General features: G+C 72.4%; 46 protein-coding genes (1 of these 46 running past the window's edge). 29 read left to right on the top strand and 17 right to left on the bottom strand.

Annotated features, from left to right (window positions below; genetic code table 11):
• Positions 1-154 carry the beginning of an ROK family transcriptional regulator gene (locus tag ACZ52C_RS37605; RefSeq protein WP_469079028.1) on the bottom strand. It extends 1,142 nt beyond the left edge of the window, so 154 of the gene's 1,296 nt are visible here — the first part of the coding sequence; its start codon is at positions 152-154; its stop codon lies off the left edge, out of view.
• 122 nt (positions 155-276) lie between these two features.
• Positions 277-1,524, bottom strand: a complete 1,248-nt coding sequence (locus tag ACZ52C_RS37600; RefSeq protein WP_469079027.1) for an FAD-binding protein — start codon at positions 1,522-1,524, stop codon at positions 277-279.
• A gap of 164 nt (positions 1,525-1,688) precedes the next feature.
• Here ACZ52C_RS37600 and ACZ52C_RS37595 point away from each other — a divergent pair, with 164 nt between their 5' ends.
• The 8 genes from ACZ52C_RS37595 to ACZ52C_RS37560 all read left to right on the top strand — a co-directional run bounded on the left by ACZ52C_RS37595 (position 1,689) and on the right by ACZ52C_RS37560 (position 14,659).
• A complete protein-coding gene (locus ACZ52C_RS37595) occupies positions 1,689-2,696 on the top strand; it encodes a hydroxyacid dehydrogenase (RefSeq protein ID WP_469079026.1) in 1,008 nt (335 codons plus the stop codon).
• Positions 2,697-2,896: 200 nt separating this feature from the next.
• On the top strand, positions 2,897-3,091 hold the full coding sequence (locus tag ACZ52C_RS37590) for a hypothetical protein (protein WP_469079025.1): 195 nt from the start codon (positions 2,897-2,899) through the stop codon (positions 3,089-3,091).
• 284 nt (positions 3,092-3,375) lie between these two features.
• Positions 3,376-7,848 (top strand): discoidin domain-containing protein, encoded by a 4,473-nt coding sequence (locus ACZ52C_RS37585; RefSeq protein WP_469079024.1) that lies wholly within the window; start codon positions 3,376-3,378, stop codon positions 7,846-7,848.
• Between the two features lie 310 nt (positions 7,849-8,158).
• Positions 8,159-9,484 carry a radical SAM protein gene (locus ACZ52C_RS37580; RefSeq protein ID WP_469079023.1) on the top strand — a complete coding sequence of 442 codons (1,326 nt, stop codon included), beginning with the start codon at positions 8,159-8,161 and terminating at the stop codon, positions 9,482-9,484.
• Between the two features lie 215 nt (positions 9,485-9,699).
• Positions 9,700-11,220: a cellulose binding domain-containing protein gene (locus tag ACZ52C_RS37575; RefSeq protein ID WP_469079022.1), complete on the top strand. Its 1,521-nt coding sequence runs from the start codon at positions 9,700-9,702 to the stop codon at positions 11,218-11,220.
• Between the two features lie 275 nt (positions 11,221-11,495).
• Positions 11,496-12,623, top strand: a complete 1,128-nt coding sequence (gene rsgA, locus ACZ52C_RS37570; protein ID WP_469079070.1) for a ribosome small subunit-dependent GTPase A — start codon at positions 11,496-11,498, stop codon at positions 12,621-12,623.
• 141 nt (positions 12,624-12,764) lie between these two features.
• Positions 12,765-14,141 (top strand): DNA-3-methyladenine glycosylase 2 family protein, encoded by a 1,377-nt coding sequence (locus ACZ52C_RS37565; RefSeq protein WP_469079021.1) that lies wholly within the window; start codon positions 12,765-12,767, stop codon positions 14,139-14,141.
• A gap of 17 nt (positions 14,142-14,158) precedes the next feature.
• Complete coding sequence (locus ACZ52C_RS37560; protein ID WP_469079020.1) at positions 14,159-14,659, top strand: methylated-DNA--[protein]-cysteine S-methyltransferase; 501 nt, start codon at positions 14,159-14,161, stop codon at positions 14,657-14,659.
• Between the two features lie 34 nt (positions 14,660-14,693).
• On the opposite strand, the gene ACZ52C_RS37555 is transcribed toward ACZ52C_RS37560, so the two are convergent.
• Positions 14,694-15,176 carry a DUF456 domain-containing protein gene (locus tag ACZ52C_RS37555; RefSeq protein WP_469079019.1) on the bottom strand — a complete coding sequence of 161 codons (483 nt, stop codon included), beginning with the start codon at positions 15,174-15,176 and terminating at the stop codon, positions 14,694-14,696.
• A gap of 45 nt (positions 15,177-15,221) precedes the next feature.
• Positions 15,222-16,205: a helix-turn-helix domain-containing protein gene (locus ACZ52C_RS37550; protein ID WP_469079069.1), complete on the bottom strand. Its 984-nt coding sequence runs from the start codon at positions 16,203-16,205 to the stop codon at positions 15,222-15,224.
• Positions 16,206-17,537: 1,332 nt separating this feature from the next.
• On the opposite strand from ACZ52C_RS37550, the gene ACZ52C_RS37545 reads away from it, so the two are divergent.
• Positions 17,538-18,968 carry a protein phosphatase 2C domain-containing protein gene (locus ACZ52C_RS37545; protein WP_469079018.1) on the top strand — a complete coding sequence of 477 codons (1,431 nt, stop codon included), beginning with the start codon at positions 17,538-17,540 and terminating at the stop codon, positions 18,966-18,968.
• Positions 18,969-19,411: 443 nt separating this feature from the next.
• The gene (locus tag ACZ52C_RS37540; protein WP_469079068.1) at positions 19,412-19,891 is read left to right on the top strand and encodes an ATP-binding protein; all 480 of its coding nucleotides are present in this window, start codon (positions 19,412-19,414) and stop codon (positions 19,889-19,891) included.
• Between the two features lie 116 nt (positions 19,892-20,007).
• Here the strand turns inward: ACZ52C_RS37540 and ACZ52C_RS37535 are convergent, their stop codons facing one another.
• Together ACZ52C_RS37535 and ACZ52C_RS37530 are read right to left on the bottom strand one after the other, a co-directional pair.
• Positions 20,008-21,066 carry a DUF2637 domain-containing protein gene (locus ACZ52C_RS37535; RefSeq protein WP_469079017.1) on the bottom strand — a complete coding sequence of 353 codons (1,059 nt, stop codon included), beginning with the start codon at positions 21,064-21,066 and terminating at the stop codon, positions 20,008-20,010.
• A gap of 356 nt (positions 21,067-21,422) precedes the next feature.
• A complete protein-coding gene (locus ACZ52C_RS37530; protein ID WP_469079016.1) occupies positions 21,423-22,289 on the bottom strand; it encodes a (2Fe-2S)-binding protein in 867 nt (288 codons plus the stop codon).
• A gap of 198 nt (positions 22,290-22,487) precedes the next feature.
• On the opposite strand from ACZ52C_RS37530, the gene ACZ52C_RS37525 reads away from it, so the two are divergent.
• Complete coding sequence (locus tag ACZ52C_RS37525) at positions 22,488-23,378, top strand: GntR family transcriptional regulator (protein ID WP_469079015.1); 891 nt, start codon at positions 22,488-22,490, stop codon at positions 23,376-23,378.
• A 225-nt stretch (positions 23,379-23,603) separates the two neighbouring features.
• Here the strand turns inward: ACZ52C_RS37525 and ACZ52C_RS37520 are convergent, their stop codons facing one another.
• Together ACZ52C_RS37520 and ACZ52C_RS37515 are read right to left on the bottom strand one after the other, a co-directional pair.
• A complete protein-coding gene (locus ACZ52C_RS37520) occupies positions 23,604-24,380 on the bottom strand; it encodes a hypothetical protein (RefSeq protein ID WP_469079014.1) in 777 nt (258 codons plus the stop codon).
• Positions 24,381-24,529: 149 nt separating this feature from the next.
• Complete coding sequence (locus tag ACZ52C_RS37515) at positions 24,530-26,212, bottom strand: PucR family transcriptional regulator (RefSeq protein WP_469079013.1); 1,683 nt, start codon at positions 26,210-26,212, stop codon at positions 24,530-24,532.
• Positions 26,213-26,476: 264 nt separating this feature from the next.
• Between ACZ52C_RS37515 and ACZ52C_RS37510 the strand changes: the two genes are divergently transcribed.
• The 5 genes from ACZ52C_RS37510 to ACZ52C_RS37490 all read left to right on the top strand — a co-directional run bounded on the left by ACZ52C_RS37510 (position 26,477) and on the right by ACZ52C_RS37490 (position 33,375).
• The gene (locus ACZ52C_RS37510; protein ID WP_469079012.1) at positions 26,477-27,367 is read left to right on the top strand and encodes an FAD binding domain-containing protein; all 891 of its coding nucleotides are present in this window, start codon (positions 26,477-26,479) and stop codon (positions 27,365-27,367) included.
• Positions 27,367-27,969, top strand: a complete 603-nt coding sequence (locus tag ACZ52C_RS37505; protein WP_469079011.1) for a (2Fe-2S)-binding protein — start codon at positions 27,367-27,369, stop codon at positions 27,967-27,969. Before ACZ52C_RS37510 ends, ACZ52C_RS37505 begins: the two co-directional genes overlap by 1 nt.
• 3 nt (positions 27,970-27,972) lie before the next feature.
• Positions 27,973-30,360, top strand: a complete 2,388-nt coding sequence (locus ACZ52C_RS37500) for a xanthine dehydrogenase family protein molybdopterin-binding subunit (RefSeq protein WP_469079010.1) — start codon at positions 27,973-27,975, stop codon at positions 30,358-30,360.
• Between the two features lie 353 nt (positions 30,361-30,713).
• The gene (locus ACZ52C_RS37495; RefSeq protein ID WP_469079009.1) at positions 30,714-32,159 is read left to right on the top strand and encodes an NCS2 family permease; all 1,446 of its coding nucleotides are present in this window, start codon (positions 30,714-30,716) and stop codon (positions 32,157-32,159) included.
• A 61-nt stretch (positions 32,160-32,220) separates the two neighbouring features.
• Positions 32,221-33,375: an XdhC family protein gene (locus ACZ52C_RS37490; RefSeq protein ID WP_469079008.1), complete on the top strand. Its 1,155-nt coding sequence runs from the start codon at positions 32,221-32,223 to the stop codon at positions 33,373-33,375.
• A 13-nt stretch (positions 33,376-33,388) separates the two neighbouring features.
• Here the strand turns inward: ACZ52C_RS37490 and ACZ52C_RS37485 are convergent, their stop codons facing one another.
• On the bottom strand, positions 33,389-36,316 hold the full coding sequence (locus tag ACZ52C_RS37485; protein WP_469079007.1) for an nSTAND1 domain-containing NTPase: 2,928 nt from the start codon (positions 36,314-36,316) through the stop codon (positions 33,389-33,391).
• Positions 36,317-36,466: 150 nt separating this feature from the next.
• Here ACZ52C_RS37485 and ACZ52C_RS37480 point away from each other — a divergent pair, with 150 nt between their 5' ends.
• The 3 genes from ACZ52C_RS37480 to ACZ52C_RS37470 all read left to right on the top strand — a co-directional run bounded on the left by ACZ52C_RS37480 (position 36,467) and on the right by ACZ52C_RS37470 (position 39,240).
• Positions 36,467-36,991: a phospholipase A2 gene (locus ACZ52C_RS37480; protein ID WP_469079006.1), complete on the top strand. Its 525-nt coding sequence runs from the start codon at positions 36,467-36,469 to the stop codon at positions 36,989-36,991.
• 124 nt (positions 36,992-37,115) lie between these two features.
• On the top strand, positions 37,116-38,243 hold the full coding sequence (locus ACZ52C_RS37475; protein ID WP_469079005.1) for a DUF4185 domain-containing protein: 1,128 nt from the start codon (positions 37,116-37,118) through the stop codon (positions 38,241-38,243).
• Positions 38,244-38,319: 76 nt separating this feature from the next.
• On the top strand, positions 38,320-39,240 hold the full coding sequence (locus tag ACZ52C_RS37470; RefSeq protein WP_469079004.1) for a hypothetical protein: 921 nt from the start codon (positions 38,320-38,322) through the stop codon (positions 39,238-39,240).
• 295 nt (positions 39,241-39,535) lie between these two features.
• Here ACZ52C_RS37470 and ACZ52C_RS37465 read toward each other — a convergent pair whose 3' ends face one another.
• A complete protein-coding gene (locus tag ACZ52C_RS37465; RefSeq protein ID WP_469079003.1) occupies positions 39,536-39,991 on the bottom strand; it encodes an SRPBCC family protein in 456 nt (151 codons plus the stop codon).
• Between the two features lie 242 nt (positions 39,992-40,233).
• Between ACZ52C_RS37465 and ACZ52C_RS37460 the strand changes: the two genes are divergently transcribed.
• Positions 40,234-41,466, top strand: coding sequence for a cytochrome P450 (locus tag ACZ52C_RS37460; protein ID WP_469079002.1), 1,233 nt, complete (start codon positions 40,234-40,236; stop codon positions 41,464-41,466).
• A gap of 46 nt (positions 41,467-41,512) precedes the next feature.
• Here ACZ52C_RS37460 and ACZ52C_RS37455 read toward each other — a convergent pair whose 3' ends face one another.
• A complete protein-coding gene (locus ACZ52C_RS37455) occupies positions 41,513-42,862 on the bottom strand; it encodes a Gfo/Idh/MocA family protein (RefSeq protein WP_469079001.1) in 1,350 nt (449 codons plus the stop codon).
• 65 nt (positions 42,863-42,927) lie between these two features.
• Here ACZ52C_RS37455 and ACZ52C_RS37450 point away from each other — a divergent pair, with 65 nt between their 5' ends.
• From ACZ52C_RS37450 to ACZ52C_RS37430, 5 genes are all read left to right on the top strand, one after another.
• On the top strand, positions 42,928-44,223 hold the full coding sequence (locus ACZ52C_RS37450; RefSeq protein WP_469079000.1) for an ABC transporter substrate-binding protein: 1,296 nt from the start codon (positions 42,928-42,930) through the stop codon (positions 44,221-44,223).
• Complete coding sequence (locus tag ACZ52C_RS37445) at positions 44,220-45,161, top strand: carbohydrate ABC transporter permease (protein ID WP_237313061.1); 942 nt, start codon at positions 44,220-44,222, stop codon at positions 45,159-45,161. Before ACZ52C_RS37450 ends, ACZ52C_RS37445 begins: the two co-directional genes overlap by 4 nt.
• Positions 45,158-46,030, top strand: coding sequence for a carbohydrate ABC transporter permease (locus ACZ52C_RS37440; RefSeq protein WP_469078999.1), 873 nt, complete (start codon positions 45,158-45,160; stop codon positions 46,028-46,030). The genes ACZ52C_RS37445 and ACZ52C_RS37440 overlap by 4 nt, the downstream gene beginning before the upstream one ends.
• Entirely contained in the window at positions 46,027-46,638 is a 612-nt protein-coding gene (locus ACZ52C_RS37435; protein ID WP_469078998.1) for a hypothetical protein, read from the top strand. The genes ACZ52C_RS37440 and ACZ52C_RS37435 overlap by 4 nt, the downstream gene beginning before the upstream one ends.
• 100 nt (positions 46,639-46,738) lie before the next feature.
• On the top strand, positions 46,739-47,167 hold the full coding sequence (locus ACZ52C_RS37430) for an ankyrin repeat domain-containing protein (RefSeq protein WP_469078997.1): 429 nt from the start codon (positions 46,739-46,741) through the stop codon (positions 47,165-47,167).
• A gap of 3 nt (positions 47,168-47,170) precedes the next feature.
• On the opposite strand, the gene ACZ52C_RS37425 is transcribed toward ACZ52C_RS37430, so the two are convergent.
• Positions 47,171-47,545 carry a DoxX family protein gene (locus ACZ52C_RS37425; RefSeq protein ID WP_469078996.1) on the bottom strand — a complete coding sequence of 125 codons (375 nt, stop codon included), beginning with the start codon at positions 47,543-47,545 and terminating at the stop codon, positions 47,171-47,173.
• 140 nt (positions 47,546-47,685) lie between these two features.
• On the opposite strand from ACZ52C_RS37425, the gene ACZ52C_RS37420 reads away from it, so the two are divergent.
• Positions 47,686-48,174 carry a MarR family winged helix-turn-helix transcriptional regulator gene (locus ACZ52C_RS37420; protein ID WP_469078995.1) on the top strand — a complete coding sequence of 163 codons (489 nt, stop codon included), beginning with the start codon at positions 47,686-47,688 and terminating at the stop codon, positions 48,172-48,174.
• Between the two features lie 14 nt (positions 48,175-48,188).
• Here the strand turns inward: ACZ52C_RS37420 and ACZ52C_RS37415 are convergent, their stop codons facing one another.
• Positions 48,189-49,205, bottom strand: coding sequence for a LacI family DNA-binding transcriptional regulator (locus ACZ52C_RS37415; protein ID WP_469078994.1), 1,017 nt, complete (start codon positions 49,203-49,205; stop codon positions 48,189-48,191).
• Positions 49,206-49,316: 111 nt separating this feature from the next.
• Here ACZ52C_RS37415 and ACZ52C_RS37410 point away from each other — a divergent pair, with 111 nt between their 5' ends.
• The gene (locus ACZ52C_RS37410; RefSeq protein WP_469078993.1) at positions 49,317-50,468 is read left to right on the top strand and encodes a Gfo/Idh/MocA family protein; all 1,152 of its coding nucleotides are present in this window, start codon (positions 49,317-49,319) and stop codon (positions 50,466-50,468) included.
• A 46-nt stretch (positions 50,469-50,514) separates the two neighbouring features.
• On the opposite strand, the gene ACZ52C_RS37405 is transcribed toward ACZ52C_RS37410, so the two are convergent.
• From ACZ52C_RS37405 to iolC, 4 genes are all read right to left on the bottom strand, one after another.
• The gene (locus tag ACZ52C_RS37405) at positions 50,515-51,285 is read right to left on the bottom strand and encodes a GntR family transcriptional regulator (RefSeq protein ID WP_469078992.1); all 771 of its coding nucleotides are present in this window, start codon (positions 51,283-51,285) and stop codon (positions 50,515-50,517) included.
• 100 nt (positions 51,286-51,385) lie between these two features.
• Entirely contained in the window at positions 51,386-53,263 is a 1,878-nt protein-coding gene (gene iolD / locus ACZ52C_RS37400; RefSeq protein WP_469078991.1) for a 3D-(3,5/4)-trihydroxycyclohexane-1,2-dione acylhydrolase (decyclizing), read from the bottom strand.
• A gap of 48 nt (positions 53,264-53,311) precedes the next feature.
• Entirely contained in the window at positions 53,312-54,190 is an 879-nt protein-coding gene (locus ACZ52C_RS37395; protein WP_469078990.1) for a Cgl0159 family (beta/alpha)8-fold protein, read from the bottom strand.
• A 271-nt stretch (positions 54,191-54,461) separates the two neighbouring features.
• Positions 54,462-55,421 (bottom strand): 5-dehydro-2-deoxygluconokinase, encoded by a 960-nt coding sequence (gene iolC, locus ACZ52C_RS37390; protein WP_469078989.1) that lies wholly within the window; start codon positions 55,419-55,421, stop codon positions 54,462-54,464.
• Positions 55,422-55,754: 333 nt separating this feature from the next.
• Between iolC and ACZ52C_RS37385 the strand changes: the two genes are divergently transcribed.
• Together ACZ52C_RS37385 and ACZ52C_RS37380 are read left to right on the top strand one after the other, a co-directional pair.
• Entirely contained in the window at positions 55,755-56,771 is a 1,017-nt protein-coding gene (locus ACZ52C_RS37385; protein ID WP_469078988.1) for a sugar ABC transporter substrate-binding protein, read from the top strand.
• Positions 56,772-56,778: 7 nt separating this feature from the next.
• Positions 56,779-57,671, top strand: an 893-nt coding sequence (locus ACZ52C_RS37380; RefSeq protein WP_469078987.1) for an ABC transporter permease, incomplete at its 3' end; no start/stop codon positions are given.

The raw sequence follows: 57,671 nt of genomic DNA, 5'->3' as shown, positions 1-57,671 counted from the left end.
GCTCGCCCACGAGCGTGGCGACCGTGGCCAGGCTCAGCCCGGTGGCCGCCGCCAGCTCCTGTCGGGAGGTGGGAGACTTGGCGATGATCTGGCGCAGCACCTCGTAACGGTTCGCGGTGCGGATGTCGCGTGAGGTGCGCTTCACCGACGACATGATCCCCTCGATCCCTCCAGGCCATGACGAGGCCTGTTGCCCCGGCGCGGCGCTCAGGCTATGGCGAGGAGGGACTTTCTACAAGGGGTTAGGAAAGGGGGTTTACGAAGTCCGCCGAAGACTCACGTGCCGAGCACCTCCCGGACGAAGGCGTTGCGGAACTTGCCCGTCGGGTCCAGGACTTCGGCCAGCGCCCGGAAATCACCCAGCCGGGGGTACAGCGTCCGCAGCCGGGCCGCCGGAACCGTGAAGACCTTGCCCCAGTGGGGGCGCGCCTCGAACGGCGCGAGCACCTCCTCGACCCGCCGGACCACCGGCAGCACCGGCGCCGGGTCCGCGATCCAGGTGAAGTGGAGCGCGACCGTGTCCCGGCCGTGGGCGGGGCTCAGCCACTGCTCGTCGGCGGCGACCGTACGGACCTCGCAGACCTGGAGCACCGGCGCGACGACATGCCGGACACCGTCGAGCGCGCGCAGCGCCTCCCCGGCGAACGAGCGCGGCAGCAGGTACTCCGACTGCAACTCGTCCCCGCTGCTCGGCGTGAACTCGGCCCGGAAGTGCGGCAGCCGCTCGTGCCAGGGCCCCGGCACCCCGAACTGCTCGGTGCAGTTCACCGCGGGCATCCCGGGCACCGGATGCATCGCCTCGGTCGCGGGCGCCGCCCACGGGAAGTCCGCCGCCGCCCGGTCCGCGCGCTGCTTGACCCACACCTGGTCGAAGCCGGAGTGCCGCCAGCGGGTGAAGAGGCTCACGCTGTACGCCGCCGCCGAGACGGCGTCGAAGTCCAGCCCCGCCAGCGGGAGTTCACCGTGGACCCGCTGGGCGACCTCGAAGGCCGGCTCCAGGTCGAGGGTGAGCGCGGTGACCACGCCGAGCGCGCCGAGCGAGGTCACCGCCCCGCCGAAACGGCCGTCGCCGCGCGCGAGCGTCAGCGTCGCCCCGTCCGCCGTGACCAGCTCGACCTCGCGCACCGCGGCCGCGAGCGGACCGTTGCCGTCGCCGGAGCCGTGCGTGCCGGTGGCCACCGAGCCCGCGACGGAGATGTGCGGCAGGGAGGCCATGTTGTGCAGGGCGAGACCGTGGGCGTGCACCGCGCGGGCCAGTTCCGCGTACCGGACACCGCCCCCGACCCGGACCGTGCGGGCCGTCGTGTCCACCTCGATCTCCGGGGCCAGCCCGGTCAGGGACAGGAGCACCCCCTCGGGGCCGGGTTCCGCGATCTCGTTGAACGAGTGGCCGCTGCCCAGCACCCGCACCCGCTCGCTGCCCGCGACCAGGGCCCGCAGCGCGTCGACGGATTCCGGCCGGTGCAACTCCCCGGCGGTGTACGTGATGTTCCCGGCCCAGTTGGTGATGGTCTCGGTCGTCATGCCTGGTGCCCTCCGCTGGCCATAGCTGTGGAGGGCCATCCTCTCCGCCCGGTGCGCCGCCCCGTTCATTGACCTCCTGCTGGGCGCCTGCCTACCGTAGAGACCGCTTACTGTCCCCCCAGCCTGGCCCTTGCTCCCCTCCCCTCCAGCCGGAAGGTCCCTCCTTGCCCGAGCGTCCCCGCGCACTGTTCGCCATGACGGCCGAGAACGTTCCGCGGGTCTTCCCGCCGGACGTGCTGGCCCGCCTGCGGGAGACCGTGGACATCGACCCCGCCCTGATCGCCGAGGACTTCGCCGACCCCCGGATCCGGGCGGCGCTGGCCGGAACCGAGGTGCTGATCACCGGCTGGGGCTGCCCCCGCATCGACGAGCCGGTCCTCGACGCCGCCCCCGCGCTGCGGGCGCTGCTGCACTCGGCGGGTTCGGTGAAGGGCTTCGTCACCCCGGCCGTCTGGGAACGCGGCATCACCGTCTCCACGGCCGCCGCCGCCAACGCCCTGCCCGTCGCCGAGTACACGCTCGCCATGATCCTGCTCGCCGGCAAGGACATCCTCGGCCGCCGCGAACGCCTGCGCGCCGAGCGCGTCTCGCCGGGCTGGGGATTCGTCCCCGGCATCGGCAACCACGGCCGCCGCGTCGGCGTCGTCGGCGCCTCCCGCATCGGCCGCCGCGTCATCGAACTGCTGCGCCCCTTCGACCTGCGGGTGAGCCTCACCGACCCCTACGTCGACGAGGCCGGGGCCGCCGCCCTCGGCGTCCCCCTGCTCCCGCTCGACGAACTGCTGCGCACCTCGGACATCGTCACCGTGCACGCCCCCGACACTCCCGAGACCTACCGCCTGATCGACCGCCGCGCCCTGTCCCTGATGCCCGACGGGGCCGCCCTGATCAACACCGCGCGCGGTGCCCTCGTCGACCACGACGCCCTCGTCGACGAGCTGCGCGCCGGGCGTCTCTCGGCGGTCCTCGACGTCACCGACCCCGAGCCGCTGCCCGCCGACTCCCCTCTCCTGGACCTCCCGAACGCCTTCGTCACCCCCCACCTCGCCGGCTCCCAGGGCAACGAGGTCGCCCGCCTCGGCCTCGCCGTCACGGAGGAGGCCGAACGGCTGGCCGCCGGGGAGGAGCCGGCGTACGCGCTCGACCGGGGGGCGCTGGAGCGGACGGCGTGACCGCGCCCCCGTAGTGGCCGGTGGCCGGACGCCTCCCACCAGCGGCTTTCGACCCTGCTCGAAGGGGGGCGCGGACGGGCCCCGCGAGTCGGCAGGCTTCGGTGCGGGATCGGGCCGAAGGGCGAGGGCGCGCCGGATGCCGTGGCTGAGCCTCGACCGCTCCCGGCACGCACACGCCTCCTGGCAGGAGAGGAACACTCATGAGGTTTCACGAGGACGGCATCAGATGGTGGTGCAACAACGTCGCGGGCGCCCCGGTGTACGGCTCGGTGGGCAACAGCCCGCTGTACCCGAACCCCAACCACGTCGTCGGGACCATGAACACCAATCCGAGCTGGTTCTTCTGCGAGATGGACAACCAGGCCTGGGTGGGCGGGCCGCACCCGACCCGCTGATGACCGTCTCCGACAACGGCCAGGGCGGCTGGATGAAGGACACCGCCATCTGCAGCGAGACGGATCCGCTGCGCGACTGCTGACCGTGCGGACACGCACCTGAGTCGCGTGAGTCGCGGAAAACAGACAACGGTTGTCGGCGTGATCACGCCGACAACCGTTGTCTGTTTTCCGCACCGATCGAAAGTCTTTCTGCCGCACGACATCTTGTCGACCTCGGCCGGAGCCCCCTACCGTCCGCAGAGAACGTTTACTACTGTGCGCCCCGGCCGGGAGGACTCCGCATGCCCGTCTCCAGAAGATCCGTCCTGACCACGGCCGCAGCGGGCACCGGCACACTGGCCCTCGCCGGTGCCTGGTCCCCGGCCGCCGCCGAGGACGTGCCCGAGCGGGGGACCGGCGCCACGGCGGGCGGCGCGGGGCGGCTGGACCTCGTCGACTTCGGCGACGCGGACTCCGAGGCGGCCCACGACTTCCACGGCCCGGACACCGAGGTCGTCGACGGCCACGCGGGGGACCGGGCACGGGTCGCGAGGCCCCTCGCCACCCCCGGCGTCAAGGGCGGCGACCTCCGCTTCACCGTCGCCGTCGACCCGGTCCACCAGAACCACCTCACCGTGAAGTTCTGGGGCGGCGACACCTCCACGTACAAGACGATCGCGTACATCAACGGCGAGCAGATCGGCTACCGCCGCTCCGGCGACTACGAGGCCCTGAACACCGGCACCAGCCGGCCCCTCCCCGGACGCTTCTTCTACGCCACGATCATGCTGCCGCTGGAGCACACCCGCGGCCGGACCCGGGCCGAGATCACCCTGCGCACCTACGACAGCGCCTTCTCCGGCAAGGTGACCGCGAACTCCCGTGGCTACTACCGCGCCTACACCCACACCGGCAGCCACCTCGACCTCGGCGACGATCCCCGGACCGAGTTCACCCCGCCCACCGCCACCGTCGCCGACCTCGACGACACCGCGAGGCAGACACTCGTCGACGGCTATGTCGCCGATCAGGTGAAGCTCTTCGACTCCCTCTCGGCGAAGGTGGACGCGACCGCCGACGGCAGGCTGTCCATCGTCCGCTACGTCGAGGAGCTGTTCTTCTACGCCGGCGCGCTGGCCCGTGCCTCCTGGTGCCCGGCGAAGACCCCGGCGGCCCGGAGGGCAGCGCTGCTGCGGGTCTTCAAGTGCGTCGACAACCACACCAAGGACTACTACCGGAACACCAAGCTGCTGGCCTGGGGCGGACACCAGGGCGACTGGGGCGGCTACTACGGGGCGCTCGGCCAGGCGCTGTACCTGGTCGAGAACGTCATCGACGACAACGATGTCCACGGCCGCGAGGCCTTCGAGGACTTCCTCGACGAGCCGTTCGTCACCGACACCGAGGAAGGGCCCACCTCCCTCGCGGGCGTCGGCCGGGACGGCGGCCCCCTCACCCGCCGCGCCGCCTGGGAACGCGTCCTGAAGGCCAACTTCGACTACGCCCGCTCCCGCCTCTCCTACATCTACAACCAGGTGATGTACACGTACGAGGGCGCCTGGGAGGCCCACGAGGGCCTACGGGTGATCGGGTCCCCGTACTACGAGGGGCGGGAGCGCAGTCACCGCATCGTCGGCGAGGCCCTCGGCTGGGAGCCCTTCCTCGGCGAGGAGGTGCTGGTCGGCCCCGACGGTCAGGACCTCGACCTCTTCCACTCCCTCTTCCAGCACGACACCACGGCCCGCTGGACCGACGACTACGTCACGTACGTCATCAAAGGGCTGGCCCGCTCCAAACTCGACAAGAACGGCGACGTCGTCCGCCGCCTCCCCCTCGGTACCCACTACACGACCATGACCGAGGCCGGCCACACCCGCGAGAACGGCTACGTCGCCAACTACGGCGAGGCCACCAACTACCTCCCCGAGTGGTTCCACCGCACCTGGGGCCACGAGGGCGACGAACAACTCAACGACAGGATCCTGGAGTTGGCGCTGCGCAATCTGCACGCCCGCTCGCACGCCCGGATGACCGACCTCGACGACGACCTCAAGCGGACCATGCGCATGGAGATGGTCGTCGACGAGCGCAACACCAACTTCCCCGGCTTCCCCGGCTACGTCCTGCGCATCTCCGAGGGCAAGCTCCTCCACTACGTCTCCCTCGCCCACCACATCGCCGAGCACCCCGAGCGGTACGCCGGCGAGCAGTGGAGCCGCACCCGGCGGTACGCCCGGGAGGCCGTGGGCTTCGCCCAGCAGCAGATCGCCGACCACCAGTACTTCGCCAACTTCTCCGCCGTGAAGTCGAAGAACAGGTACGACCTCGAACTCGGCGAGACCTGGGGCTGGTTGAAGAACCAGGAACCGACCGGCATCGTCCACCCGCACACCGACTTCGCCTACTACACCCCCGCCGAACTCACCGCGCTCGGTGTGCGCACCGCCGACTACGAGCGCTTCGCCCTGGTCGACGTGGACTGCATGTTCGTCTCCCTGCGCGACGGCGACACCCATCTGTGGGGCCACCTCAACGAACGCCAGCGCGGCTTCGCCCGCAACGGCCGCCTCCACGTCCGCCACCCCGACCGCGACCACATCGTCCAGCTGCACACCGAGGGGCTCTTCCGGTACGAGGACTACTGGGCCCGCATGGACAACATCGACGTCGACTTCATGGAGGACCAGCAGACGGGCGACTCCACCGCCCTCCAGGCCCTCGCCGGCGAGATCGCCCCCATCACCTTCCAGCCCGGCGTGGGGACGGTCCACCGCGAGAACTTCGAGGCCGACCACGCCTACTCGGGCTACCCCGACCTCCTCACGGCCCGCTACGGCCGCTACCTCTTCGCCGTCAACACGACACGGAAGGCGTACGGGAACGAGCGCACCCACCGGGTGGCGGTGCCGGGCGGCGGCACGGGCGTCCTCGACCTGGTGAGCGGCCGGAGGCTGCCGGTGCGCGGCGGCAAGGTCAGCGTGCCGCCCATGACCGGGCTGGTGCTGCGCCTGGAGTCGGAGACCGTCACCGAACTCCCGCCCTCCCCCGTCGACTTCGTCCACACCCTGCCCGGCGACGGCTCGGTCCTGGTCACCTGGCAGGCCGCGGCGGGCGCCACGCACTACGAGGTACGCCGGGCGACCCGACGCAAGGGCCCCTACGAGCTGATCGCCGCCGGGGTGAAGGGCCGGCACTTCGTCGATACGTCCGCGCGGCCCGGTGAGCCCCGCTTCTACACGGTCACGGCGGTGAACCCGGCGGGCCGGGCCCCGGCGTCGTACGCGATCGAGACCGAGCTGAAGCGGACCGCCTCGCCCGGGGTGCGCCGGACCGGCTGGCGCGACGACGCCCTCCAGCACGCCCGTGAGGGCAGCGCGGTCGTGCGCGGCTCGACCGTCCGCGTCCTCGGCGCCCACGGAGACGGCCTCGGCGAGGGCGACGACTACCGGGTCTCCTCCCGCGACATCGACGACGCGCTGCACTTCGTGAACCGCCCGGCGACGGGCGGCTTCACGCTCACGGCCCGCGTGGACACCGCCCGTGGCCCCGCGACCGGCCTGATGCTCCGCGACCGGCTCACCGCCGACACCCGGCACGTGTACTTCGGCGCCGACGCCGACGGCGGACTCGTCCTGCACCACCGCACCCGCGACAGCCGCCACGACTGGCAGGACGACCTCCGCTCCCCGATCACCCGGCCTCTCCCCGGCCGCACCCTGGCCGCCACCCCGTACCTCCGGCTCGTCCGCGACCTCACCACCCACCGGGTGCACGGCCAGGTGTCGGGCGACGGCCGTACCTGGGTGACGGTCGGCAGCCTCTTCTGCCCCTTCCCGTACGCGGTGCACGCGGGCGTCGTGGCCACGGGCGACGCGGTCTTCGCCGAGGTGGAGGTGGACGGCCTCGGGAACGCCCCGCTGCTCGTCGCCCTGGAGCGGGACGGCGACACCGTCACCGCCCGCTGGGGCAAGCCGGAGGACGCGCTCGCGTTCACCCTGGAGCGTTCCACGGACGGCGACACCTGGGACGTGCTCGCCAAGGACACCCGGTCCCTCGTCCACGACGACAAGGGGCTGCGGCACGGCAGGCGGTACTACCGGGTCACGGCGGCCCTGGTGAGCGGCGGCACCCGGGTCTCCGCGCCCGCCGTGGCCGTCGCCGAGACCTTCGCCGACGTCCTCGCACGGGCGCGCGCCACCGACCCGGCCGAGTGGACGAGGAAGAGCCACGCGGCCTTCACCGCCGAACTCGACCGGGTGGAGGCGGAGACCGGGAAGGACGAGGACACCCGGATCGACGAGGTGTACGCGGCGTACGAGCTGCTCGCCTCCCGCGAGACGTTGCTGCGCCGCACCGAGGTGACCGCGTCGATGGTGAAGGCGTCGACCATCGCCTGGCCCGGCACCGGGACGCAGGCCGCCAACGGCTGGAGGGCCTTCGACGGCGACCCCGCCACCTACACGGACACCCTCGCGGCCGACAGCTGGATCGACATCGACGCGGGCGCCGGGGGGACCCTGCGGGTCGACAGGCTCCGGGTCCTGCCGCGCGCCGGGTTCGCGACACGGGCGACCGGCACGGTGCTGCGCGGCTCCACGGACGGCGGCGCGACCTGGACCGACCTGCACACCATCGGCACGACGACGGACGGCACATGGTACGAGGCGGCCCTGCCGACGACGGCGACGTACCGGCTGCTCCGCCTCCACGACACCCACAACGGCCGCTGCAACCTGACCGAGGTGGAGTTCTGGTACTACGCGGCGGAAGAGTGAGTCCGGGGTGCGTCGGCGGGTGCGGGTGCTTCGTGGCTGATCGCGCAGTTCCCCGCGCCCCGCGCCCCTGAAGGGCCTACGGCCCTTTCGGGCCGAAAAGCACGGGGCGCGGCCCCTGCTTTTCAGGGGCGCGGGGAACTGCGCGAGAAGCCCCACCCACCCGCACCCGCCGACGAGAAACGCACCCCCGCCCCGGTGGGCGCCACCCCCGAACAACCCCCCGCTCCCTCCCGCCGACCGCCGGAGGCATACCGTGGGGATTCGCGCACGGGCGACCCCCACGCGACGTCGGGAGCGAGGAGACAACGGGATGGATGGCAGCCGCACCGCACTGGTGGAGGACCTGATGGAGAGGTTCCCGCACGTGCCACGGGAAGCCGTCTTCAAGGAGGACCTGCTCAGGGGCGGCGTGGCCTTCGACGCCTCCGCGCTGAGCGACAACGAGAAGGGCGAGGTCAAGCCGAAGTCGTACTTCATCTTCTCCTTCGACCACGGCACCCTCCCGGAGCTCGGCGAGGCCGCCCTGCGCCGCCCGCCGGAGGAGATCATCCTCACCGGCGGTCCCTACGACCTGCGGCGCACGGTCGTCTCCGTACGGGTCAACCCGTCCTCGCCCTACCGCGTGGCCGCCGACCAGGACGGCCTCCTCGGCCTCTACCTCGACGGCAAGCGCATCGCGGACGTCGGCGTCCCGCCGATGCCGGAGTACTACAAGCACACCCTCTCCAACGGGAAGTCCGTGATGGAGGTGGCCCCCACCATCCAGTGGGGCTACCTCATCTATCTGACCGTCTTCCGTGTCTGCCAGTACTTCGGCGCGAAGGAGGAGTGCCAGTACTGCGACATCAACCACAACTGGCGCCAGCACAAGGCGGCGGGCCGGCCGTACACGGGCGTGAAGGACGTCGACGAGGTCCTGGAGGCCCTGGAGATCATCGACCGCTACGACACGGCGAAGACCTCCACCGCGTACACGCTCACCGGCGGCGCCATCACCAAGACGGTCGCGGGCCGCGACGAGGCCGACTTCTACGGCCACTACGCCAAGGCCATCGAGGAGCGGTTCCCGGACCGCTGGATCGGCAAGGTCGTCGCCCAGGCGCTGCCGCTGGACGACGTCAAGCGCTTCCACGACTACGGCGTGAAGATCTACCACCCCAACTACGAGGTCTGGGACGAGTACCTCTTCAAGATGTACTGCCCCGGCAAGGAGCGGTACGTCGGCCGCGACGAGTGGCACAAGCGGATCCTGGACTCCGCCGGTGTCTTCGGCGCGCGCAATGTGATCCCCAACTTCGTGGCGGGCGTGGAGATGGCCGAGCCTTTCGGCTTCAAGACGGTCGACGAGGCGATCGCGTCGACCACCGAGGGCCTGCGCTTCTTCATGTCGCAGGGCATCACGCCCCGCTTCACCACCTGGTGCCCGGAGCCCACCACCCCGCTCGGCAAGGCCAACCCGCAGGGCGCGCCGCTGGAGTACCACATCCGGCTGCTGCAGGCCTACCGCGCCACCATGGACGAGTTCGGGCTGTCGTCGCCGCCCGGATACGGTCCGCCCGGACCCGGCCGTGCCGTCTTCTCCGTCAGCTCCTTCATGGACAGCCTGCCGGCCGTCGAGGAGGTTCCCGCCGAGTAACTCCTGTGGCGGTTGAGTCGATCGGCGTCGGCGTACGTACAACTCCACAGTGTGACCGCTGGTAACCGCATTTGAAGACGCAGCTTGTCAGTTGTGTGGGAAGCGTGAAAAGCTCTGGGGCACCGCAAGGTGGTCCCCCCAACTCCCTTGGATCTAAAGGGCAGTTGACTACTTTTGCATACTTCCCCCCTCGCTCTGTTGGATGCAGGAGACCCATGCCCGACCTGCCGAAGCCCCAGGACGCCGCCGAGGCCGCGCTGTTCTCGGAGTGCTGGGACGCGGTCCTGTCGTACGCCGACCTGTGCACGTCCGGTTCGGCCGCGGCGACCCAACTGGCCACCGAGGCCTTCACGAACGGCATGCACGAGGCACGCGCCCTGGAGTCCGAGGCGGGGGCCGACCGGGGCGCCGGTCGGCGTGCCCTGCGCCTGCCTCGAATACCGTTCCTCCTGACCTGGGTCAGGACCACCGCCACCGCCTGGGAGACGGGCGGCGAGGGCCACCGGCTCGACCCCCAGCTGCGCCTCTGGCTCAACTCGGACAAGGCCGCCCGCTACACCGGCCCCCCGCTGTACCGCCCGCTCGCCCTGCGCGCCCTGCGGGACATGCAGGAACCCGACGCGGCCCTGCTGTGGCTGGCCGAGGTCGAGTCGCTGCCGCTCGGCTCGGTGGCCCGCCGGCTCGGCCTCGACCCGGCGGTCGCCAGGACCGAACTCGACCAGGTCCGGGCGCTGTTCCGGGACCGCTGCCACCGCGGCCAGCTCGACGCGCCGCTGCACGCCGACTGCCGCACCTACGCCCGGCTGCTGGACGCGGTGACCCGCTCGCCCGGCACCGGCACCCCCGACGACCTCTCCCGCCACCTCGCCACCTGTGTGCAGTGCGCCGAGGCCGCGGGCTGCCTCGGCCTGCACGGCGGCGGCCTGCCCGCCGCGCTCGCCGGCGGCGTGATCGGCTGGGGCGGACTCGCCTACCTGGAACGCCGCCGCCGCGCGGCCGACGCCGGGCTGCTCCCCGGGCGCGCCGACGCCAGCGGCACCGACCGGGGACTCTCGCCGGGCCGGGAACCGCGGCCCCGGTTCAGCCGGAACGGGCTGCTCGCCGGAGCCGGTCTCGTCTCCGTGCTGGCGCTCGCCGTCTCCCTCATGCCGTTCGGCGACGACGAGCCCGTCGTCGAGGGCTCCTCCGCGCGGGAGTCGCCGGTGGTGCAGCAGGACCCGAGGTTCCCGGTGACCGGGGCGCCGTCCGGCGGCGACTCCTCCGAGCTGCAGAGCACGTCGCGGCCCGAGGAGACCGGCTCCGGCGACAAGGGCGACAAGAACGAGGGCGGCAACAGCCACGAGGAACCCCAGGGCGACTCCTCGACGCCCGCCCGCGTCACCCACCGGCCGGTGGAACCCGGCAAGTCGTCCGACGCCACCTGCCACGTCCGCTACCAGGTCGTCAACGAATGGCCCGGCGGCTTCCAGGGCGCCGTCACCGTCACCTCCACCAAGGCCCTCGACGGCTGGCACATCGGCTGGACCTACGCGGCCGAGCAGCGCGTCACCCAGATGTGGGACGGCACCTTCGACCAGGAGGGCTCCAAGGTCACCGCCACCTCCGCCGACTACAACAAGACCGTCGCCGCGGGCGGCACCTTCGGCGTCGGCTTCCTCGGCATCTGGGAGGGCTACGACAACCCCGTCCCCGTGAACTTCACGCTCAACGGGAAGAAGTGCGACCGCGCGGACTGAGCGCGGGGCGCGGCGGAGAGCGCCGCGAAAAATCGGTTGACGGGGGTCCTCGGGCCCCCGCTAGGGTGAGACCACCAAGCACGGCGGCCGTTCCGGCCGCCGTCGCCGACCACGAGTGAGACAGGAGGTGTCGACCGATGGCTGTCATTGCGACGGGCGCTGCCCGCATCCAGGAATCCATCCAGTCCACCTCCGTGGTCACCGGCTGACACCTGCGTCCTGCACGACCGCCGGGGCCACCCTGTGAAGGGTCTCCCTTGACTTCCTCCGGCTCCATCTCCGGTTCCCTCTCCACCTCCGGATCCGTCTCCTCATGGGTCTCCGCGTCCGTGTCCGCCCTCGCCCCCTTCGGCTGGGACGACTTCTGGGCGGACGCCTTCGCCCCGTACGCCGCCGAGGGCCTGCTCGTCGGGCGGGTCGTCCGGGTCGACCGCGGGCAGTGCGACGTCGTCACCGCCGACGGTCCGCTGCGGGCCGACACCGCGTTCGTCACCCCGCACGACCCCATGCGGGTCGTCTGCACGGGCGACTGGGTCGCCGTGGAACCCGCGGGCGACCCCCGCTACATCCGCACATACCTGCCCCGCCGCAGCGCCTTCGTCCGCTCCACCTCCTCCAAGCGCGCCGAGGGACAGATCCTCGCCGCCAACGTCGACCACGCGGTCGTCGCCGTGTCGCTCGCCGTGGAACTCGACCTCGGCCGGGTCGAACGGTTCCTCGCGCTGGCCTGGGAGTCCGGGGCCCAGCCGGTGGTCGTCCTCACCAAGGCCGACCTGGTGCCGGACGCCGTCACCCTGGGGCATCTCGTGCAGGACGTGGAGACCGTGGCGCCCGGTGTCCTCGTGCTGACGGTCAGCTCCACCCACGGCGAGGGTCTCGACGTCCTCGCCGCGGTGCTCGCCGGCGGCACCTCCGTCCTGCTCGGGCAGTCCGGCGCGGGCAAGTCGACCCTCGCCAACGCGCTGCTCGGCGACGACGTCATGGACGTCCGGGCCACCCGCGACGTGGACGGCAAGGGACGGCACACCACGACCACCCGCAACCTGCTCGTCCTGCCCGGCGGCGGTGTCCTCATCGACACACCCGGGCTGCGCGGCGTCGGCCTGTGGGACGCCGAGACCGGCGTCGGACAGGTCTTCGCCGAGATCGAGGAACTGGCCGCGGACTGCCGCTTCCACGACTGCGCGCACATCGCCGAGCCCGGCTGCGCCGTCCTCGGCGCGGTCGAGTCCGGTGAACTGCCCGAGCGGCGGCTCGAGAGCTACCGCAAGCTGCTCCGCGAGAACCAGCGGATCGTCGCCAAGAGCGACGCGCGACTGCGGGCGGAGATCCGCAAGGAGTGGAAGCGGAAGGGCGCGCAGGGGCGCGCGGCGATGGAGGCGAAGCGGGGTGGTTCGAGGTGAATCCCAGGCGCGGGTGAGTGGGGGCTTGTCGCTCAGTTCCCCGCGCCCCTGAGAGGCAAGGGGCTGCGCCCCTTGCCTCTCAGGGGCGCAGTGTCCGAATACCGCCAGCCCGCCGCCTCCGCGTCGTCGACACTTGAGGACATGAAGGACGAAGACACCAGGTACGAGGCCGTGCGGAGCAGGGACGGCCGGTTCGACGGGGAGTTCTTCTTCGCCGTCCGGACGACCGGGATCTACTGCCGGCCGAGCTGCCCGGCGGTGACGCCGAAACGGGAGAACGTCCGCTTCTACGCGTCCGCGGCCGCCGCCCAGAGCGACGGGTTCCGGGCCTGCCGACGGTGCCGTCCGGACGCCGTGCCCGGCTCGGCCGAGTGGAACGTGCGCGCGGACTCCGTGGGCCGCGCCATGCGGCTCATCGGGGACGGCGTCGTCGACCGCGAGGGCGTCGCCGGGCTGGCGGTGCGGCTCGGGTACAGCGCACGCCAGGTCCAGCGACAGCTCACCGCCGAGGTCGGCGCCGGGCCCGTCGCCCTGGCCCGCGCCCAGCGGGCGCACACCGCCCGCGTCCTGCTGCGCACCACCGCTCTCCCGGTCACCGAGATCGCCTTCGCGTCCGGCTTCGCCAGCGTGCGCCAGTTCAACGACACGATCCGCGCGGTGTACGCCATGACACCCAGCGCCCTGCGCGCCGGCGCACCCCGGCGGTCCGCCGGCCCGCCCACGACCGGCATCCCGCTCCGGCTCGCGTACCGGGGCCCGTACCGGTCCAGCGCCCTCTTCGACGTCCTGGCCGCCGAGACCGTCACCGGCGTCGAGGAGACGACCGGCGTACGCGGCCACCGCACCCACCGACGCACCCTCCGCCTCCCGTACGGCACCGGCATCGCCGAGGTCGACGAGCGACCGGGGGGCCGCCCCGCCGGGCGGTCCGGCGGCTGGCTCGACGCCCGGCTCCACCTCACCGACCCCCGGGACCTCACCACCGCCGTGCAGCGGCTGCGACGGCTGTTCGACCTGGACGCCGATCCGTACGCCGTGGACGAGCGCCTCGGCGAGGACGCCCGGCTCGCCCCGCTCGTCGCCGCCAGGCCGGGGCTGCGCTCACCGGGCACGGCCGACCCGGAGGAGTTCGCCGTACGGGCGCTCGTCGGGCGCGCGGAGGCGGAACGGCTCGTGCGGGCGTACGGCAAGACGCTGGACGCCCCGCGGGGGACCCTGACGCACCTGTTCCCCGAACCCGGAGCGCTGGCCGGCGCGGACGGCCCGCTCGGCGCCCTCGCGCGTGCCCTCGCCGACGGCACCTGCCGCCTCGACGTCGGCGCCGACCGGGACGCCACCGAGGCGGCCCTCCTCGCGCTGCCCGGCCTGGACGCCCGTACCGTCGCCGAGATCCGCACCCGCGCCCTCGGCGACCCGGACGTGGCACCCCCGGGCGAGGCCGTACCGGACGCCTGGCGGCCCTGGCGGTCGTACGCAGTCCAACACCTTCGGACACTGGAACAGGGAGTTCAGCCATGAGCACAGGGAGCTCAGCCGTGAGCACCGAGCAGCGGACGTACTACACCGTCGTCGACAGCCCCGTCGGGCCACTCCTCCTCACCGCCGACGAGCACGGTGCCCTCACCTCCCTCTCCGTGCCGGAGCAGAAGGGCGGCCGGGTCCCGCTGCCGGGCTGGCTGCGCGACCCCGCCCCCTTCCGGGCCGCCGAGGAGCAGCTCGCCGCCTACTTCGCCGGTGAACTCAAGGAGTTCCGGCTGGAGCTGCGCGGCGAGGGCACCGAGTTCCGGCGGCGGGTCTGGGCCGCGCTCGACGACGTCCCGTTCGGCGCGACCGTGACGTACGGCGCCGTCGCCGCCCGGATCGGCGCACCCCGCGCCGCCGTCCGGGCCGTGGGCGGCGCGATCGGCGCGAACCCCCTCCTCATCGTCCGCCCCTGCCACCGGGTGATCGGCGCGGACGGCACCCTCACGGGATACGCCGGCGGCCTCGACCGCAAACGCCTCCTCCTCGGTCTGGAGGGCGTGCTCCGGCCATGACGGCCCCGGCTCGCCGGTGGCTGTCCCGGTCGGCTCAGCCGCCGAACGCCGCGCCCACCCACGCGCCCGTCACCAGCAGACAGGCGAAGAGCTCCGCCAGGACGCTCGAACCGCCCGAGCGCATCGCCGTGCGCGTCGCCGCCCGCGCCGCGCCGGGGTGGCCGAGGCGGAGCCGTTCGGAGAGGTAGATACCGCCGACGAAGCCGGGGATCGCGCCGAGCACGGGCACCAGGACGAAGCCGAGGAAGGCCCCGGCCCCCGCGTACACGCCCATGCGCGGGGTGGCACCGCTCTCCGTCAGGCGCCGGGGCGGCAGGACCCAGCGGACCGCCCGGGACGCGAGGAGCACCGTGGTGGCGCCCACCAGCACCCACCAGGCGACGGGCCGCGGATCCTCCAGCGCCCACCACATGACCCCGGCCCATACGAGCCAGGACCCCGGAACACCGGGCACCAGCACTCCGCACAGGCCGAGCAGCAGCACGACCCCGACCAGCAGGAGTTCCCACGCTCCCATCTGCCCAGGGTGCCGGACCCAGCGGGAACACGCAGGTCAGGGGTGTCAGTCCCGGGTCACCCAGGCCCGCTCGTACGCGTACCAGCCCAGCTGTAGCCGGGTCGTCACCCCGGCCAGCTCCATCAGGCGCTTCACCCGGCGCTGCACGGTCCGCAGGCCCAGGTCCAGCTGTTTGGCGACGCTCGCGTCGGTCATGCCGGCCAGCAGCAGCGACAGGATCTCCAGATCGGTGGCGTCGGGGGCGTCCGGGATGTCCTCGATGACCCGGCCGGAGCCCAGGCGCAGCGGGAGGGCCTGCCGCCAGACCGATTCGAACAGGCCCGACAGCAGCTCCAGCAGGCCGCTCGCGTGGACGACGAGCGCGGCGGGCTCGGCGGTGTGCGTGGTGAGCGGCAGCATGGCGAGCGTCCGGTCGGCGATGACGAGCTTCGTGGGCACCTCGTCCATCACCCGCACCCGCTCCTCCCGGCCCAGCGCGGCGGACAGCTCGGTCAGGCCGGCGTCCTCGTCCAGGACGGCCCGTTCGACCACCACGCGGTAACCGACGCCGCGACCGGTCGCCTGCTCCTCCGCGGGGTTGTTCTCCGGCCCGGAGACCGCGATGGGAGCGCCGGTGACCATGGCGCAGACCTCCTCCGTGGCACCGAGCTGGAGCTGGAGGAAGCGCTGCGCTATCGCGGCCGAGCCGATCACCACCTCGACCAGGTCGTGCGCCGCGGGCTCGGCCGCGTTCGCCCGGTACTCCTCGGCGAGCAGGGCCGCCGTCAGCTCGGCCTTCTCCAGCTCGTGCCGCTGCTGGGTGAGCAGGGCGCCGAGGGCCACGCCGGGGGGAGCGGCGACCCAGCGGCCGGGGCGCGCGGAGGACTGGGCGGCGAGACCGTGCCGCTCCAGTCGGCGCAGCGCGCGTTCGGTGTCGTGCTCCCCGAGCGCGAGCCGGCGCGCCAGGTCCGGTACGTCGGCGGCGCCCACGGACACCAGGGCCCGGTAGGCCGACTCGTGCGTCTCGTCGAGACCGATCGCTCCCAGCATCCTGGCGACGCCGCCCCTCACTCGCCGCGCCTCCTCGGCGCACTTCCGCGTCGGCCCATCATCACCGCACCGGGCGCCAAACCGGCAGGCGGGGTCGCACAGCGAAATCCCAGGAACCTCCCGCACACTCGGGCCGACCGGCCCCCGCGCCCGCACCGCGCGCCTGTCGCCCCGGCGCCGCCGGGCGGTTTCTCCTGTGGGGGTGGCACCACCCGGCGGTCCCCGAACAGCGTGCTCCGTAGCGCGCTCCGGGGCGCCCCGGCCCGGGCGCCCCCACGCCCTCCATACTTCCCGATCCGTCGCATTTCCCTCATCTCATGCCATCCTCCCGCCGCCTCCCGCCGCCCTCTCGACTCCCTTGCCTCGCACCGGAGTTCGGCCTGTAGTCCGACACGCCGACGGGGTGCCGGCCGCGCGGGACGATTTTCCGGATGCCCCGTTTTCATACGGCTCCCGAGGTGGACAATTAGGGGCATGAGTCAGCAGGGGGAGAGGCCGACCGGTCACGAGGACGACTGGTGGCGGCAGTTGTACGACGACGCGAGTGGGGACACGGGCCCCTCGGTGGCGGCCGATTCCCTCGACGACCGCTTCGCCTCGGCGGCGAACACGGTCAGGGACGGAACCCCGAACCCGCCACCAACGGAGCCCCCGACGGCGCCGGGCGGGCCGACCGACCCGGCGAGCCCGGCACCGGCCGCGCCGGACACGTCGACGCCGATGCGTCCTGCGGGTGCGTCGGGTGCGTCGGACGGCTCAGGTCGCTCAGGTGGTGGCTCGGACGGCTCAGGCGCGCGAGGGGCCTGGGGTGCCGTGCCGGGTACGTCGGGAGCCTGGGCGGCGGTGCCGGGTACGCCGGCCGTCAGAGGTGGGCCGGGCGGGGCGGCCGGAGACGGCTCGGGCCGCGCGGCCGGATCCGGAGGCGGGTGGGGCGGGGCGGGTGACTCCGATGCCGGGGCGAACTCGCCGGGCGCCCCGCACACGGCTCCGCACGACGCACGCCCGGGTCATCCGGGTGCCCTCTCCGACCGGGTGCCACCGCAGGGCTCACCGGGCGCCCACTCGGACCGGGTGCCGCCCCAGAGCCCGCCGAGCGACCCCGCCGGCCGCGACGACCGAGACCGCCGGGGCGACCGGCCCGCACACCGGGCCACCCCTCCCGACGACGCGCCCGCACCCCCCGCTGCCCCTCCGCGTCCGTCGTCCAGCCCTGCCCCTGCGTCGTCCGTCGACGCCGGCCCGGGTCCGGTGCCGTCTGTCGATGTCGGCCCGCACGGCCCGGCCGGTGCCGGCAGCGGCGCCACACCGCCCGCTGTTCCTCCGCGTCCGTCCGTGAGCCCCGGTCCCGTCGGTCCCGTCGACGCCGACCCGCGCCGGCCGTCCCGCGCCGACACCGACTCGGCCGGTGAGCGCGGTGCCGCCCCGTCCGGCGAGTCCGGTCCGCGGTCGCCCTTCGCGGCCGTACCGCGTCAACCGCTCGGCTCGTCGGTCTCCCCGCCCGCCCGGGACCCCCGGCTCAGTGGGCTCACTCCGCAGCCGGCGCCGTGGGAGCCGCCGTCGGTCCAGCCGTCGGGGCCCGTGACCTTCCCGCCTGGGCCCACACCCCCGGGCTTCCGCGCGGCCGCGCCCTGGCGCCGCCCGCCCGCCCGGAGCCCCCACCGTGCGCAGGTGCCGATCCCCGCTCAGCCGACCTCCCCACCCGGCGCATCCTCCCCGGCCCCCCAGCCCCCTTCGGAACCCTCCGACATCCCTACCCTCCAGGCCGACGAGGTGTCGCTCGTCGGCGAGAGCGGGCGGGTGCGGGTCGCGCACGTGGGGTCCGGCCCGCCCACCTACGACGCGGAGCCGACCGCGTTGCCGCCGGCGGACCCGGAAGACCTGGGCGACCTGGTGGCGGACACGGTGCTGGACGGCGCGCGCTACGGGGCGTGCACGCTGCGCGCCGCGTCGCTGCGCGGAGACTCCGCGCGCTACCGCGGCGAGCCGCGCCGCGACGCGCTCCTCACCGCCCGCTTCGGCCTCGGCGAACAGGCACTCGTCCTGGTGGCCATGGCGACCGGCGCCCGGGCCACCCCCGGAGCGCACCGCGCGGCGGCGGAGGCGTGCCGGTGGATCGGCCGGGCCGTCGGGCTGAGCCATGTGCGGCTGGTGGAGGACATCCGGGCCGCCCGGCGCGGCGATCTGAAGTCGGGGCTGCACCGCCTCACCGACCGCAGCCTCGGCAAGCTCCGCGCCAGCGCCGTGGAGCAGGGGCTCGACCCGGAGGAGTACACGGCGAGCCTGCGCTGTCTGCTGCTCCCGGCCGACCCCGGGTGCCGTACGCGCGTGTTCTTCGGGGTCGGCGCGGGCGGACTGTTCCGGCTGCGGGGCGGCGAGTGGCAGGACATAGAGCCCCGGGTCGCCGACACGGCCGGTGCCCCGGTGGTCGGCTTCGGCTCGCTGCCGCACGAGACCCCCGACGGCGACCGCCTCACCATGGACCTCGGCATCACGACGCCCCCGAGCCCCTACGAGCCCGCTCCGGCCCCGCCCCGTGAGCCCTTCCGCTTCCGTGCCTCGGTGGCCCGGGAGGAGGACGTCCTGCTGCTGTGCACCGGCGGTCTGGCCGAACCGTTGCGTGGGGAGCCGCCGCTCGCCGAGCATCTGGCGGCGCGTTGGGGAGCCGCCGAACCGCCCGGTCTCGCCGCCTTCCTCGCCGACGCCCAGGTCAGGGTCAAGGGGTACACGGACGACCGTACGGCCGCCGCCGTGTGGGAGACCTGACGGCGGCCCCCGGCCGGCGCGGACGGGCGTCGATCGGCTGCTTTCGGCCGTGAGTTGGCCTGTACCAGCGCGCGATTCCGGCCAATCAACATCATCGGGTGCGTGGCTCGCCCCGGCCGGGGTAGACACCGCGCGCACTGCTGTCGCGTCCCAGTGGCATGCGGCTGGATCCGCAGCCCCGCGTGGGCAGTCGGGGTCGAGGGCCGGGGGCGCCGAGGGCTGTTCGGGGCGGGACGGGGGCCGGGTTCGTAGGGCTGTGCGGTGGTTTCACGGGGCGGCAAGCGCTCTCCCGAGGTACCGGCAGCTGGCTTGACTCTGTGCGTTTGAAAGCGTACGGACGGTCGCTCACGATTCGACATGAGTGCCGCGATCCGGACGGGGCATGGATCCCCGTGTACGTGTTCGAGCAGGAGGGAATCGTCATCGGCGCGTGGGCGGGGGTCATGAAGAGGCAGGCACGAGGGGGCGGTCCCACGGCGATCGGGGCCTCCTCGGCAGAGGTGGAGGAGGCGGTCGGCGAGGCGGCGGAGAAGGCCGGCGCCGAACAGCTCAGGCACAGACTCGGGCGGGCCGACCTGAGGGCGGTGCCCGAAGCCCGCAGGGCGCTGCGGGAGCTGCTGCGGCAATGGGGGCGACCGGGCAGATCGGAGATAGCGGAGCTGCTGACGAGTGAGCTGGTCACCAACGCGATCATCCACACCGACCACGACGCGGTGCTGACCGCCACCGTCTCGCCCCGCGGACTGCACGTGGAGGTACGGGACTTCGTGGGCCGCAGGCCCAAGCCGAGGGTGCCGCCCGCCGACGACAGCACGAACGGACGCGGTCTCCTCCTCGTCCAGTCCCTCGCCGACGCCTGGGGGGTACGGTCGCACGGCGTGGGCAAGTCGGTGTGGTTCGACCTCGACGGCGGCCTGACCTAGGGCTCTTCCGACGGGCCTCCGCCGGACCGGCGTGCGCCGGATCGGCGTCGCGGTGGGCGAACGGACAGGGGCGCGGCTCTCTGCCGCGCCCCTGTCCGATGTGTGGCTCGTCCTGCTCAGCCGAACTGCTGCTCCAGATCCTTGAGCTTGCGCTCCAGGGAGTCGAGCCGCGGCAGGGCCATGGTGTCGTCCTCCGCGGTGAGGTCGACCGTGATCGACTTGTCAGCGCCGTTGCGGACGGGCTGCAGGGAGGGACGCGTACGCACGGGCAGCTGTTCCGGCGTGGATATGGCGGAGTCCGAGGCCACCTGGGCCGCCGGCACCCGCTCCACGGTGGTGTCGACCTGGCGTCCGCCACCGCCGCCACCGCCGCCACGACCGGGCAGGCCCCGGTGGCCCCGGCTGATGGCCTTGAGGTGGGCGCGCTCCAGACGCTCTTGCTCGCGCTTGCGCGACCGGTTCTCCTCCTTCAGCCGCTTGTCCTCGCGGACCTCGTCCACGGCCTCGTCCAGGCTGCGCACGCCCTCCAGGAGCATCAGCGACCAGGCCCTGTACGTCTCACGCGGGGCCCGCATCCAGCGGACCACCCGGATCTGCGGCAGCGGGCGCGGCACGAGGCCCTGCTCGCGCAGCGCGGCCCGGCGGGTCTGCTTCAGCGCGCGGTCGAAGAGCACCGCGGCGGACAGGGACATGCCGGCGAAGAACTGAGGGGCGCCGTCGTGGCCGAGACCCCGGGGCGCGTGCACCCAGTTGAACCAGGCCGCCGCACCGGCGAACGTCCACACGAGTATGCGGGAACCGAGCGCCGCGTCACCGTGGCTGGCCTCGCGCACCGCGAGGACCGAGCAGAACATGGCGGCACCGTCCAGGCCGAACGGGACCAGGTACTGCCACCCGTTGGTGAGGCCCAGGTTCTGCTCACCGAAGCCCACCAGGCCGCGGAAGGAGAGTGCGGCGGCGACCGCGGCACAGCAGAAGAGGAGGATGTAGGAGAAGAGACCGTAGAGGCTCTCCTTGCGCCTGCGGCGCTCCTCGCTGCGTTCCCACGAATCCTCTGTCTTCGCGTGCTCCCCGGAGCGCTTGCCGCGCGCGAGCACCGCAACCGCCGCCAGCATGCCCAGGAGCAGTACGGCGCCCGGAAGCAGCCAGTTCAGCGATATGTCGGTCAATCTCATCAGGGGTCCCTTGCATTGGGATAGGGCGTAACGCCCGCCATAGTGGCCCAATCCTCGCGGCCCTCAGGGGGTTTCGGGGCAAGAGACCGCCAAAGAAGTGCAATGAGTGACGCCAGGCGGCATTCTGCTCGAACTACCGCGCGAGGGACGGGAGTTGAGTGCGAGTGAGATTACCCGTTCGAGTGGTTCCACGGAAAGTTCCTGCGACAAGTGAGGAATTTGTGAACCACCTGTAACCCAACGGGGCCCCACCCGGAGTGGATCTTACGGCACATGCCGCGGGCGATCGCCGGGGGGTCGCCCTCGCGCCGTCCGCCGCGCCCTAGCGCCGTCCGCCGGCCTGCGGTGAGGCGCCGTCAACCGGTGGCGGCGGCCGTGAGTTTGGAGATCCGCTCCGTCTCGCACGTGCGCGGGCAGGTGACGCAGGTGTCCTCCGGGACCAGCGTGTAGAACATGCAGCAGCTCGCCCGGTCCCGGGTAGGCAGCGACTCGCCGCCGGGTCCGGTCAGTTCACGGAAGCCCGCCGCGCCCACGTACGGCCGCGTCGAGCCCGGGAGCAGCAGTTCCAGCTCGCGCCGGCAGCGCTCCTGCTCGTCGGGGCCCAGGAGTTCGGCGATGTACCAGATGCCCTCGACGACCTCGTCGGTTGCCATGCCCCACAGCGCCCGCCCGCGCCGCCGCATGCGCGGGCCGAAGCCGGCCAGCACCGGTTCTATGTGCTCGGCGAACGCGGCCCGCACCTCGGCCCGCAGCGCCTCCTCGTCCGCCACGACCCGGGCGCCGGGTTCACCGGCCGCCGGATCGTCCGGCAGGCAGCTGAACGTTTCGCCGCGCACCACCAGCCGGCTCCGCTCGCGCTGGAACGCCACGTGCTCGACGGGGAAGCGCGGCACCCGGCGCTGGAGGAACCAGGGGACCGTGAAGAGCAGACAGGCGTACCAGGAGTAGCGGTGCAGTCCGAAGGTCGCCACCACGTCCGGGCGGCCCTCGCGGCCGTGGTCCCGCAGTATCTGGGCCTCGTCCCACGCCAGGAACGCGTCGAGTTCGGCTCCCGCCGCCGCCAGTCCGGCGGCGGAGACCCACCCCTCACCATCGGGCAATGGCTCCATGGGGGAGAGTTCTGTCACGCTCATCATCGGCAGCACCTCGGTGAGGCGCGTGTACGCCGCCGCCAGGGGCGACCTGCGTGAAGTGGGTGCCGGTGCCGGTGCTGTCTGGGGCATACGGAGACCGCCGTTTCACCATCGCTGCCAAGTAAGGCTTACCTTACCCGAGGTGGTCGAGGTTTGAACTGAGGTCATGTGCGCCTATGGTGCTTTACGACCGGTAACAACCCGAGTAGTGACCTAACCGCCCCCATGTACCCCGTCGGCCGCGCTACTCGACCCGTTCGACACTCGACTCGGCTCGGAGGAGGACCCGTGGAGCAGGCCGGACCGCGCCCGCGCGAGGCCACGGCCATGAGCGCGCCGGACCCCGCCGCCGCTCGTCCGGCGTCGGCGTACCGCGTGCCCGCGCAGCCCGGGGTCGCGGACGTCGACCGGGAGCGAGGTATCGCGGCGGACGGCACCGCGGCCGCGGGTCGGGGCGACATCGGGCCCGGCGCCGACGCGGCCCGGGGCGAGCACACGCACAGCGAGGTCCCGATCCCGCTGCCGCGCGCCCAGGGGCGTCCCGTCGTCCAGCGGGCCTCCGTGCGGGGCCAGATCCTCGACGCGCTGCGGGCCGCGCTCGCCGGTGGGGAGCTGACGCCGGGCGAGGTCTACTCCGCGCCCGCGCTGGGGGAGCGGTTCGGGGTCTCCGCGACGCCCGTGCGCGAGGCGATGCAGCAACTGGCCATCGAGGGCGCCGTCGAGGTCGTGCCCAACCGGGGCTTCCGTGTCGTACGACGGGGCGCCCGGGAGCTGGCCGAGCTGGCGGAGGTGCGGGCGCTGCTCCAGGTGCCGGTGGTCATGAGGCTCGCGCGGACGCTGCCGGCGGACCGCTGGGGCGAGCTGCGGCCCCTCGCCGACGAGACGGCGCGGGCGGCGTCCTCCGGGTGCCGTGCGACGTACGGGGAGGCGGACCGGGCCTTTCACCGGGGGGTGCTGGGGCTGTCCGGCAACGAGCAGCTGCTGCAGCTCACGGACGACCTCCACCGGCGGACGCAACTGCCGCTGGGGGGTGGCCAGATGGGGGTGTCCGGCAGCGGGGGCCGGGTGGAACTGATGGCTGACGCCGCCGAGCACATCGCGTTGCTGGACGCGTTGGTGGCGGGGGACCTGGAGGCGGCGTGCTGTCTGGTGGAGAGGCACTTCGGGGTGGGGGGCTGAGGGTTCGCCGGCGGGTGCGGGTGGTTCGTGGTTGCTCGCGCAGTTCCCCGCGCCCCTAAAAGCATCAGGCCCCTGCGGGCCTGAAGGACCACGGCCCTGCGGGCCTGAAAAGCACGGGGCGCGGCCCCTGCTTTTCAGGGGCGCGGGGAACTGCGCGACCAGCCCCCACCCACCCGCACTCGCCGACGCGCCCGCACCCCCGAGCCATGAGGCGCCGTCACCCCGTCAGGCCGTCGCCGCCGGTGGTGGGGCCAGCTGCCTCGCCAGCCAGATCGGCACCCCGCCCAGCAGCCGGAACAACCGCCCCGCCTCCTCGCGCAGCCGCGACGCCTCCGGTTCGGACTCCGTCTCGGCGAGGGAGACGAGCGCGGGAGCGGTACCCACGAGGTACCCCAACTCCTCCCTGATGCGCAGGGATTCGGCGAAGCCGTGCCGCGCCTCGGCCAACTCCCCGTCCCGCAGGGCGAGCCCGGCGAGATGGCGCCAGGTGAAGGACTGCAGGAGCAGGTCGTCATGGGCGGTGGCACCGGCGTGGGCCCGGCGGTAGGCGGCGCGCGCGGCCTGCGGGGAGCGGGCGAGGTTCTCGGCGAGCAGGCCCCGCCGGAAGTCGAGCAGGGCCCGGCCGGGCGCGCCGGGGGCGATCAGTGCCGCCGCCCGGCCGAGCGCGGCCCGCGCCTCGTCGGAGCGGTCCCGGACTCCGAGCAGCGTGGCCGCGTACGCCAGTTGACCGCGCTCGCAGGCCGCCGCGCCGCGCTCGTCGTCGGTGCGGGCCTGCGCCTCGGCCGTGCGCAGCGCGTCCTCGGCGTCCTCCCAGCCCTGCTCGGTGTAGAGACAGCGCTCGACGAGCAGCGCGGTCCGCTGGAGCGAGGCCCGTGGACCGTCGGGCTCGATCAGGGCGGCCGCGTCGACCCAGCAGGCGCGTGAGCGCAGCCGCCATACCGCGGTCTGGAGTGGATCGTCACCGGCTGTCGTTCCGTCACCAGACATGGCGGTATGCGCCACGTTGCCCTCCCCGAGCACGTCCTTGAGCTTTGAGTGGTGGCGGCATCTCAGCACGAATCCCGGGGCTCGGCCAAGGGGGTGGGTGAAGGAATTCACAAAGTCATGGGGTGCGGACGGCGCACTTGATCTTCGTCCACCACCCCCTGGGCTCAGCTCATGCGCAGGGCCAGGAAGAAGTCCAGCTTGTCCTCCAGCCGGGAGAGGTCCCGGCCCGTCAACTGCTCGATGCGGCCCACCCGGTACCGCAGCGTGTTGACGTGCAGGTGGAGGCGCGCGGCGCAGCGCGTCCAGGAGCCGTCGCACTCCAGGAACGCCTCCAGGGTGGGGATCAGCTCGGCGCGGTGCCGCCGGTCGTAGTCGCGCAGCGGGTCCAGGAGCCGGGCCGTGAAGGCGCGGCGCACGTCGTCGGGGACGAAGGGGAGCAGCAGGACGTGCGAGGCCAGCTCCTGGTGCCCGGCCGCGCACACCCGTCCGGGGCGGGCCGCCGCCACCCGGCGGGCGTGCCGGGCCTCCTCCAGGGCGCCGCGCAGCCCCTCGGCGGAGTGCACGGCCGCGCTGACGCCCAGGGTGAGCCGGCCGTCGTCGTCGAGGCCGGCGCTCAGCGGGTTCCGTACGGCCGCGAGGAGGGCGTCGGCGTGGATGCCGGACTCGGAGCCGTCGTGCTCGGAGGAGACCGCCGGGAGGGGGACGAGGGCGATGGCCTCCTCACCCGTGTGGGCGACGGCGATGCGGTCGGAGGGCTCGGGCCCGGTGGACAGCGGGTCGACGAGGATCTCCTCCAGGAGCGCCTGGGTGACCGGGCCGCTGTCGACCTCGTCGCCCGCCCACTCGACCCGGGCCACGACGACCTGCCAGTGCGGTGCCGCCCCGAGGCCGGGCAGCAGCACCGGCGCGGCCACCCGCAGCCGGGCCGCGATCTCGGCCGGGGCCGCCCCCGCCTGCACCAGCTCCAGGACCTCCTGGGCGAGCCGGCGCCGTACCGTACGGGCCGCCTCGCGGCGGTCGCGCTCGACCGCGATCAGCTGGGTGACGCCGTGCAGCAGGTCGAGCCGCTCGGCGGGCCAGTCCCCGGCGTCGGCCTCGACCGCGAGGAGCCAGTCCGACAGCAGGGTCTCGCGCGCGTCGCGCGGGGCGCCGCCGGAGCCCGTGCCCCGGCCCGCGCCGCCGATCGGGAAGAGGGAGTACGTGGTGGTGCCGACGGCCACCCGGTGCGGTCCCCGCCGCCCGGTGCGCGTCGCCGCCAGATGCTCGGCGGCCAGCCGCGCGCACAGCTCGGCGGGCAGGGCGGGTCCGGCGTCCTCGGGGCCCGCGACGAGCCGGCCGGCGGGGGAGAGCACCCAGGCGCGCAGGTCCAGGTCGGAGCCGAGCAGGTCCAGGACGACGTCCGGGCCGCCGCCCGCCGGGCCGGAGGTCATCATCCGGCGGTGCCGGTCCACCACGGCCGCCAGGTCGCCGGCGCGCTCGCCGGAGACCTGCCGTACGACGTGCTCGGTGATGGTCGCGAAGGCCACCGACTCGTTGACCGCGAAGAGCGGCAGCCGGTGCCGGGCGCAGGCCACGACGAGGTCCTCGGGGACGTCGCCCAGCTCGGCCTCCCCGGCGGCCAGCGCGGTGACGCCGGCGCCGACCAGGAGCCGTACGAAGGGTTCGGAGTCGGCGGCGTCCCGGCGCCAGGCGAGGCCCGTGAGCACCAGCTCGCCGCCGGAGAGATAGCGGCTGGGGTCTCTGAGGTCGGTGGTCATCACACCGCGCACGGTGCGGTCCAGCTCGTCCCCGCCGCCGAGCAGCCGCAGACCCAGCGCGTCCGTGTCCAGCAGTGCGCGCAGGCGCATTCTCGTCGCCGCCGTTCCTGTGTCGAGAACAAGGATGTTTCCAGGGGAATACCCAGAGGTTGCAGAGGGCCTCCGTTCATACGAATCTACAAGATGCGCGCCCTGGCCAGCCAACTCCTTCATGGTTTTCGTGACTGACCGGGGTGGCGGAGGGCGCTGTGTACTGAGGTGCGGAACACATGAACAGCGCATGGACGAGCCGGGCCCGCCGCACACGATCTGGCTTGAACAGAACGATCCGAGACGAAGAAGAGAGCCGGTCAGATGGACTTCCTTCGCCCCGCCAGCTGGGAGGAGGCGCTCGCCGCGAAGGCCGAGCACCCCACCGCTGTGCCGATCGCCGGCGGCACCGACGTGATGGTCGAGATCAACTTCGACCACCGTCGGCCCGAGTACCTGCTCGACCTGAACCGCGTCGGCGAACTCTCCGAGTGGGAGGTCGGCGAGGACACGGTGCGCCTCGGCGCGTCCGTCCCGTACACCCAAATCATGGAGAACCTCCGTACCGAGCTGCCCGGCCTCGCCCTGGCCTCGCACACGGTGGCCTCCCCGCAGATCCGCAACCGCGGCGGCGTCGGCGGCAACCTCGGGACCGCCTCCCCGGCCGGTGACGCCCACCCCGCCCTCCTCGCGGCGGGCGCCCAGGTCGAGGCCGAGTCCGTACGAGGCTCCCGGCTCATCCCCATCGACGACTTCTACACCGGCGTCAAGCGCAACGCCCTCGCGCCGGACGAGCTGATCCGCGCGGTGCACATCGACAAGGCCGACGGGCCGCAGCAGTACTCCAAGGTCGGCACCCGCAACGCCATGGTCATCGCCGTCTGCGCCTTCGGACTGGCCCTGCACCCGGCCACGCGCACCGTCCGCACCGGCATCGGCTCGGCCGCGCCCACACCCGTCCGGGCCAGGGCCGCCGAGGAGTTCCTGAACGCGGCGCTCGACGAGGGCGGCTTCTGGGACAACGGCCGGATCATCACCCCGTCGGTCGCCAAGCAGTTCGCGGACCTGTGCGCCGGCGCCTGCAACCCGATCGACGACGTCCGCGGCACCGCGAGCTACCGCCGTCACGCCGTCGGCGTCATGGCCCGCCGCACGCTCATGTGGACCTGGGAGTCCTACCGCGGCACCGCCGCCCGCACGGAGGGAGTCGCGTAATGCGCGTCAGTTTCACGGTCAACGGCCGTCCGCAGGAAGCCGACGACGTGTGGGAGGGCGAGTCCCTGCTGTACGTGCTTCGGGAGCGAATGGGGCTGCCCGGCTCCAAGAACGCCTGTGAGCAGGGCGAGTGCGGTTCCTGCACGGTCCGCCTCGACGGTGTCCCGGTGTGTTCGTGTCTGGTGGCCGCCGGACAGGTGGAGGGCCGCGAGGTCGTCACGGTGGAGGGGCTGGCGGACTTCGCCAAGCAGCGGGCCGAGCACGGCGGTTGCGCGTCCGGTGCCTGCGGTTCGCCCACGCAGGGCGGGACTTCGCTCGACGAGGCCAAGCGGTGGGCGGCCGGGGGCACCGACTCGCAGACCGGCGCGGGCACCGAACTCTCCCCGATCCAGCAGGCGTTCATCGACGCCGGGGCCGTGCAGTGCGGCTTCTGCACCCCGGGCCTGCTGGTCGCGGCCGACGAGATGCTGGAACGCACCCCGAACCCGAGCGACGCGGACATCCGGGAGGCGCTGTCGGGCAACCTGTGCCGCTGCACCGGCTACGAGAAGATCATGGACGCGGTCCGCCTCGCGGCCGCCCGGCAGTCCGAAGGGGTCTGAACCATGGGAACCACCGGCCTGCCCACCACCCTCACCCAGGGCTCCCGCACCAAGGGCGGCATCGGCGAGTCCACACTCCGCCCGGACGGCACCCTCAAGGTCACCGGCGAGTTCGCGTACTCCTCCGACGTGTGGCACGAGGACATGCTCTGGGGCCAGATCCTGCGCTCCCCGGTCGCCCACGCCGAGATCGTCTCCATCGACACCGGCGAGGCCCTCGCCACCCCCGGCGTGTACGCCGTCATGACGTACGACGACCTGCCGACCGAGGTAAGGCACTACGGCCTGGAGATCCAGGACACCCCCGTCCTCGCCCACGGCAAGGTCCGCCACCACGGCGAACCCGTCGCGATCGTCGCCGCCGACCACCCGGAGACCGCCCGCCGGGCCGCCGCCAAGATCAAGGTGGAGTACCGCGAACTGCCGGTCATCACCGACGAGGCCTCGGCGACCGCGCCGGACGCCGTGCTCCTGCACGAGGACCGCGACGACCACCACTTCGCGCACGTCTCCCACCCGAACATCGTCCACCGCCAGCCCGTCATCCGCGGCGACGTGGCGAAGGCACGCGAGCGCGCCGACGTCATCGTCGAGGGCGAGTACGTCTTCGGCATGCAGGACCAGGCCTTCCTCGGCCCCGAGTCCGGCCTCGCCGTCCCCGCCGAGGACGGCGGCGTCGACCTCTACATCGCCACCCAGTGGCTGCACGCCGACCTGCGCCAGATCGCCCCCGTGCTCGGCCTGCCCGAGGACAAGGTCCGGATGACGCTGGCCGGCGTCGGCGGTGCCTTCGGCGGTCGCGAGGACCTGTCGATGCAGATCCACGCCTGCCTGCTCGCCCTGCGCACGGGCAAGCCCGTCAAGATGGTCTTCAACCGCTTCGAGTCCTTCTTCGGCCATGTCCACCGTCACCCCGCGAAGCTCCACTACGAGCACGGCGCGACGAAGGACGGCAAGCTCACCCATCTCAAGGCCCGTATCGTCCTGGACGGCGGCGCCTACGCCTCCTCCTCCCCGGCCGTCGTCGGCAACGCCGCCTCCCTTGGTGCCGGGCCGTACGTCATCGAGGACGTCGACATCGAGGCCCTCGCCCTCTACACCAACAACCCGCCCTGCGGCGCGATGCGCGGCTTCGGAGCGGTCCAGGCGTGCTTCGCGTACGAGGCGCAGATGGACAAGCTGGCGGCGAAGCTCGGCATGGACCCGGTTGAGTTCCGGCGGATCAACGCCATGGAGCAGGGCACCCTCCTGCCCACCGGCCAGGCCGTCGACTCCCCGGCCCCGGTCGCCGAACTCCTGCGCCGCGTCAAGGCGATGCCCCTGCCGCCGGAGCAGCAGTGGCTCGCGGCGGGCGAGGCGGCGGACGTACGACAGCTGCCGGGCGGCCTGTCCAACACCACCCACGGCGAAGGCGTCGTCCGGGGCGTCGGCTACGCGGTCGGCATCAAGAACGTCGGCTTCTCCGAGGGCTTCGACGACTACTCCACCGCCCGTGTCCGCATGGAGGTCGTCGCCGGTGAACCCGTCGCCACCGTCCACACGGCCATGGCGGAGGTCGGCCAGGGCGGCATCACCGTCCACGCGCAGATCGCCCGCACGGAGCTGGGCGTCGCCCAGGTGACCATCAACCCGGCGGACACCCAGGTGGGTTCGGCGGGCTCGACCTCCGCGTCCCGGCAGACGTACGTCACGGGCGGCGCGGTCAGGAACAGCTGCGAGCTGGTCCGCGAGAAGGTGCTGGAGCTGGGGCGCCGCAAGTTCGGTACGTACCACCCCGCCTGGGCGACCGCCGAACTGCTGCTGGAGGGCGGCAAGGTCGTCACCGACGCGGGTGAGGTGCTGGCCGACCTGGCGGACGTCCTCGGGGACGAGGCCGTCGAGGTCGAGGCGGAGTGGCGGCACCGGCCGACCGAGCCGTTCGACCTGCGCACCGGGCAGGGCTTCGGCCATGTCCAGTACTCCTTCGCCGCGCACCGTGCGGTCGTCGAGGTCGACACCGAGCTGGGCATGGTCAAGGTCGTCGAACTGGCCTGCGCGCAGGACGTCGGCAAGGCGCTCAACCCGCTCTCCGTGGTGGGCCAGATCCAGGGCGGTACGACCCAGGGGCTGGGCATCGCGGTGATGGAGGAGATCGTCGTCGACCCGAAGACCGCGAAGGTGCGCAATCCGTCCTTCACGGACTACCTCATCCCCACGATCCTCGACACGCCGACCATCCCCGTCGACGTGCTCGAACTCGCCGACGACCACGCGCCGTACGGGCTGCGTGGCGTCGGGGAGGCGCCGACCCTGTCGTCGACCCCGGCCGTGCTCGCGGCGATCCGCTCCGCGACGGGGCTGGAGCTGAACCGGACGCCGGTACGGCCGGAGCATCTGACCGGTACGGCGTAGTCGGCCGCCGGGCGCCTATGAGCTCGGGGTGCGCGGGTCGTCGGCGGGTGCGGGTGCGTGGGGCTTCTCGCGCAGTTCCCCGCGCCCCTGAAAGACCAGGCCCTGCGGGCCTGAAAGACCACGGCCCCGCGGGCCTGAAAAGCAGGGGGCGCAGCCCCTGCTTTTCAGGGGCGCGGGGAACTGCGCGAGCAACCCCCACGCACCCGCACCCGCCGACGAACCGCGCACCCCCCGCTCACTTACTCACCACCCACGTTCGTCTCGGGCCGTCCCCCGGGTCGGGCACCTTCCCAAATCCCGCCGAAGCCCAGTGCAACGGCCGGGTGTCCCTGTGAACCTTGGGAGAAGGCCCCATGACCCCACAGTCGCTGAAGCCGAGGACGGTCGCCGCAGGCGCCGTCGACCCGGCCGGCCGGTCCCGTCTCGACCGGTACTTCCACATCACCCGGCGCGGATCCACCCTCGCCCGAGAGGTCCGCGGCGGCGTCACCACCTTCATGGCGATGGCGTACATCCTCCTGCTCAACCCGCTCATCCTCTCCGGCCCGGACGCCGCAGGCGCCACCCTCGGCCAGCAGGCCCTGATCACGGCGACCGCGCTCGCGGCGGCCGTCAGCACGCTCCTCATGGGTGTCGTCGGCCGGGTCCCGCTCGCCCTCGCCGCCGGCCTCTCCGTCTCCGGCGTGATCGCCTCGCAGGTCGCCCCGCAGATGACCTGGCCGCAGGCGATGGGCATGTGCGTGATGTACGGCGTGATCATCATGCTCCTGGTCGTCACCGGCCTCCGCGAGATGATCATGAACGCCATCCCGCTCGCCCTGAAGCACGCGATCACCATGGGGATCGGTCTGTTCGTCGCCCTGATCGGCTTCTACAAGGCCGGTTTCGTGCACCAGGGCAAGGCGACCCCGGTCAGCCTCGGCCCCACCGGCGAACTCGCCGGCTGGCCCGTCCTCCTCTTCGCGGTCACCCTCCTCGCGATCTTCATGCTCCAGGCCCGGGGCGTTCCCGGCGCGATCCTGCTCGGCATCGTCGGCGGCACCGTCGTCGCCGTGCTCCTCAACGCCCTCGACGTCATCGACCCGAAGCAATGGGCGGGCGGCGCACCGGAGTTGCACGGCGGCGCGGTCTCGATGCCGGACTTCTCGCTCTTCGGCCAGGTCGAGTTCGGAGGCTGGGGGGACGTCGGCGCGATGACGGTCGGCATGATCGTCTTCACCCTTGTGCTCGCCGGGTTCTTCGACGCGATGGCCACCATCATCGGCGTGGGCAAGGAAGCGGGCCTCGCCGACGACAAGGGCCGGATGCCGGGCCTGTCCAAGGCGCTGTTCATCGACGGCGCGGGCGGCGCGATCGGCGGGGTGGCAGGCGGCTCGGGCCAGACCGTGTTCGTGGAGTCGGCCACCGGAGTCGGCGAGGGCGCCCGCACCGGCCTCTCCTCCGTCGTCACCGGTCTCTTCTTCACGGCCTGTCTGTTCTTCACCCCGCTCACGGCGATCGTGCCCGGCGAGGTCGCGGCCGCCGCGCTCGTCGTCATCGGCGCCATGATGATGACGAACGCCCGACACGTCGACTGGTCCGACCGCGCCACCGCGATCCCGGTCTTCCTCACCGTCGTGATCATGCCGTTCACGTACTCCATCACCGCGGGCGTCGCCGCCGGAGTCGTCTCCTACGTCGCCATCAAGCTCGCCCAGGGCCGGGCGCGGGAGATCGGCGCGTTCATGTGGGGCCTGACGGCGGTCTTCGTCGTCTTCTTCGCCCTCGACCCGATCGAGAACTGGGTGGGCGTGCACTAGCGGTCGCCCAGGCCCGCGTACCGTCCGCACCACCGCTGCCGTAGCCGAAGGAGACCGAGAGATGCTGGACATCGCCGAAGAACTGCACCGGTGGGTCGAGCAGGGCCGTGACTTCGCCGTCGCCACCGTGGTGGCCGTCGGCGGCAGCGCGCCCCGCCGGCCGGGCGCCGCCCTCGCGGTGGACGCCGACGGCACGGCGATCGGCTCGGTCTCCGGCGGCTGTGTGGAGGGCGCCGTCTACGAGCTGTGCCAACAGGCGCTGGCCGACGGCGAGACGATCCTCGAACGCTTCGGCTACAGCGACGACGACGCCTTCGCCGTCGGGCTGACCTGTGGCGGAGTCATCGACATCCTCGTCACGCCGGTGCGGGCCGGCGATCCCGTCCGCCCGGTGGCCGCCGCCGCGCTCTCCACCGCCGCGAGCGGGCGGGCGGCGGCCCTGGCCCGGATCGTCTCCGGCCCGGCGGACCTGCGGGGCCGCGCCCTGCTGGTCCGCCCGGACGGCTCGTACGACGGCGGCTACGGCGCCCACCCCGAGCTCGACCGCACGGTTGCCGCCGAGGCCCGCGCCCTCCTTGACGCCGGTCGCACCCAGACCCTGGAGATCGGGGAGCAGGGGTCGCGGTGCGGCGCGCCCCTCACCGTTCTCGTCGAGTCGTCCGTCCCGCCGCCCCGGATGATCGTCTTCGGCGCGATCGACTTCGCGGCGGCGCTGGTGCGCGTCGGCAAGTTCCTCGGCCACCACGTCACCGTCTGCGACGCCCGCCCCGTCTTCGCGACCCGTGACCGCTTCCCGGAGGCGGACGAGATCGTCGTCGACTGGCCCCACCGCTACCTGGAGCGCACGTCCGTCGACGCCCGTACGGTCCTGTGCGTCCTCACCCACGACGCCAAGTTCGACATCCCGCTGCTCCAGCTCGCCCTACGGCTCCCCGTCGCCTACGTCGGCGCGATGGGATCCCGCCGCACCCACCTCGACCGAAACGAACGCCTCCGCCAGGTCGGCGTCACCGAACTGGAGCTGGCCCGGCTGCGCTCCCCGATCGGCCTCGACCTCGGCGCGCGCACCCCGGAGGAGACCGCGCTGTCCATCGCCGCCGAGATCGTCGCCGACCGGCGGGGCGGCAGCGGGATCTCCCTGACCGGCGCGCACACCCCGATCCACCACGACGGCCCGACCACCCTCACGGAACTGCCGAGCCTGCGCGTCTCCTGATCGGCCGATCCCGTCATGGGCGGCGCGGGCAGGGCGGATCGTAGTCGAGGCGGGGAAAGTGGCGGGCCCACTCGGCGCGGCTGATGGTGCCGCGGACGCGGTCGCAGGCCTCGGCGAGCGCCCGGTCGAGGTCGGTGTACCAGATCTGCACACTGTGGTGGGCGGTCACGGTGAGGAACGTGCCGTCGGCCTCGAGGTGGCGCACCTCCTTGACCGTCCCGCCCGGGTTGGTGAGGCGGGCCAGGGAGGCAGGGCGCGCGCGGTCGTTCAGGTCCCAGGCGTTCACCACGCCGTCGATGCCGACGGTCACCGCGGTGCGGCCGTGGGAGGCGAAGGCCACGCTGGTGACGATGTCGGTGTGCCGGGCCAGCACGCCCAGCGCACGGTGGCGGGGGAGATCGCTGACGTCCCACAGCCTCGCCGTGCGGTCGTCGCTCCCGCTCAGCAGCGTACGGCCGTCCGGACTGTAGGCGAGGGCGTCGACGAAGTGTCCGTGCCCCTCCAGGACGGCGACGGGGGTGGCGTGGTGCGGGTCGGTCACGTCCCAGATGCGGATGTCGTGGTCGTTGGAGCCCGAGGCCAAGGTCTTTCCGTCGGGGCTGAACACCACGGGTTTGACATCGCCGTGGTGCCCGGTGAGCGTGTCGAGCAGACGGGGGCGGGCCGGGTCGGTGATGTCCCAGAGGCGGATGGTGTCGTCGTAGCTGCCGGTGGCGGCCAAGCGGCCGTCCTCGCGTACGGCGACGGAGTAGACGCCGTCGGTGTGTTCCGTGGGCCGCTTCGACAGCACCCTGGGGCGGTGCGGGTCGCTCACGTCCCACAGCCGGAGCGTGCGGTCGCTGTCCACACCGAGCAGGGTGTCGCCGTTCCGGGTGAACTGGATCGGGCCCAGGCCGACTCCCTCGGTGGTGCCGAGTCGGGAGGGCCGTCGTGGATCGGTGATGTCCCACAGGACGACCTGGGAGCCGTCGGCCATGGCCAGGGTGCGGCCGTCGGCGGGCACGGCCGGTGTGTGCCCGGCCGGTGCGCGCCCGATGGGTGCGGAGCCGGTCGTTCCGGGGTCGGTCGACGCGACGGACAGGGAGCTGAGCAGGGCGTCCTCGGTACGGTCCTGCTGAGTCCGCCGGTAGGCGGCCAGCGCGATCTGGACGGCGAGGGACGGATTGTGCCGGCTGAGGAGCACGGCTTCGTCGGCGGCCCGGAGGGCCACGGCCTCGTTGCGCTGCTGGGTGACGGTGTGCTGTGCCCGGACGGCGAAACCGGTGGCGGCCACGGCGCACACGAGCAGGACGACCAGGGCTCCGGCCAGCCTGCGCAGGCGGCGCAGGCTGCGGCGGCCGCGCTGTCGCGTCTGCTCTGCCGCCGCCTCGCCGGCGTCGAGGAAGGCGCGTTCCCGAGCGGTCAGCGCCTGTGGCGGGAGGTCCTTCGCGGCGGCGAGGCGTACCCCGCGGTACAGGGTGTCGGGGTCGCGGTCCAGGGACTCCCAGACAGTGGTGGCCTCGGTGAGGGCCCGGTGCAGACGTACCTGGCCGCGGTCCTCCTCCAGCCAGGCGCCGAACCGGGGCCAGCAGCGGATCAAGGCCTCGTGGGCGATCTCCACGTGGTCGGCGTCGGTGGTCAGCAGCCTGGCCCTGGTCGCCTGTTCGAGGACGAAGTCGGTGTCCGGACCGCTGTCGAGTTCTCGACGTGGCACACGGCGTTTGGTGTCCTCGGTGCCTTCGCCCAGGGCGACGAGCCGTAGGAACAGCCGCCGCGCGACCTTCTGTCGGCTGTCGTCGAGGGCGTCGTAGAACTTCTCGGCGGTCTGGGCGAGCGCGTCCTCGATGCCGCCCGCCGCACGGTATCCGGCCAGCGTGAGAGCGTTGCCCCGCCGTCGTCGCCAGGTCTCCAGCAGGGCGTGCGAGAGCAGGGGCAGCGCGCCCGGGCGGCCGTGGGCCTCGGCCGTGAGAGTCGTCAGCAGGGCACTCTCGACGGTGAGCCGGGAGCGGGCAGCGGGCTGGACGATTGCCGCCCGCAGTTCCTCGGCGTTCATCGGGCCGACGGGATGGTGGGCATGGGGCAGGGCCTCGACGAGACCGGCCAGCCGGATGCAGTGCGTGTAGAAGTCGGACCGCACGGCGATGGCGACCCGGGTGCGGCTGTCGGGGGCCTGCGCCGCGTGCACGAGCGCGGCGACGAAACGCTCCCGCTCCCGCGTGTCGGCACAGAGGGTGAACACCTCCTCGAACTGGTCCACGACGACGAGGAGTTCGTCCGTGGCGGAGCCGGTCTCCTGCCGCCCGGCGAGGATCTGCCGCACCATCCGGTGGAAGGCGTCCGGTTCGGCCGCGAGGTCGGCACGGACCGGGCCGTGAGCCACGCCGGCACGGGCCGCCAGCCGTAGGGCGCATTCCTCCAGGGGATGCGGTCCGGGGGTGAGGACCAGTGAGGAAACATCGGGAAATGCGGGGAGCACACCCGCGCGCAGCACGGATGACTTACCGGATCCCGATGCCCCGAACAACACGAGGAGCCTTTTTTCCTTCAGATGTTCGACGAGTGCGGCGGTGAGTTTCTCGCGTCCGAAGAAATACGCGGCATCGGCCTCCTCGAACGCGCGCAGACCGGCATAGGGCGGCTTGGCGCCGCCCCCTTTCCGGTTCTCCGTGTCGATCGCGACCGAGGTGTCCGTGCCGCTGCACGCGTCGGCCGTCCATTGCCAGATCCGTGTCCATTCCCGCTCGTCACCGCCGCAGGCGCGGACGTAGGCGAGAGTGACGGCCAGGCTGGGAAGTTGACGCCCCGCCGCGGCCGAGGACAGCGTCGCGATCCCATAATGCGATTTTCGTGCGAGGTCTCGGTAGGTCGGACGGCCGGCCTGCTCCCGCAGTTTCCGTAAACGTGCCGCGAATTCGAACAGAGGACCGCCGTCCGGGTCCAGAGGCCTCTCCCCCCGCGGCATGCGACCACCCTTTTCCCCGTCTCACGCGGATTGTTCGGCATCCGTTTGTTCACCATCGGCCCACCGGCCTCGAACAACAGATTAGCGGCTACAAACGGTGCATCAGGTCCCGCACCGAGGACCGGACGACGAACGGAAAAGAGGAATTCCATGAAGACCCGCGTACGAACCGTCCTGCCCGCGCTCCTGGCCACCGCCGTGACCGCGCTCGGCGTCGGCGAGGCCCTGCCCGCCGTCGCGGCTCCCGCCGCCGTCGTGCGGACCGCGCCCTCCCTGCAGACGGTCGCCGCAGCCGCGGCAGCGCCCGCGGAGGATGTCCGGCAGGTCGCGGACCGCATCATGAACCTTCGGTACTACGACTTCACCAAGCACCCGAAGGTCGCACCGTTCAACTGGTCCAACGACGGGTGCAGCGGCCCGCAGGAGATCAAGAACCTGTTCACCGAAGCCTGCAACCAGCACGACTTCGGCTACCGCAACTACGGGGCGCAGCACGGAGGCCTCCGGCTCAGCCCCATCCGCCAGACCAAGGACTGGATCGACACGCGCTTCTGGCACGAGATGCGCCAGACCTGCTTCGACCACCACGGCGGCGGCAACTGGTGCCTGATCCATGCACGCGCCGCCTACCTGGCCGTGCACAAGTTCGGAGACAGGTTCTTCTGGGCCGCCTGACAGCAGAAGGCCGCGACGGCGCCCGCCTGTTCGGGGGCGCCGTCGCGGTGGGCGAGGTACAGAGACGGCCGCGCGGGGGGCGACACCCCGCCCCCGGGTCCCCCACATTCACGAAGGAGCATTCATGCCCGACAGCACACCGGACAGCGCCCCGCGTCCGCCCCAGGCTCACGTCCGCCCGGTCCACCTCAGCCGGGCCGGCTTCCTCCGGGCCACCGCCACGGCGGTCCTCGCGGGCGGCCCCCTGCTCCGCACCCCGGCCCACGCGGCGAGGGACCCCCTCCGCGTCTCCAAGATCGCCGACCTCACCGGTCCCGGTCTCACCACCCGGTTCCGCATGGAGGCCACCGACCTGGGCGTGCCGGTACGGACGCCCGACGGCCGACTCCTGTTCGTCTTCGGCGACACCTTCGAGGAGGCCAGGGTCGGCGGCGGGTGGTGGCGCTCGCCCGTGGCGCTGTACGGGCGCTTCGACGGGCACGGTCGGCCGGTCGTCTGGACCGGCGCGGTGGGCGGACGGCACGCCCGGCAGCTGTGGCCGTACGACCACGACAACCCCGAATACTCCACCGTGCTGCCCTCCGACGTGATCACCCTCGGCGACACCATGTACCTGCACGTCATGGTGAACAAAGGGCTCGGCAACGTGGTGCGCACCGAGATCTGGCGGTCGGACGACTCGGGCGCGACCTGGAGTGCCACCGGTGCCGTGTTCGCCGCGAACCTGCACGGCGGCATGTTCCAGCTGCTCACATGGGCGCTCGGAGGTGACGGGTACGTCTACGTCCTGTCCACCGGGTTCCAGCGGGACAAGCCGGTCATCCTGCACCGCGTACGCCCGGGCCGGCTGGCGGATCCCGGTGCCTACGAGCCGTGGGGACAAGGCCCCGACAACCGCTGGGCCTGGGGCAACCCGCCCACGCCCGTCCTGGACGGCAGGTTCGGCGAGCTCTGTCTGCGCATGCTCGACGGCCGCTGGGTCCTGACCTGGTTCAACCAGGGCGACTACCGGATCGAGGGCCTGGTCGCGGACCACCCCACGGCGGACCTGCGCACCGCCCATCGCCGCACCCTGCTGTGGGGCACGTCCTGGGGCGACGAGGACGACACCCATGTGGCGCAGTTGTACGGCGGCTACGTCGTTCCAGGGTCGACGCTCGACGACCTTCACCTGTCGGTGAGCCAGTGGAACACCGAGGCGGGCTGGCCGTACCGCGTCATGCAGTACCGCGTTCGCGGTCTCGCCCCCTGACCGCTTGACCCCCGGGTCGGCAGGGCCGACCGTTGCTCTAGGGCAACAGCATTACGGGGGCGGGCGGTTGAGCGGCATGACCGGTGAGGAGCGACCGCACGGGGGCGGGACCGAGAGCCCGGCCGGCGCGACGGGGGCGGACACGGACGAGCGGGGGCGGGGAGCCGCCGGCGACGACAGCACGAGCGACGGCACGGCCGCGGGCGACGGCACGGACGTCAGGACCGCGGAGGGCGCCGAGGGCGGTGACGCCAGTGCCGGTGCGCCGGGTGGGGGCGGCGACGAGGTTCGGGCCGCCGACGCCGATGCCGATGCCGATGCCGACACCGGAGCTGGAGCCGACGCCGACGCCGGTCACGGTGGCGGGGGTTCGGGCAGTGACGTCGGCCCAGGGGAACCCGGAAGCGACGGTGCCGCCGACGACCGGCGGTTGTCGACCGTGTCGACCGCGCTCCTGGGGCTCTTCCTCCTCGCCGACGTCGTCTTCGTCTGCGGAGCCCTCGTGACGCTCTGGCCGGCGGTGCTGGCGACGGTCGAGCCCGGGGCGGAGCCCACGGCCACCGCGCGCTGGTCGCCGTTCGGCCTGGGGGACTGGTCGCTGACCGCCGACACCGCGATGCTGCTCGCCGTGGTCGTGTGCAGCGCGCTCGGCAGCTTCGTCCACGCGGCCACGTCCTTCGCGACGTACGTCGGCAACCGGCGGCTCTACGCGAGCTGGCTGTGGTGGTACCTCCTGCGCGCCGGGATCGGGGTGGCCCTCGCGCTCCTCGTCTATCTCCTGCTGCGCGGCGGCCTGTTCGCCGGCAGCTCCGGCGCCGGGGCGACCAACCCGTACGGCTTCTCCGGCATCGCCGGGCTCTGCGGACTCTTCTCCAAGCAGGCCACCGACAAGCTCCGCGAGATCTGCGACACCCTCCTCAGCACCACGGGCGACGGCGACCGCGACCGCCGCGACGGCCTGGCCGCCACCCGCAACGGGGACCCGGGCCCGTCCTGACCACGGGCCGGCGGCAGCCCTTCCGACCGCCTGTCCTCGCTCCTCGCTCCTCGGGCCTCGCTCCCCGGTTCCGCAGTTCACCCCGGCTTGCGCGCCAGCACGTACGCCTGCGGGGTGTTCGCCGTGCAGCTTCTCGTAGTCGGTGGCGACCGTGTCGTAGGACTCCCGGGTGGTGTGGTCGTGTGCGCTCACGCGTCGGACGGTAGCCGGAGGGTCTGACAACGACGTCGGACGGCGGACGCGGAGTCCGTTCTGTCCGGCGGTGACGATCGGGCCGGCCCGGACACCGGCCGGATCAGCCCCGACGCCGTTCGTCGTCCGTGAGCAGCCCGTCCATCGCCCGTCCGAACATGCGCCGCGCCAGCCCTCCGAGCGGCCGGTCGAACAGACCCGGCAGCGGGCGCACCCGCAGGTCCTCGCGCCAGACCGTACGGGACGCGCCGTCACCGTGCGGATAAACCTCGATCTCGGCCCACCCGGTGACGAACGAACCGTGCTTGACGAGACGGCACTTCCCGGCAGCCCCCGCCTCGGGCGGCTGCCAGACCGTGACCTCCATCGGGTCGTCGAAGGCGAGCGGCCCCACACCGCTGCGGGCCACGAACACCGTGCCCTCACCGGTCGGCGGAGGCGTGCGCACGGTGACGCGGGTCAGCGGCACGACGTCCCCGTGCCGGGGCCAGTCGGTCAGCAGCCGCCAGGCACGGTCCACGGGGAGCGGGGAGAGGCGTTCCAGGAGGAAGAGAACCACGGGGCGAGCGTAGGCGAACCCGCGCGGAGGAGGCGGGCGGCGAGGGGGACGGAGGGACGCGTCATGTGCCCGCATGTATCCGGACCGCCCCCCAGCACCGCCCCGCCCGGATCACCCCACCCCACCCCGCCCGGACCACCCCGCCCGTCCGTCGCACTCGTCGCAGAGCCCCTACCGCCCCGCCACGCCGTACGGCACGATGAGCGCGACCGCACGCCCGCCCCTGGCCGGAAGGTGCTCTCGTGGACCCTGAACTGCACGCCAGACTCGACGAGTTGCAGCGGGATCCGTATCCGCTCTACGCGCGAGCCAGGGCGGCCGAGGGACTGACGTACGTGCCCGAGCTGGACTCCTGGCTGGTGGCACGGGACGCCGACGTACGGGAGGTGCTGCGGCGCCCGGAGGACTTCTCCTCGGCCAACGCCCTGCGCCCCGACGTCATGCCCGCGCCCGCCGCGCTGGCCGTCCTCGGCGGCGGCTTCGGCGGCCGCCCCGTCGTCGTCACCGCCGACGGCGCCCTGCACCAGGCACTGCGGGCCCCCATCGTGCGGGGCCTGTCGCCCGCCAGGGTCGCCGCCGTCCTGCCGTACGCCGCCGAACGGGCCGCCGCCCTCGTCGACGACTTCGTCAAGAACGGGGAGGGCGGCCGCGTCGAGCTGATGTCGGCGTACGCGGGGCGGCTGCCCGGCGAGGTCGTCGGGCGTCTCGTCGGGTTCGACCCGGACGACGTGCCGGCGCTGGTGCACGGCGGTCACCGGGCCGAGCAGCTGCTGTTCCGGCCCATGACGGAGGCCGAGCAGATCGCGGCGGCCGAGGACGTGGTCGCCACCGCCCACCGGCTCGACGCCTTCGTTCACGCCCGGCGTGCGGACCCGCGCGAGGACCTGGGCACCGAACTCATCACCTCCGTCGCCGGACCGGGCACCGGCGAGCTGACGCTCGACCAGCGTCACCAGGTCGTCGCCCACCTCCAGAACCTGCTCATCGCCGGACACCTGACCACGACGGCCCTCATCGGGACCACCGTCCTGCATCTGCTGCGCGACCGCCGGCAGTGGGAGCTGCTCTGCGCCGAACCGGAGCGCATCCCGGCCGCCGTCGAGGAAGCGGCCCGCTACGACACCGCGTTGCAGGGCTTCCGCCGCGTCACCACCCGCCCGGTCACCCTCGCCGACACCGAACTCCCCGCCGGGACACCGGTGTTCCTCGCGTTCGCCGGCGCCAACCGGGACGCCTCCCGCCATCCGCGCCCCGACGACTTCGACATCACCCGCCACGCCGGCAGCCGTCACCTCTCCTTCGGCCTCGGCGCCCACACCTGCCCCGGCTCACAGCTCGCCCGGGAACAACTGCGCCTGACCCTGGAGGTGTTGACCAGCCGCCTCCCGGAGCTGCGGCTGGCGGAGGGCCGACGGACCACCATGCGGCCGACGTTGATCCACCGCTCCCCGGAACGCCTCGACCTCGTCTGGTGACCCGCACAGCGGGAACGCCGGACGGCGCGCGGAGACCGAGGACGGCTCACACGTCCAGCAACTCCCGCGCCGCCACCGGCATCCCCGTCTCCAGCGACCGGTTCGCCGCCAGCCCCGTCACCAGTGACCGTGCCCCGTCCACCGCGTCGGCGGCCCGCCCGAGCGCGTCCGGCACGCGCTCCCCGAACAGGTCGGCCAGCATGCGGACATCGCCGCCGCCGTGCCCGCCCTCGCCCGTCTCCACCTTCACCTCGCGCGGCGGCTCCCAGAAACGGCGGACCAGCAGCTGGGTCCTGCCGGCCTCCCCACCCGCCTCGGCGCCGTGCAGGACCGGGCTCGCCCCGGTGATCCGCACATCGGGCCGCGTCCACGTCGACTCCTCCACCAGCAGTTCGACGCGCCCCTCGCTGCCGTTGAAGGCGATCCGGTAGCCCTCCCAGGGGGAGTAGGCCGTGAGGTGGTAGGTCAGGGTGGCGCCGGATGCGTAGCGGACGAGGACCGCCATGTCGTCCTCGATGGACACGCCGGGGCCGAAGACGTTCCGGTCGCGGTGGTAGCCGTCCTCCCGCTCGGCGTCGAGGTAGAGCGAGGTGAGGGCGGGGGAGTCGGCGAGGTGGAGGGCGAAGGGGTCGGACTCGGCCGCCGGGGAGCCGTGGGCGCGGGTGTAGTCCCGGGCGAGGCCCCGGCGGCGGCCCGCCTCGTCGCCGTAGAAGAAGAGGCCGCCCTGGGCGAAGACGGTGTCGGGGCGGGTGCCGAGCCACCAGTTGACCAGGTCGAAGTGGTGGGTCGACTTGTGGACGAGGAGGCCGCCGGAGTTCGCCTTGTCGCGGTGCCAGCGGCGGAAGTAGTCGGCGCCGTGCCGCAGATCGAGCAGCCACTCGAAGTGCACCGAGCCGACCTCGCCGATCTCACCGCTCGCGAGCAGTTCCCGCACGGCCGAATGCACCGGGTTGTAGCGGTAGTTGAAGGACACGCGGACCTCGCGGCCGGTCCGCCGCCGGGCCTCCAGGATGCGGTGGGCGTGCTCGGCGTCGGTCGTCATCGGCTTCTCGGTGACGACGTCGCAGCCCGCCTCCAGGGCGCGGACGATGTAGTGGTCGTGCGTCCGGTCCACCGTGCACACCACGACCAGATCGACCCGTTCGCGGCGCAGCATCTCCTCGAACTCGTCGGCCCCGTACGCCGGTACGGGCGCACGGCCCGGACGGTCGGCGGCGATCCAGGCGTTGTGGACGGCCATCCGGTGGGAGTTGGTGTCGCAGAGGCCGACCAGCTCGATCCGTTCGGCGAAGGCTCCCGTCAGCGCCTCGGTGAACATCCGCGCCCGGGCACCGAGCCCCACCACGGCGGCGCGGCGGGGTTGTGGGGAGGTGGTGCAGGGGTCTTGTTGAGACATTCGGACCTTCCCTAGGGTCACTACGGGGGGTGGAAGCGCTTTCTGGCGGAAGAGGTGACCCACTCATGCCCCGAATCAGGACGAGGGAGTCCTGGAAACCCCGTGCGGCGGCCGCCGCGCTGGCGCTCTGCGCGCTGCTCACCGGCTGCTCGGGACCGGACGGGTCGGGCGGCGTCGGTGGCGAGGTCGTCCTGCGCTACACCTGGTGGGGCAACCCCGACCGGGCCGCCAGAACCCAGGTGGCCGTCGAACTCTTCGAGAGGAAGAACCCGGGGATCGACATACAGACCTCCTTCGCCGGCTACGAGGCGTACAAGCAGAAGCTCGCCACCCAGGCCGCCGGCGGCGACGCCCCGGACGTGATGCAGCTCGACTACCGGATGATCGACCAGTACGCCTCCGGGGGCGTGCTCCTGGACCTCACGGAACAGCGATCGGCCCTGGACACCGCCGAGTTCGAGCCGGGACTGCTCGCCACCGGCAAGGTCGACGGCAAGCAGTACGCCGTGCCGCAGGGCCGTGGCACCGAGACCATGGTCTACGACACCGAGAAGTGGAAGGCGGCCGGTCTCGCACCGCCCCGGGTCGGCTGGACCTGGAGCGAATGGGCCGACGCCATGCGGAAGGTGGCCGAGGAGACCGGAGAACCCGGTGGCACCGACCCCGGGCAGAGCGAGGACGCCTTCGAGATCTGGCTGCGCGGCCAGGGCAAGGCCCTCTACACCGAGGACCGCCGGCTCGGCTTCGACGCCGACGACCTGACCCGCTGGTGGACCTTCACCGACCGGCTCCGCCGCGAGGGCGCCGTTTCGCCCGCCGAACAGACCACCCAGCTCGACGGCACGGTCGAGAACACCCCGCTCGGCCGGGGCACCGCCGCCTCCGACGTCAACTGGGACGCGCCCGCGAGCGGTTACCTCGCCCTCGTCCCCGCCGGGATCTCCCTCGCCCCCATGCCGGGTGGTGAGGACGGCACGCCAGGCCAGTACTTCAAGCCCTCCATGTTCATGGGCGTGGCCGCCGACTCCGGCCACCCGGAGGAGTCCGCCCGGCTCGTCGACTTCCTGCTCAACGACGACGAGGCCGCGAAGATCCTCGGCGCCACCCGGGGCATCCCCGTCAACGAGTCGATCCGCGCGGACATCGCGGCCGACCTCAAGGACTTCGACAGGACGATCTACGAGTACCAGGCCACCGTCGAAGGGAAGCTCGACCCGCCGCCCCAGGCGCCCCCCTCGGGCGACAGCGCACTGCAGACCACCTTCCAGCGCGACTACGACCAGGTGTCCTACGAGCGGATGTCCCCCCGCGAGGCCGCCGAGAACTACCTCACCGAGGCGAAGGCGGAGCTGAGGTCATGACCACCACGCAACTGCCGACCACCGTACCCGGCAAGGGCGTTCCCCAGCCGGACCGGCCCGCCCGGCGCCGCCGGCGCGAGGGCGCGGCCTGGGTGTTCCTCTCCCCCTGGGTGCTCGGGGCCTGCGTCCTGACCCTGCTCCCCATGGCCGTCTCGCTCTACCTCTCCTTCACCGACTACGACCTCTTCAACGCCCCGAACTGGGTGGGCCTGCGCAACTACACCCAGATGTTCACCGAGGACCCCCGCTACTGGCGCTCGGTGGCGACGACCCTGCTGTACGTCGTCCTCGCCGTCCCGCTCCAACTGGCCCTCGCCCTCCTGGTCGCCCTGGCCCTGAAGAACATGAAGCGCGGCCGCGCCTTCTACCGCTCCGCCTTCTACGCCCCCTCGCTCCTCGGTGCCTCCATGTCCATCGCCCTGGTCTGGCGGGCGATCTTCAACGACGGCGGCACCGTCGACCACCTCCTCGGCACCGGCGGCTGGGTCAACCGTCCCGGCTGGGCCCTGCTCGCGGTCGCCCTGCTCACGGTGTGGCAGTTCGGCGCCCCGATGGTCATCTTCCTCGCCGGACTCCAGCAGATCCCGGGGGAGTTGTACGAGGCCGCCGAGGTGGACGGCGCGAGTGCCTGGCGCCGCTTCGTGTCGATCACGGTGCCGATGCTGTCGCCCGTGATCTTCTTCAACCTGGTCCTCCAGACCATCCAGGCCTTCCAGGTCTTCACCCCGGCCTTCGCGGTCAGCGCGGGCAAGGGCGGCCCCGCCGACTCCACCCTCTTCTACACGCTCTACCTCTACGACCGGGGCTTCGTCGCCTCCCACATGGGCTACGCCTCCGCCATGGCCTGGGTGCTGCTGCTCGCCATCGGCGCGGTCACCGCGATCCTGTTCCGCACGTCCCGCTCCTGGGTCTTCTACGCCTCCGAGGGGGACCGATGACCACCACCACGCCCTCGACGCCCGGAGTACGCAAGCCTGTTGCCTGGCGGCGCGTGGCCCTGCACGCCGGCTGCCTGGCCGCGCTCCTCGTCATGCTGTACCCGCTGGCCTGGCTCCTCGCGACCTCGGTGAAACCCGCGAACGAGGTCATCGCCAGCCTCGACCTGCTGCCGAGCCGGCTGGAATGGTCCAACTACGAGACCGCGCTCGACGGCGTCAACGACGTGTCGGTGGGGCGGCTGCTCGGCAACTCCCTGCTGATCGCCGGCGGCGCGGTCGTCGGGAACGTCCTGTCCTGCTCCCTGGCCGCGTACGCCTTCGCGCGGCTGCGCTTCCGCTTCCGGGGCCCGCTCTTCGCCTTCATGATCGCGACGATCATGCTGCCGCACCACGCGGTGCTGATCCCGCAGTACATCATCTTCAACCAGCTCGGCATGGTGAACACCTACTGGCCGCTGATCCTGCCGAAGTTCCTCGCCACCGAGGCCTTCTTCGTCTTCCTCATCGTGCAGTTCATGCGCGGACTGCCGAGGGAGCTGGAGGAGGCGGCCCGCATCGACGGCTGCGGACCGTTCCGGAGCTTCTTCTCGGTGATCCTGCCCCTCACCCGGCCCGCCCTCATCACCACCGCGATCTTCACCTTCATCTGGACCTGGAACGACTTCTTCACCCAGCTGATCTATCTCTTCTCGCCCGAGAAGTTCACGCTGACCCTGGCCCTCAGGTCGTTCGTGGACGCGTCGAGCACCTCGGCGTTCGGCCCGATGTTCGCGATGTCCGTCATCGCCCTCCTGCCGATCGTGCTGCTCTTCCTCGCCTTCCAGCGGTTCCTGGTGGAGGGCATGGCCAACTCCGGGATCAAGGGGTGAGCGCGCCGCGGACCGACCGGGAGCCGGGCGAGATCTTCGGCCCGCGGATGACGCTGTTCGCCGACGTGCTGAGCGTCGGTGTCGCCGTGGCGGTGGTGAGCCTTCCGCTGGTCACCCTGCCCGCCGCGCTCTCCACGGCCTGCGCGGTCCTGCGGGGAGTACGGGAGGACCGCCCGGTCACGGCCGCCCGGTTCCTCGGGGCGCTGCGCCGGCGACTGCGCCCCGGCGACCTGGCCGCCGGACTCCTGGCCCTCGCCGGCCTGGCCCTCGCCCTGGTCGATCTGGCCCTTGCCGGTGCCGGACTCCCCGGCGGCCGGGCCTTCGCCCTCCTCGTCGCCGCCGTCGGCACCTGCGCCGCCGTGATCGGGCTGCGTGCCTGCGCCCGCCCCGAGTCGGTCGGGGACTGGCCGGCGGCGGTGCGGGGAGCGGCCCGGGACGCGGTGCGCGATCCGGGCGGCAGCGCGCTGGTCGTCCTCGCGGTGGCGACGGCAGCGGCGAGCGCCTGGATGCTGCTGCCGCTCGTGTTCCTCGTACCGGGGCTGCTGGCGCTGGCGCTCACGGCCGTCGACGTACGCGGAAAAGGGGTCGCCGTACGGGAGGGCGTGTGATGGGCTGACCGTTCTCAGGGTCAAAGGGCCGACCCGTACGACGGGCTGACGCGCACGACGGGCCAGTGCCTCGGACTCCTGCCAAGGGGGGAACGCGACGGTGAACAGACGGCGGCGGAAGAAACTGTCGCACCGGCTGGTGTGGGCCGCGGCGGTCGGCGACACGGCCCGTGTCGACCGGCTGCTGCGCGCCGGAGCCCCCGCCGAGACGACGGACGCCGAGGGCACGACGCCCCTGTACGCGGCGGCCGTGCACGGGGCCGCCGACACGGTCCGCCGGCTGCTCGCGGCCGGGGCCGCGCCCGACACCGAGAGCGGACACGGCACGGAGGGCACCCCGCTGTGCGGCGCCGCGTGCTGGGGGCACACCGACGCGGTGCGCGCACTCCTCGCCCACGGCGCCGATCCCGACCTGCGCGAGGACCACGGCACGGGCCGCTCCCCGCTCGAGTGGGCGGCCACCGGTCCCTACCCCGAGACGACGGCCCTCCTGCTCGCGGCGGGGGCCCGGCCCGTACGGCCCGAGTAGGCCTCAGAAGGCGTACGGTCCGAACCGGCCCCAGGCCACCACGACCGCCAGGATCAGCACCACCAGACTCGGTGCCGTCTCCTTGGTCTCGCCGCGGCGGAGGTGGAAGACGACCGCGCCGAGCATCGTGACGGCGAGGCCGGTCGCCGCGAGCGGCACGAACACCGTGGCTATGTCGAGGACGGCCGGAAGGATCAGCCCGATGGCGCCCAGGCCCTCCAGCGCGCCGATGGTCTTGACCATGCCCGGCGAGAACGAGTCGACCCACGTCATCCCCGAGGCCGACAGCTTCTCCTTGGACTGGGTGGTCTTCATCAGGCCGGCGGCGAGGAAGCCGGCCGCGAGCAGGCTCGCGATGATCCAGAGGGTGACGTTCATGGCGCACTTCTTCCCATGCAGGAGGGTTGAGTTTGAGTTGAATATTCAAGAGAGGTGAGGGTTCAACGTAGGGTCGATCGACTTGAAGCGTCAAGTCATAGCCGGCTTGATCGGTGGCGGCTGCACGTAGAGTGGGCGCCATGGAGACACCGCAGCAGTCGCGTCCGCTGACGGACGAGGAGATGGAGACCTGGCACGCGCTGGCGGGCGTGATGGTCAGACTGCCGAGCGCGCTGGACGCGGACCTGCAGCGGGACGCGGGCGTCAGCCACGTCGAGTACGTGGTGATGGCGATGCTGTCGCAGACCGAGGGGCGCACCCTGCGGATGAGCGACCTGGCCGGGTACGTCGGTTCGTCGCTGTCCCGGCTCTCCCACCTCGTGAAGCGGCTGGAGAAGAGCGACTGGGTCCGCCGCGAGCCGGACCCCTCCGACGGGCGCTACACCCTGGCCGTCCTCACGGACGCCGGACACGCCAAGGTCGTCGAGAGCGCGCCGGGCCACGCCGACGCCGTACGCCGCTATGTGTTCGACGCGCTCACCAAGGCCCAGCAGCGGCAGTTGCGGGACATCGGGCGGCGCATCTGGCGGAGCGTCGCGCCCGACGACCACTGCCTGCCGCCGAGCTGACGGCCCGCCACCCCTCAGAGGCCGGCCGGCGGGCCGGTGGAGCCCCGGACCTCCAGCGTCGGCGTGGTCAGCACGACCTCGGCGGGGCGCGCCGGATCGGCGATGCGGTCCAGCAGGCGCTGCGCGGCGGTGCGGCCCACGTCGTGGCTGGCGTTGTCCACGGTGGTGAGCCAGAGGTGGCGCAGCCGGGAGACATAGGTGTTGTCGTAGCCGACGAGGGACAGGTCGCGCGGCACCCTCAGCCCCAGTTCCTCGGCGGCGGACAGGGCGCCCACGCAGGCCATGTCGTTGAACGCCACCACGGCGGTGGGGCGTTCGGGCAGGTTCAGCAGCCGCACCGTGGCCCGGTAGCCGCCCTCCTCCGTCAGGTCGCCCCGTTCGACGGCCGCCAGGTCGCTCAGCCCGTGCTCGCGCATCACCGTCTCGAAGCTGCGGCGGCGCAGCGCCCCGACCACACCGTCCCCCGCGATGTGCGCGATGCGCCGGTGACCGAGGCCGATGAGGTGCTCGGTGGCCAGCCGGGCGCCGTGCTGGTCGTCGCCCGCGACGACGTCCACCTGGGGGAGCGTGGGCTCGCGGGCGCCCGCCACCACCGTCGGGACGAGCCCTGCGGCCGTGCGCAGCGCCTCGGAGGGCGGCAGGGTGCCGACCGCGACCAGCCCGTCGACCCGCAGCTCGGTGAAGGTGCGGGTGAGGTCCTCGCCGAGCCGCCGGTTGAGATGGCCGTCGGCCAGCAGCATGCGCAGGCCGTTGTCGTGCAGTCGGGAGTTGAGACCGTCGAGCAGCTCGACGAACCAGGGGTTGCGCATGTCGTTGAGGAGGACGCCGACCGTACGGGTGCGGCGCTCGCTCAGGCTGCGCGCGGCGGCGTTCGGCCGGTAGCCCAGCTCGTCCACGGCGGCCAGTACCGCCTGCCGCTTCTCCTCGCGTACCTGCGCCGAGCCGCGCAGCACCAGCGAGACCAGTGACTTGGACACACCGGCCCGCTCGGCGACGTCACGGATCGTCGGGGTCGGGGGTCCGGGTCTCATGACCTGGACCGTTCCACAGCGGTGCGATCGTGTCAAAGGGCTTGACAGTCCAGAGGCATGCCCGCAGGGTGAGCGACATACGATTTTGGAACGGTCCAATGAAGGGCGGTCATGGTGAGTGGACTCGGTGTCGCCGTCGTGGGGTTCGGCTGGATGGGACGGGTGCACACCCAGGCGTACGCCCGCGTGCCCCACCACTTCCCGCAGCTCGGCCTGCGGCCCGAACTGGTCACCGTCGTCGAGGAGGTGCCAGGCCGCGCCGAGGAGGCGGCCCGGCAGTTCGGCTTCGCCACCACCGCCCGGGACTGGCGGGACGTGGCCGCCGACCCGCGGGTCCGGGCGGTCAGCATCACCGCGCCGAACTTCCTGCACCGGGAGATCGGCGTCGCCATGGCCGAGGCCGGCAAGCACATCTGGATCGAGAAGCCGGTCGGGCTCACCGCCGCCGACGCCCGCGCCGTCGCCGACGCGGTCGAGAAGGCCGGCGTCCAGGGCACCGTCGGTTTCAACTACCGCAACGCGCCCGCCGTGGAAGCCGCCCGCGAACTGATCGCCGCCGGCGAGATCGGCACCGTCACCCATGTCCGCATCCGCCTCTTCAGCGACTACGCCGCCCACCCCGAGGGCGCCCTGACCTGGCGGTACGAGCGGCAGCGCGGCGGCAGCGGGGTCCTCGGCGACCTCGCCTCCCACGGGGTCGACCTGGCCCGCTTCCTGCTCGGCGACATCGCCTCCCTCATCGCCGACACCGCGATCTTCGTCCCCGAGCGGGCCCGCCCCGCCGGCGCCACCGCCGGCCACACCCGCGCCTCGGGCGGCGAACTCGGCCCCGTCGAGAACGAGGACTACGTCAACTGCCTGCTCCGCTTCGCCTCCGGCGCCCGGGGCGTCCTGGAGGCCTGCCGGGTCTCCGTCGGTGAGCAGAACAACTACGGCTTCGAGATCCACGGCACCGAGGGCGCGCTCTTCTGGGACTTCCGCCGCATGGGCGAACTGGGCGTCAGCAAGGGGGACGCCTACCAGGACCAGTCCGTCCACACCCTCTACGTCGGCCCCGGCCACGGCGCCTACTCCGCCTTCCAGCCGGGCTCCGCCAACGCCATGGGCTACGACGACCTCAAGGTGATCGAGGCGTACAACTTCCTCAGCTCCATCGCCGACGGCACCCCGCACGGCACCACCCTCGCCGACGCCGTGCGCAGCGCCACCGCGCTGGACGCGATGAGCCGCTCCGCCGAGGCAGGGGCATGGGTGCACCTCTGAGGGCCGGAGGACCGCCCGCCGGCCTCGAACTCCCCTCGCCCGGACGTCAGTTGCGGACGAGCAGCTGGAAGTCGAAGGAGTAGCGCGAGGCCCGGTAGATGTGGGTGCCGTACTCGACGGCGCGCCCGGTGTCGTCGTACGCCGTGCGCTGCATCGTGAGCACCGCGGCACCCGCCGGCTCGCCGAGCCGGTCGGCCTCCTCGGGCGTCGCGATGCGGGCGCCGACGCTCTGGTGGGCGCTGTGCAGGGTGATCCCGGCGTTGCGCATCATCCGGTACAGGCCCGTCGACTCCAGGCGCTCGGTGTCCAGGTCCAGCAGCCCGGCCGGGACGAAGTTGGACAGGAGCGCGACCGGCTGCCCGTGGGTGAGGCGCAGCCGTTCGAAGAGGTGGACCTCGGCGCCCTCGGCGATGCCCAGGGCGGCCGCGACCTCGGCGGAGGACTGGCGGAGCTCGCTCAGCACCACCACGGTCGTGGGCTGCTGACCGGCCGCCTCCAGGTCGTCGTACAGGCTGCTCAGCTCCAGCGGCCGTTTGACCTGGCTGTGCACCACCTGCGTGCCGACGCCCCGGCGGCGTACGAGCAGGCCCTTGTCGACGAGCGACTGGATGGCCTGCCGTACGGTCGGCCGGGACAGGCCGAGACGGCCGGCGAGCTCGATCTCGTTGCCCAGGAGGCTGCCCGGCCCGAGCGCACCGTGCTCGATCGCCGACTCCAGCTGCCGGGCCAGCTGGTAGTACAGCGGCACCGGGCTGCTCCGGTCGACACTGAGGTCGAGACTCTCTGTACTCCCCGTAGTCGCGCTGGTCACGCCCATGAGGGTATCCGTCCGTCCGCATGACAGGAACCCCTGTCATCGCATTGTCCTGACAAGCCCGGCGCACGGCGCCGGGCTCGGGCCTTGCGGTGACCGGCCGTCAGAGGTGGCGGCGCTGGTTGGCCACCTCGCGGTCGTACGCCGTGCGCGCCTCGACGGCCGCCGGCCGGGAGGCGGTCTCCGCGACCGGCACGTCCCACCAGGCCTCCGCCGGGGGAGCGGTGGGCGTCGGGTCGGTCTCGACGTAGACACAGGTGGGCCGGTCCGAGGCGCGGGCCGCGGCCAGCGCGTCGCGCAGCTCCTTCACGGTCTTCGCGCGGATGACGTCCATGCCGAGGCTGGCCGCGTTGGCGGCGAGGTCCACCGGGAGCGGGGCGCCGGAGAAGGTGCCGTCGGCGGCGCGGTAGCGGTAGGCGGTGCCGAAGCGCTCGCCGCCGACCGACTCGGAGAGGCCGCCGATGGAGGCGTAGCCGTGGTTCTGGATGAGGACCAGGTTGACCGGCAGCCCCTCCTGGACGGCCGTCACGATCTCCGTCGGCATCATCAGATAGGTGCCGTCCCCGACCAGCGACCAGACGGCCGTGCCGGGCGCCGCCTGCTGCACACCGATCCCGGCGGGGATCTCGTAGCCCATGCAGGAGTAGCCGTACTCCAGGTGGTACTGGCGGGGGCTGCGGGCCCGCCACAGCTTGTGCAGGTCGCCGGGGAGCGAACCGGCCGCGTTGATGACCACGTCCTCGTCCCCGACGACCGAGTCCAGGGCACCGAGCACCTGGGTCTGGGTGGGCACGGCGTGCTCGTCGGCCACGCCGTAGGCGGCCTCGACGACCTGCTCCCAGCGCTCCTTGCCGGCCCGGTACTCGGCCTCGTACGCCTCGTCCACCCGGTGCCCGTCCAGCGCCTCGGTGAGCGCCGTGAGTCCGGCCCGCGCGTCGCAGACCACCGTCCGGGCGGCCAGCTTGTGGGCGTCGAACGCGGCGATGTTGAGGTTGACGAAACGGACGTCCGGGCGCTGGAAGAGGGTGTTCGAGGCGGTGGTGAAGTCCGTGTAGCGGGTGCCGACGCCGACGATCAGGTCGGCGGTGCGGGCGATGTCGTCGCAGACGGCCGTGCCGGTGTGCCCGATGCCGCCGAGGTCGGCGGGGTGGTCGTGGCGCAGGGAGCCCTTGCCCGCCTGGGTGGACGCGACCGGGATGCCCGTGGCGTCGACCAGGGCCTTCAGCGCCTCCTCGGCCTCGCTGTGGTGCACGCCGCCGCCCGCGACGATCAGCGGCCGCCGCGCTGCACGGATCGCCCGCACCGCCTCCGCCAGCTCCACCGGGTCGGCCTCGGGACGCCGTACGCGCCACACGCGCTCGGCGAAGAACTCCTCCGGCCAGTCGTACGCCTCCGCCTGCACGTCCTGCGGCAGGGCGAGGGTGACGGCGCCGGTGTCGACCGGGTCGGCGAGGACCCGCATGGCGTTCAGGGCGGCCGGGATCAGCGCCTCGGGGCGGGTGATCCGGTCGAAGTGGCGGGAGACCGGGCGCAGGGTGTCGTTGACCGAGACGTCGGCCTCGGTGGGGTGCTCCAGCTGCTGGAGCAGCGGGTCGGCGGTGCGGGTGGCGAAGTAGTCGCCGGGCAGCAGGAGGACGGGGAGGCGGTTGATGGTGGCGAGGGCGGCACCGGTGACCAGGTTGGTGGCGCCGGGCCCGATGGAGGTGGTGACCGCCTGCGCGGAGAGCCGGTTCAGCTGGCGGGCGTACCCGACGGCCGCGTGCACCATGGACTGCTCGTTGCGGCCCTGGTGGAACGGCATCGTCTCCTCACCGGCCTCAAGCAGCGCCTGGCCCAGCCCCGCGACGTTGCCGTGGCCGAAGATGCCCCAGGTGCCGGCGATCAGCCGGTGGCGCACACCGTCGCGCTCGGTGTACTGCGCGGACAGGAACCGCACCAGCGCCTGGGCGACGGTCAGACGGCGGGTGGGGGACTGGGACATCGGGACCTCACGGGTTGGGGTGGTGGTGGGTTGGTGTGCGGGGCGGGCTCAGAGCAGTCCGACCGCCGTGTCGACCGCGGTCTCCACGTCGCCCTCGGCGGGGTAGAGCAGGGAGCGGCCGACGACCAGGCCCTGGACGGTGGGCAGCCGCAGGGCCTTGCGCCACTTCTCGTACGCGCCCTCCTGATCCTTGCCCACTTCGCCGCCCAGCAGCACGGTCGGCAGGGTGGACGTCTCCAGCACCTCGCCCATCGCGTCGGGGTCGTCGGTGACGGGCAGCTTCAGCCAGGTGTACGCGGAGGTGCCGCCGAGCCCGGCCGCGATGGCGATGGAACGGGTCACGGCCTCGGCACTCAGGTCGTTGCGGACCTTTCCGTCCACCCGGCGGGAGAGGAACGGCTCGACGAACAGTGGCAGTCGGCGCGCCGCCATGTCGTCGACCGCCCGGGCCGTGGAGTACAGGGTGCGCAGGGAGCCGGGGTCGTCGTGGTCGATGCGCAGCAGGAGTTTGCCGGCGTCGAAACGGAGCCGCTCGATGTCCTCGGGACGGTGGCCGGTGAAGCGGTCGTCCATCTCGAACGAGGCGCCGGCGAGCCCGCCGCGGTTCAGGGAGCCCATGACGACCTTGCCTTCCAGGGCGCCCAGGAGCAGCAGGTCCTCCAGGATGTCGGCGGTGGCGAGCACACCGTCCACGCCGGGGCGGGACAGGGCCGTGCAGAGCCGTTCCAGGAGGTCGGCGCGGTCGGCCATGGCGAGGGGGCGGTCGCCGACGCGGAGTGCCCCGCGGGCGGGGTGGTCGGCGGCGACGATCATCAGACGGCCGGTGTCGCCGATGAGGGGGCGGCGGGAGCGGCGCGCGGCGGCGTCGGCTACGGATTCGGGGTGTCGGGCGCGGAGGGTGGGGAGGTCGGGGATGCGGATGCTCACGTGGGGCTCCGGGGGTGTCGGGGGCGGGAGCGGGGGCGGGGGACGGGGTGGCTGGTTGGGGTGCGTCGCCGGGTGCGGGTGGGTGGGGCTTCTCGCGCAGTTCCCCGCGCCCCTGAAAAGCAGGGGCTGCGCCCCGGGCTTTTCGGGCCCGCAGGGCCGTGGTCTTTCAGGCCCGCGGGGGCCTGGTCGTTGGGGGCGCGGGGAACTGCGCGAGAAGCCCCACCGGAGCCGCACCCGACAACGCACCTGACCGCCCCCTCACCCGAAGACCTCAGCCCCCACCGCTCAACAACTCCTCCACCTCCCCTTCCGTCGGCATCGCCGAAGAACAGGCAAGACGCGACGCCACGATCGCCCCCGCCGCGTTCGCGTGGCGCATCATCCGTTCCAGGTCCCAGCCCCGCAGCAGCCCGTGGCAGAGCGACCCCCCGAACGCGTCCCCCGCGCCCAGCCCGTTCACCACCTCCACCGGCACCGGCGGCACTTCCGCCACCGTGCCGTCGCGGTGGACGGCGAGGACGCCCTTGGGGCCCTGCTTCACGACGGCCAGTTCCACGCCCGCCTCCAGCAACGCCTCCGCACACGCCCGCGGCTCCCTTACGCCCGTCGCCACCTCGCACTCGTCGAGGTTGCCGACGGCCACCGTGGCGTGCCGCAGCGCCTCGGCGTAGTACGGCCGGGCCGTCTCGGGGTCGTCCCAGAACATGGGCCGCCAGTCGAGGTCGAAGACGGTGATGCCGGACCGGCCACGGGCCTTGAGCGCGGCGAGCGTCGCCGAGCGGCTCGGCTCCTCGCTCAGGCCGGTGCCGGTGATCCAGAAGACTCGGGCCGCGCGGATGGCGAAGCAGTCCAGCTCGTCGGTGCGGATCTCCAGGTCGGGGGCCTTCGGGCGGCGGTAGAAGTAGAGCGGGAAATCGTCCGGCGGGAAGATCTCGCAGAACGTGACCGGGGTCGGGTACTGGGCGACGGGCGTGACGAACCGGTCGTCGACGCCGAACTCCTTGAGCGCCTCGTGCAGGAACGTGCCGAACGGGTCGTCGCCGGTCCGGGTGATCACCGCGGTCGCGTTGCCGAGCCGTGCGGCGGCCACCGCGACGTTGGCGGCCGACCCGCCGAGGAACTTTCCGAAGGACTCGACACGCGCGAGGGGGACGCCGGTCTGCAACGGATAGAGATCGATTCCGATACGACCCATCGTGATCAGATCGAAGGACTCGGCGGACTCGGGCATGCGCGTCGCTCCTCGGGTGGGGGGATGCGGGCCACCGGAGACCTGCGGCGCGCGCGGATGCGAGTGCTCGGGTCCGGATGTATCCCAGGTTTAGGACCCGAACCGACCCTGTGTCAATAGTTTGTACTGACATCCTGACCTGCTCGTGAAATGATGTCTTAACAAAGTCTTGACAGGGGGGTCCGTCAGGGGTTTGTATCCCGTCCCAACGAAACAGCGCAGTCGGCCAACCGGCACAATGATCCGGACTTCGAACGTCCGGGCCCGCGCGGGCAGTCCGCCCGACGCTGTCCCGTTCCCTTTCCCCCTGTCGCACAGTGAGGTGCAGGAAAGATGGACCGCACGTACTCCCGCTCGCGCAGAGTGGCCCCCTTCATCGCCATGGCGGCGGCTTCCGCGCTGCTGATAGCCGGCTGCTCCAGCGACTCCGGCGGGAAGAAGGCCGAGGAGGGCGGGTCGAACGCCTCCGCGGGCAAGGCCGACACCCCCCAGATGACGGTCGCGATGGTGACCCACGCGGGACAGGGTGACACCTTCTGGGACATCGTCCGCAAGGGCGCACAGACGGCCGCCGACAAGGACAACGTCAAGCTCGTCTACTCGAACGACCCGAACGCGGCCAACCAGGCCAACCTGGTCCAGAACGCGATCGACCAGAAGGTCGACGGCATCGCCGTCACCCTCGCCAAGCCGGACGCGATGAAGGACGTCATCGCCAAGGCGGAGAAGGCCGGCATCCCCGTCGTGGGCCTCAACTCCGGCATGGACGTGTGGCAGGAGCAGGGCCTCCTGTCCTTCTTCGGTCAGGACGAGACCGTCTCCGGCGAGGCCTTCGGCAAGAAGCTCAACGAGACCGGCGCCAAGCACGCGGTCTGCGTCATCCACGAGCAGGGCAACGTCTCGCTGGAGGCGCGCTGCGCCGGCGTGAAGAAGACGTTCAAGGGCAAGACCGAGAACCTCTACGTCAACGGCACGGACATGCCGTCGGTGAAGTCGACCGTCACGGCGAAGCTCAAGCAGGACACCTCGATCGACGAGGTCGTCACGCTCGGCGCCCCGATCGCCCTGACCTCCGTGCAGTCCGTGGACGACGCGGGCAGCAAGGCGAAGGTCGCGACGTTCGACCTGAACAAGGAGCTGACGGACGCGATCAAGGCGGGTGACATCGAGTTCGCGGTGGACCAGCAGCCGTACCTCCAGGGCTACCTGGCGGTGGACTCGCTGTGGCTCTACAAGAACAACGGCAACTACAGCGGCGGTGGCGAGGAGCCGGTGCTGACCGGTCCCGCGTTCGTGGACAAGGACAACGTCGACACGATCGCCAAGTTCGCCGCGAAGGGCAACCGGTGATCTGATCATGACCCAAGCAACGGCACCGGCGACGGGTTCCTCCTCGTCGCCGGCTCCGCCGGCCGCCCAGAAGGACGGCCGTACCGCACAGCGTTCCCTGGGCCGGCGGCTGCTGGCCCGCCCCGAGGTCGGCGCGCTGATCGCCGCGATCGGCGTGTATGTGTTCTTCTTCGCCGTCGCGCCCTCCTTCCGGGAGGCCGGTTCGCTGGCGACCGTGCTCTACCAGGCCTCCGTGATGGGCATCATGGCCCTGCCGGTGGCGCTGCTGATGATCGGCGGCGAGTTCGACCTGTCCGCCGGTGTCGCGGTGACCACCTCCGCCCTGACGGCCGCCATCCTCAGCTTCCAGCTGACGGTGAACGTATGGACCGGTGTCCTGGTCGCCCTGGTCGTGTCGTTGGCGGTGGGGGCCTTCAACGGCTGGCTGCTGATCAAGACCGGTCTGCCCAGCTTCCTGGTCACCCTCGGCTCGTTCCTGATCCTCCAGGGCTCCAACCTGGCCGTGACGAAGATCTTCACCGGTAACGTCGCCAGTGACTCGATCGCCGACATGGACGGCTTCGACCAGGCCAAGAGCATCTTCGCCTCCGAGATCACCATCGGCGGCGTCGACTTCAAGATCACGATCTTCTACTGGCTGGTCTTCGCCGCGATCGCGACCTGGCTGCTGCTGCGCACCAAGTTCGGCAACTGGATCTTCGCGGTCGGCGGCAACAAGGACAGTGCGCGGGCCGTCGGCGTGCCCGTGAACTTCACCAAGGTCGCGCTCTTCATGGGCGTGGGCGCCGGCGCCTGGTTCGTGGGCATGCACCTGCTGTTCTCGTTCAACACGGTGCAGTCCAACGAGGGCGTGGGCAACGAGTTCCTGTACATCATCGCCGCGGTGATCGGCGGCTGTCT

The organism is Streptomyces sp. NPDC034049 (assembly GCF_055575575.1).
The sequence above is the reverse complement of the archived record's forward strand: the minus strand, read 5'-3'. Positions and strand labels throughout refer to the sequence as shown.

What these genes read in the sequence shown, in the direction of transcription:
- ACZ52C_RS37600 (WP_469079027.1), bottom strand. Translation starts at nt 1,524, where the DNA reads ATGACGACCGAGACCATCACCAACTGGGCCGGGAACATCACGTACACC.
- ACZ52C_RS37590 (WP_469079025.1), top strand. Translation starts at nt 2,897, where the DNA reads ATGAGGTTTCACGAGGACGGCATCAGATGGTGGTGCAACAACGTCGCG.
- ACZ52C_RS37585 (WP_469079024.1), top strand. Translation starts at nt 3,376, where the DNA reads ATGCCCGTCTCCAGAAGATCCGTCCTGACCACGGCCGCAGCGGGCACC.
- ACZ52C_RS37580 (WP_469079023.1), top strand. Translation starts at nt 8,159, where the DNA reads ATGGATGGCAGCCGCACCGCACTGGTGGAGGACCTGATGGAGAGGTTC.
- ACZ52C_RS37575 (WP_469079022.1), top strand. Translation starts at nt 9,700, where the DNA reads ATGCCCGACCTGCCGAAGCCCCAGGACGCCGCCGAGGCCGCGCTGTTC.
- ACZ52C_RS37565 (WP_469079021.1), top strand. Translation starts at nt 12,765, where the DNA reads ATGAAGGACGAAGACACCAGGTACGAGGCCGTGCGGAGCAGGGACGGC.
- ACZ52C_RS37555 (WP_469079019.1), bottom strand. Translation starts at nt 15,176, where the DNA reads ATGGGAGCGTGGGAACTCCTGCTGGTCGGGGTCGTGCTGCTGCTCGGC.
- ACZ52C_RS37550 (WP_469079069.1), bottom strand. Translation starts at nt 16,205, where the DNA reads ATGCTGGGAGCGATCGGTCTCGACGAGACGCACGAGTCGGCCTACCGG.
- ACZ52C_RS37540 (WP_469079068.1), top strand. Translation starts at nt 19,412, where the DNA reads ATGAAGAGGCAGGCACGAGGGGGCGGTCCCACGGCGATCGGGGCCTCC.
- ACZ52C_RS37535 (WP_469079017.1), bottom strand. Translation starts at nt 21,066, where the DNA reads ATGAGATTGACCGACATATCGCTGAACTGGCTGCTTCCGGGCGCCGTA.
- ACZ52C_RS37530 (WP_469079016.1), bottom strand. Translation starts at nt 22,289, where the DNA reads ATGCCCCAGACAGCACCGGCACCGGCACCCACTTCACGCAGGTCGCCC.
- ACZ52C_RS37515 (WP_469079013.1), bottom strand. Translation starts at nt 26,212, where the DNA reads ATGCGCCTGCGCGCACTGCTGGACACGGACGCGCTGGGTCTGCGGCTG.
- ACZ52C_RS37510 (WP_469079012.1), top strand. Translation starts at nt 26,477, where the DNA reads ATGGACTTCCTTCGCCCCGCCAGCTGGGAGGAGGCGCTCGCCGCGAAG.
- ACZ52C_RS37505 (WP_469079011.1), top strand. Translation starts at nt 27,367, where the DNA reads ATGCGCGTCAGTTTCACGGTCAACGGCCGTCCGCAGGAAGCCGACGAC.
- ACZ52C_RS37500 (WP_469079010.1), top strand. Translation starts at nt 27,973, where the DNA reads ATGGGAACCACCGGCCTGCCCACCACCCTCACCCAGGGCTCCCGCACC.
- ACZ52C_RS37495 (WP_469079009.1), top strand. Translation starts at nt 30,714, where the DNA reads ATGACCCCACAGTCGCTGAAGCCGAGGACGGTCGCCGCAGGCGCCGTC.
- ACZ52C_RS37490 (WP_469079008.1), top strand. Translation starts at nt 32,221, where the DNA reads ATGCTGGACATCGCCGAAGAACTGCACCGGTGGGTCGAGCAGGGCCGT.
- ACZ52C_RS37485 (WP_469079007.1), bottom strand. Translation starts at nt 36,316, where the DNA reads ATGCCGCGGGGGGAGAGGCCTCTGGACCCGGACGGCGGTCCTCTGTTC.
- ACZ52C_RS37480 (WP_469079006.1), top strand. Translation starts at nt 36,467, where the DNA reads ATGAAGACCCGCGTACGAACCGTCCTGCCCGCGCTCCTGGCCACCGCC.
- ACZ52C_RS37475 (WP_469079005.1), top strand. Translation starts at nt 37,116, where the DNA reads ATGCCCGACAGCACACCGGACAGCGCCCCGCGTCCGCCCCAGGCTCAC.
- ACZ52C_RS37470 (WP_469079004.1), top strand. Translation starts at nt 38,320, where the DNA reads ATGACCGGTGAGGAGCGACCGCACGGGGGCGGGACCGAGAGCCCGGCC.
- ACZ52C_RS37455 (WP_469079001.1), bottom strand. Translation starts at nt 42,862, where the DNA reads ATGTCTCAACAAGACCCCTGCACCACCTCCCCACAACCCCGCCGCGCC.
- ACZ52C_RS37450 (WP_469079000.1), top strand. Translation starts at nt 42,928, where the DNA reads ATGCCCCGAATCAGGACGAGGGAGTCCTGGAAACCCCGTGCGGCGGCC.
- ACZ52C_RS37445 (WP_237313061.1), top strand. Translation starts at nt 44,220, where the DNA reads ATGACCACCACGCAACTGCCGACCACCGTACCCGGCAAGGGCGTTCCC.
- ACZ52C_RS37440 (WP_469078999.1), top strand. Translation starts at nt 45,158, where the DNA reads ATGACCACCACCACGCCCTCGACGCCCGGAGTACGCAAGCCTGTTGCC.
- ACZ52C_RS37425 (WP_469078996.1), bottom strand. Translation starts at nt 47,545, where the DNA reads ATGAACGTCACCCTCTGGATCATCGCGAGCCTGCTCGCGGCCGGCTTC.
- ACZ52C_RS37420 (WP_469078995.1), top strand. Translation starts at nt 47,686, where the DNA reads ATGGAGACACCGCAGCAGTCGCGTCCGCTGACGGACGAGGAGATGGAG.
- ACZ52C_RS37415 (WP_469078994.1), bottom strand. Translation starts at nt 49,205, where the DNA reads ATGAGACCCGGACCCCCGACCCCGACGATCCGTGACGTCGCCGAGCGG.
- ACZ52C_RS37410 (WP_469078993.1), top strand. Translation starts at nt 49,317, where the DNA reads ATGGTGAGTGGACTCGGTGTCGCCGTCGTGGGGTTCGGCTGGATGGGA.
- ACZ52C_RS37405 (WP_469078992.1), bottom strand. Translation starts at nt 51,285, where the DNA reads ATGGGCGTGACCAGCGCGACTACGGGGAGTACAGAGAGTCTCGACCTC.
- iolD (WP_469078991.1), bottom strand. Translation starts at nt 53,263, where the DNA reads ATGTCCCAGTCCCCCACCCGCCGTCTGACCGTCGCCCAGGCGCTGGTG.
- iolC (WP_469078989.1), bottom strand. Translation starts at nt 55,421, where the DNA reads ATGCCCGAGTCCGCCGAGTCCTTCGATCTGATCACGATGGGTCGTATC.
- ACZ52C_RS37385 (WP_469078988.1), top strand. Translation starts at nt 55,755, where the DNA reads ATGGACCGCACGTACTCCCGCTCGCGCAGAGTGGCCCCCTTCATCGCC.